This window comes from Rhodococcus sp. NPDC077669, from assembly GCF_040686915.1.
GTDB classification, from domain to species: Bacteria; Actinomycetota; Actinomycetes; order Mycobacteriales; family Mycobacteriaceae; genus Rhodococcoides; species Rhodococcoides fascians.
On the sequence record NZ_JBFBMD010000031.1, the window covers coordinates 1 to 42,232 of the forward strand.

51 protein-coding genes and 1 riboswitch are annotated in these 42,232 nt (G+C 63.6%); of the genes, 19 read left to right on the plus strand and 32 right to left on the minus strand.

The window, feature by feature from the left end; all coding sequences use genetic code 11:
* The 3 genes from AB0P23_RS22675 to AB0P23_RS22685 form a co-directional block, all read left to right on the plus strand.
* Positions 1–471 (plus strand): sulfite exporter TauE/SafE family protein (locus AB0P23_RS22675; protein WP_363799500.1); only part of this gene is annotated, 471 nt, incomplete at its 5' end.
* Positions 472–600: 129 nt separating this feature from the next.
* Positions 601–2,373: a cytochrome c oxidase subunit I gene (ctaD, locus tag AB0P23_RS22680; RefSeq protein ID WP_032370105.1), complete on the plus strand. Its 1,773-nt coding sequence runs from the start codon at positions 601–603 to the stop codon at positions 2,371–2,373.
* Entirely contained in the window at positions 2,370–2,909 is a 540-nt protein-coding gene (locus tag AB0P23_RS22685) for a hypothetical protein (protein WP_032370106.1), read from the plus strand. The genes ctaD and AB0P23_RS22685 overlap by 4 nt, the downstream gene beginning before the upstream one ends.
* A gap of 358 nt (positions 2,910–3,267) precedes the next feature.
* On the opposite strand, the gene AB0P23_RS22690 is transcribed toward AB0P23_RS22685, so the two are convergent.
* Together AB0P23_RS22690 and AB0P23_RS22695 are read right to left on the minus strand one after the other, a co-directional pair.
* Positions 3,268–3,435: a hypothetical protein gene (locus AB0P23_RS22690; RefSeq protein ID WP_155288438.1), complete on the minus strand. Its 168-nt coding sequence runs from the start codon at positions 3,433–3,435 to the stop codon at positions 3,268–3,270.
* Between the two features lie 40 nt (positions 3,436–3,475).
* On the minus strand, positions 3,476–4,381 hold the full coding sequence (locus AB0P23_RS22695; protein ID WP_080729193.1) for a sigma-70 family RNA polymerase sigma factor: 906 nt from the start codon (positions 4,379–4,381) through the stop codon (positions 3,476–3,478).
* 33 nt (positions 4,382–4,414) lie between these two features.
* On the opposite strand from AB0P23_RS22695, the gene AB0P23_RS22700 reads away from it, so the two are divergent.
* Complete coding sequence (locus AB0P23_RS22700; RefSeq protein ID WP_032370107.1) at positions 4,415–4,630, plus strand: YgaP-like transmembrane domain; 216 nt, start codon at positions 4,415–4,417, stop codon at positions 4,628–4,630.
* A gap of 22 nt (positions 4,631–4,652) precedes the next feature.
* Here the strand turns inward: AB0P23_RS22700 and AB0P23_RS22705 are convergent, their stop codons facing one another.
* From AB0P23_RS22705 to AB0P23_RS22715, 3 genes are all read right to left on the minus strand, one after another.
* On the minus strand, positions 4,653–5,825 hold the full coding sequence (locus AB0P23_RS22705; protein ID WP_032370108.1) for a hypothetical protein: 1,173 nt from the start codon (positions 5,823–5,825) through the stop codon (positions 4,653–4,655).
* Positions 5,826–6,233 carry a DUF302 domain-containing protein gene (locus AB0P23_RS22710; RefSeq protein ID WP_032370109.1) on the minus strand — a complete coding sequence of 136 codons (408 nt, stop codon included), beginning with the start codon at positions 6,231–6,233 and terminating at the stop codon, positions 5,826–5,828.
* 79 nt (positions 6,234–6,312) lie between these two features.
* Entirely contained in the window at positions 6,313–6,825 is a 513-nt protein-coding gene (locus tag AB0P23_RS22715; protein WP_032370110.1) for a hypothetical protein, read from the minus strand.
* 104 nt (positions 6,826–6,929) lie between these two features.
* On the opposite strand from AB0P23_RS22715, the gene AB0P23_RS22720 reads away from it, so the two are divergent.
* Together AB0P23_RS22720 and AB0P23_RS22725 are read left to right on the plus strand one after the other, a co-directional pair.
* Positions 6,930–7,661, plus strand: a complete 732-nt coding sequence (locus tag AB0P23_RS22720; protein WP_032370111.1) for a thioredoxin domain-containing protein — start codon at positions 6,930–6,932, stop codon at positions 7,659–7,661.
* An 11-nt stretch (positions 7,662–7,672) separates the two neighbouring features.
* Positions 7,673–8,545, plus strand: a complete 873-nt coding sequence (locus AB0P23_RS22725) for a cytochrome c biogenesis CcdA family protein (protein ID WP_032370112.1) — start codon at positions 7,673–7,675, stop codon at positions 8,543–8,545.
* A 36-nt stretch (positions 8,546–8,581) separates the two neighbouring features.
* Here AB0P23_RS22725 and AB0P23_RS22730 read toward each other — a convergent pair whose 3' ends face one another.
* The 5 genes from AB0P23_RS22730 to AB0P23_RS22750 all read right to left on the minus strand — a co-directional run bounded on the left by AB0P23_RS22730 (position 8,582) and on the right by AB0P23_RS22750 (position 12,006).
* Positions 8,582–8,929 carry a DsrE family protein gene (locus AB0P23_RS22730; protein ID WP_032370113.1) on the minus strand — a complete coding sequence of 116 codons (348 nt, stop codon included), beginning with the start codon at positions 8,927–8,929 and terminating at the stop codon, positions 8,582–8,584.
* A complete protein-coding gene (locus AB0P23_RS22735) occupies positions 8,926–9,543 on the minus strand; it encodes a class I SAM-dependent methyltransferase (protein WP_032370114.1) in 618 nt (205 codons plus the stop codon). The genes AB0P23_RS22730 and AB0P23_RS22735 overlap by 4 nt, the downstream gene beginning before the upstream one ends.
* A gap of 344 nt (positions 9,544–9,887) precedes the next feature.
* A complete protein-coding gene (locus AB0P23_RS22740; protein WP_052066937.1) occupies positions 9,888–10,220 on the minus strand; it encodes a hypothetical protein in 333 nt (110 codons plus the stop codon).
* A 183-nt stretch (positions 10,221–10,403) separates the two neighbouring features.
* Entirely contained in the window at positions 10,404–10,766 is a 363-nt protein-coding gene (locus AB0P23_RS22745; protein ID WP_080729194.1) for a hypothetical protein, read from the minus strand.
* Between the two features lie 400 nt (positions 10,767–11,166).
* A complete protein-coding gene (locus AB0P23_RS22750; protein ID WP_032370115.1) occupies positions 11,167–12,006 on the minus strand; it encodes a hypothetical protein in 840 nt (279 codons plus the stop codon).
* A 756-nt stretch (positions 12,007–12,762) separates the two neighbouring features.
* Here AB0P23_RS22750 and AB0P23_RS22755 point away from each other — a divergent pair.
* Entirely contained in the window at positions 12,763–13,398 is a 636-nt protein-coding gene (locus AB0P23_RS22755; protein ID WP_051364861.1) for a uracil-DNA glycosylase, read from the plus strand.
* A 31-nt stretch (positions 13,399–13,429) separates the two neighbouring features.
* On the opposite strand, the gene AB0P23_RS22760 is transcribed toward AB0P23_RS22755, so the two are convergent.
* From AB0P23_RS22760 to AB0P23_RS22810, 11 genes are all read right to left on the minus strand, one after another.
* Positions 13,430–13,777, minus strand: a complete 348-nt coding sequence (locus AB0P23_RS22760; protein ID WP_051364864.1) for a hypothetical protein — start codon at positions 13,775–13,777, stop codon at positions 13,430–13,432.
* A 95-nt stretch (positions 13,778–13,872) separates the two neighbouring features.
* Complete coding sequence (locus tag AB0P23_RS22765; protein ID WP_080729195.1) at positions 13,873–15,045, minus strand: TDT family transporter; 1,173 nt, start codon at positions 15,043–15,045, stop codon at positions 13,873–13,875.
* Between the two features lie 69 nt (positions 15,046–15,114).
* Positions 15,115–16,020 carry a LysR family transcriptional regulator gene (locus AB0P23_RS22770; protein WP_230074817.1) on the minus strand — a complete coding sequence of 302 codons (906 nt, stop codon included), beginning with the start codon at positions 16,018–16,020 and terminating at the stop codon, positions 15,115–15,117.
* Positions 16,021–16,190: 170 nt separating this feature from the next.
* Entirely contained in the window at positions 16,191–17,201 is a 1,011-nt protein-coding gene (locus tag AB0P23_RS22775) for a bile acid:sodium symporter (protein WP_027494241.1), read from the minus strand.
* 20 nt (positions 17,202–17,221) lie between these two features.
* Complete coding sequence (locus tag AB0P23_RS22780) at positions 17,222–17,653, minus strand: MerR family transcriptional regulator (protein WP_027494242.1); 432 nt, start codon at positions 17,651–17,653, stop codon at positions 17,222–17,224.
* Positions 17,654–17,965: 312 nt separating this feature from the next.
* Positions 17,966–18,844, minus strand: a complete 879-nt coding sequence (locus AB0P23_RS22785) for a phosphatase PAP2 family protein (RefSeq protein ID WP_051364869.1) — start codon at positions 18,842–18,844, stop codon at positions 17,966–17,968.
* Between the two features lie 367 nt (positions 18,845–19,211).
* Positions 19,212–19,772 carry a universal stress protein gene (locus AB0P23_RS22790; RefSeq protein ID WP_027494243.1) on the minus strand — a complete coding sequence of 187 codons (561 nt, stop codon included), beginning with the start codon at positions 19,770–19,772 and terminating at the stop codon, positions 19,212–19,214.
* 26 nt (positions 19,773–19,798) lie between these two features.
* A complete protein-coding gene (gene crcB / locus AB0P23_RS22795; protein ID WP_027494244.1) occupies positions 19,799–20,164 on the minus strand; it encodes a fluoride efflux transporter CrcB in 366 nt (121 codons plus the stop codon).
* On the minus strand, positions 20,161–20,646 hold the full coding sequence (locus tag AB0P23_RS22800) for a CrcB family protein (RefSeq protein WP_027494245.1): 486 nt from the start codon (positions 20,644–20,646) through the stop codon (positions 20,161–20,163). Before AB0P23_RS22800 ends, crcB begins: the two co-directional genes overlap by 4 nt.
* A 17-nt stretch (positions 20,647–20,663) precedes the next feature.
* A riboswitch (Fluoride riboswitch) is annotated at positions 20,664–20,754 on the minus strand.
* A gap of 1,012 nt (positions 20,755–21,766) precedes the next feature.
* Positions 21,767–21,964, minus strand: coding sequence for a hypothetical protein (locus tag AB0P23_RS22805; RefSeq protein WP_206498364.1), 198 nt, complete (start codon positions 21,962–21,964; stop codon positions 21,767–21,769).
* Positions 21,961–22,200 carry a hypothetical protein gene (locus tag AB0P23_RS22810; RefSeq protein WP_206498363.1) on the minus strand — a complete coding sequence of 80 codons (240 nt, stop codon included), beginning with the start codon at positions 22,198–22,200 and terminating at the stop codon, positions 21,961–21,963. Before AB0P23_RS22810 ends, AB0P23_RS22805 begins: the two co-directional genes overlap by 4 nt.
* Before the next feature lie 373 nt (positions 22,201–22,573).
* Here AB0P23_RS22810 and AB0P23_RS22815 point away from each other — a divergent pair, with 373 nt between their 5' ends.
* Together AB0P23_RS22815 and AB0P23_RS22820 are read left to right on the plus strand one after the other, a co-directional pair.
* Positions 22,574–23,173: a recombinase family protein gene (locus AB0P23_RS22815; RefSeq protein ID WP_363799508.1), complete on the plus strand. Its 600-nt coding sequence runs from the start codon at positions 22,574–22,576 to the stop codon at positions 23,171–23,173.
* A 24-nt stretch (positions 23,174–23,197) separates the two neighbouring features.
* Positions 23,198–23,329, plus strand: coding sequence for a helix-turn-helix domain-containing protein (locus tag AB0P23_RS22820; protein ID WP_363799533.1), 132 nt, complete (start codon positions 23,198–23,200; stop codon positions 23,327–23,329).
* Between the two features lie 14 nt (positions 23,330–23,343).
* Here the strand turns inward: AB0P23_RS22820 and AB0P23_RS22825 are convergent, their stop codons facing one another.
* The 5 genes from AB0P23_RS22825 to AB0P23_RS22845 form a co-directional block, all read right to left on the minus strand.
* Positions 23,344–24,273 carry a GIY-YIG nuclease family protein gene (locus AB0P23_RS22825; RefSeq protein ID WP_363799510.1) on the minus strand — a complete coding sequence of 310 codons (930 nt, stop codon included), beginning with the start codon at positions 24,271–24,273 and terminating at the stop codon, positions 23,344–23,346.
* Complete coding sequence (locus AB0P23_RS22830) at positions 24,273–29,237, minus strand: DEAD/DEAH box helicase (protein WP_363799512.1); 4,965 nt, start codon at positions 29,235–29,237, stop codon at positions 24,273–24,275. Before AB0P23_RS22830 ends, AB0P23_RS22825 begins: the two co-directional genes overlap by 1 nt.
* A 217-nt stretch (positions 29,238–29,454) precedes the next feature.
* On the minus strand, positions 29,455–30,036 hold the full coding sequence (locus AB0P23_RS22835; protein ID WP_363799514.1) for a hypothetical protein: 582 nt from the start codon (positions 30,034–30,036) through the stop codon (positions 29,455–29,457).
* A 168-nt stretch (positions 30,037–30,204) separates the two neighbouring features.
* Positions 30,205–30,846: a hypothetical protein gene (locus tag AB0P23_RS22840; protein WP_363799516.1), complete on the minus strand. Its 642-nt coding sequence runs from the start codon at positions 30,844–30,846 to the stop codon at positions 30,205–30,207.
* 162 nt (positions 30,847–31,008) lie between these two features.
* A complete protein-coding gene (locus tag AB0P23_RS22845; RefSeq protein WP_363799517.1) occupies positions 31,009–31,518 on the minus strand; it encodes a hypothetical protein in 510 nt (169 codons plus the stop codon).
* Positions 31,519–32,080: 562 nt separating this feature from the next.
* Here AB0P23_RS22845 and AB0P23_RS22850 point away from each other — a divergent pair.
* The 6 genes from AB0P23_RS22850 to AB0P23_RS22875 all read left to right on the plus strand — a co-directional run bounded on the left by AB0P23_RS22850 (position 32,081) and on the right by AB0P23_RS22875 (position 34,734).
* Positions 32,081–32,317, plus strand: a complete 237-nt coding sequence (locus AB0P23_RS22850; protein WP_363799519.1) for a hypothetical protein — start codon at positions 32,081–32,083, stop codon at positions 32,315–32,317.
* Positions 32,318–32,369: 52 nt separating this feature from the next.
* The gene (locus AB0P23_RS22855) at positions 32,370–32,669 is read left to right on the plus strand and encodes a hypothetical protein (RefSeq protein ID WP_363799521.1); all 300 of its coding nucleotides are present in this window, start codon (positions 32,370–32,372) and stop codon (positions 32,667–32,669) included.
* Positions 32,670–32,736: 67 nt separating this feature from the next.
* Entirely contained in the window at positions 32,737–33,066 is a 330-nt protein-coding gene (locus tag AB0P23_RS22860) for a hypothetical protein (RefSeq protein ID WP_363799523.1), read from the plus strand.
* Positions 33,063–33,227, plus strand: a complete 165-nt coding sequence (locus AB0P23_RS22865) for a hypothetical protein (protein WP_155288773.1) — start codon at positions 33,063–33,065, stop codon at positions 33,225–33,227. The genes AB0P23_RS22860 and AB0P23_RS22865 overlap by 4 nt, the downstream gene beginning before the upstream one ends.
* Before the next feature lie 397 nt (positions 33,228–33,624).
* Positions 33,625–34,233 (plus strand): hypothetical protein, encoded by a 609-nt coding sequence (locus AB0P23_RS22870; RefSeq protein ID WP_363799524.1) that lies wholly within the window; start codon positions 33,625–33,627, stop codon positions 34,231–34,233.
* A 195-nt stretch (positions 34,234–34,428) separates the two neighbouring features.
* The gene (locus AB0P23_RS22875; RefSeq protein WP_363799526.1) at positions 34,429–34,734 is read left to right on the plus strand and encodes a hypothetical protein; all 306 of its coding nucleotides are present in this window, start codon (positions 34,429–34,431) and stop codon (positions 34,732–34,734) included.
* A 307-nt stretch (positions 34,735–35,041) separates the two neighbouring features.
* On the opposite strand, the gene AB0P23_RS22880 is transcribed toward AB0P23_RS22875, so the two are convergent.
* A complete protein-coding gene (locus AB0P23_RS22880; protein ID WP_363799528.1) occupies positions 35,042–35,233 on the minus strand; it encodes a hypothetical protein in 192 nt (63 codons plus the stop codon).
* 881 nt (positions 35,234–36,114) lie between these two features.
* Between AB0P23_RS22880 and AB0P23_RS22885 the strand changes: the two genes are divergently transcribed.
* Positions 36,115–36,342 carry a hypothetical protein gene (locus AB0P23_RS22885; RefSeq protein ID WP_363799529.1) on the plus strand — a complete coding sequence of 76 codons (228 nt, stop codon included), beginning with the start codon at positions 36,115–36,117 and terminating at the stop codon, positions 36,340–36,342.
* On the opposite strand, the gene AB0P23_RS22890 is transcribed toward AB0P23_RS22885, so the two are convergent.
* From AB0P23_RS22890 to AB0P23_RS22910, 5 genes are all read right to left on the minus strand, one after another.
* Entirely contained in the window at positions 36,318–37,592 is a 1,275-nt protein-coding gene (locus AB0P23_RS22890) for a hypothetical protein (protein ID WP_141215153.1), read from the minus strand. The two genes, AB0P23_RS22885 and AB0P23_RS22890, sit on opposite strands and share 25 nt — an antisense overlap.
* A gap of 125 nt (positions 37,593–37,717) precedes the next feature.
* The gene (locus tag AB0P23_RS22895; protein WP_032400201.1) at positions 37,718–38,065 is read right to left on the minus strand and encodes a helix-turn-helix transcriptional regulator; all 348 of its coding nucleotides are present in this window, start codon (positions 38,063–38,065) and stop codon (positions 37,718–37,720) included.
* Positions 38,065–39,195: a tyrosine-type recombinase/integrase gene (locus tag AB0P23_RS22900; protein ID WP_241258386.1), complete on the minus strand. Its 1,131-nt coding sequence runs from the start codon at positions 39,193–39,195 to the stop codon at positions 38,065–38,067. Before AB0P23_RS22900 ends, AB0P23_RS22895 begins: the two co-directional genes overlap by 1 nt.
* Before the next feature lie 77 nt (positions 39,196–39,272).
* Positions 39,273–39,737, minus strand: a complete 465-nt coding sequence (locus AB0P23_RS22905) for a VOC family protein (RefSeq protein ID WP_052047650.1) — start codon at positions 39,735–39,737, stop codon at positions 39,273–39,275.
* A 148-nt stretch (positions 39,738–39,885) separates the two neighbouring features.
* Positions 39,886–40,272, minus strand: coding sequence for an alkylmercury lyase (locus AB0P23_RS22910; RefSeq protein WP_349290281.1), 387 nt, complete (start codon positions 40,270–40,272; stop codon positions 39,886–39,888).
* 82 nt (positions 40,273–40,354) lie between these two features.
* Here AB0P23_RS22910 and AB0P23_RS22915 point away from each other — a divergent pair, with 82 nt between their 5' ends.
* The 3 genes from AB0P23_RS22915 (at position 40,355) to AB0P23_RS22925 (ending at position 42,057) form a co-directional block, all read left to right on the plus strand.
* Positions 40,355–41,104, plus strand: coding sequence for an ArdC-like ssDNA-binding domain-containing protein (locus AB0P23_RS22915; protein ID WP_363799531.1), 750 nt, complete (start codon positions 40,355–40,357; stop codon positions 41,102–41,104).
* Between the two features lie 371 nt (positions 41,105–41,475).
* On the plus strand, positions 41,476–41,712 hold the full coding sequence (locus AB0P23_RS22920; protein WP_032401325.1) for a hypothetical protein: 237 nt from the start codon (positions 41,476–41,478) through the stop codon (positions 41,710–41,712).
* A gap of 45 nt (positions 41,713–41,757) precedes the next feature.
* Positions 41,758–42,057: a hypothetical protein gene (locus tag AB0P23_RS22925; RefSeq protein ID WP_032401326.1), complete on the plus strand. Its 300-nt coding sequence runs from the start codon at positions 41,758–41,760 to the stop codon at positions 42,055–42,057.
* Positions 42,058–42,232 lie beyond the last annotated feature (175 nt).

The window sequence follows — 42,232 nt, forward strand, 5'->3', positions numbered from 1 at the left end:
GATGCCGACCTACCGACGCCGAACCCGGTCGAGACCGCGGAAACACGGTCGAGCGCCGTCGCGGTCGCCGCCAAGCCCACGAAAGTGAAGATCACCACTTCGCAGGTGGTCAAGCTGGTCGCCTCCGCGCTCGTCGTCGGCTGCCTCACCGGGTTTCTGGGAGTGGGCGGCGGATTCCTCATCGTCCCCGCCCTGGTTCTGGCACTGGGCTACTCGATGCCCGTCGCGGTCGGAACGTCACTGGTGATCATCTCCATCACCAGCGCGGGAGCCTTCACCGAACGCCTCGGCACGGGTGCCACCATCCCGTGGGAGATCGTCGTACCGTTCACCCTCGCGGCGATTGCAGGCTCGTTCGCCGGGAAAGTGGTCAGCGACAAGATATCGGCGACCGCACTGACCCGAAGCTTCGCAGTTCTGTTGTTGGTCGTGGCCGTCTACGTTACCGTTCAAGCATCGCTTGCGCTCTAGCTCTGGGTGCGTCCCGCAGCCGTCGGCGAATCCTCATAGACATGGCCTGTCCAGCCGGCCGCAGCACAGATCTCGAGGTATCACCTCGCTCATCATCATCGCTTTCACTACGCTATCGGGAGTTCATCGATGACCGCATTGATCCCACGTACCGACGCCGCCCGGCCGTATCCCGCACGCCGAGAACCCAAGGGCTCGACGCTGTTTCAGTTGGTGACCACCACCGATCACAAGACGATCGGGAAGATGTATCTGGTCACCTCGTTCGGATTGTTCCTCATCGGCGGGTTGATGGCGCTGCTCATGCGCACCGAACTCGCCGTACCGGGGTTGCAGTTCCTGTCCAACGAGCAGTACAACCAGCTGTTCACCATGCACGGCACGATCATGCTGTTGCTCTACGCCGTCCCGGTGGCGTACGGATTCGCCAATTACATTCTGCCGCTTCAGATCGGGGCACCCGACGTCGCGTTCCCACGGCTCAACGCGTTCGCGTACTGGCTGTATGTGTTCGGATCGCTGATCGTGCTCGCCGGGTTCATCACCCCGGGAGGTGCCGCGGACTTCGGATGGACCGCCTACACCCCACTGACGAGCGCACTGCATTCCCCCGGTGTCGGTGCCGACCTGTGGGTACTGGGCCTGATTCTGTCGGGCTTGGGCACGATCTTGGGTGCGGTCAACTTCATCACCACCGTGGTGTGTCTGCGCGCACCCGGCATGACGATGTTCCGGATGCCGGTCTTCACCTGGAACATGCTCGTGACCTCGGTGCTGGTGCTGCTGGCGTTTCCGACCTTCGCGGCCGCGTTGGCCGGGCTGGCCTTCGATCGACACTTCGGTGGTCACGTGTTCGACCCGGCGACCGGGGGAGCGGTGCTCTGGCAGCACCTGTTCTGGTTCTTCGGCCATCCCGAGGTCTACATCGTCGCGCTCCCGTTCTTCGGCATCGTCTCCGAAATCTTTCCGGTCTTCAGCCGCAAACCCATCTTCGGCTACAAGGGTCTGATCTTCGCTACCCTCGGCATCGCAGCGCTCTCGATCACGGTGTGGGCGCACCACATGTACGCCACCGGAGCTGTTCTGCTGCCGTTCTTTTCGTTCATGTCCTTCCTCATCGCCGTGCCGACCGGGGTGAAGTTGTTCAACTGGATCGGCACCATGTGGCGAGGACAGGTCACCCTGGAAACCCCGATGCTGTTCAGCATCGGATTTCTGATCACATTCCTGTTCGGCGGACTGACCGGTGTGCTGCTGGCCAGCCCCCCGATCGATTTCCACGTCACCGACACCTACTTCGTGGTGGCGCACTTCCACTACGTACTGTTCGGGACCATTGTTTTCGCCACCTACGCCGGGGTGTACTTCTGGTTTCCCAAGATCACCGGACGCATGCTCGACGAACGCCTCGGCAAGTGGCACTTCTGGACGACGTTCGTCGGGTTCCACATGACGTTCCTGGTGCAGCACTGGCTCGGCAACGAAGGGATGCCGCGCCGCTACGCCGACTACCTGCCCTCGGACGGATTCACCACCTTGAACCTGATCTCCTCGATCGGAGCGTTCATTCTCGGGCTGTCCACGCTGCCGTTCGTGTGGAATGTGTTCAAGTCCTACCGATACGGCGAGGTCGCCACCGTCGACGATCCGTGGGGCTACGGCAACTCTCTCGAATGGGCCACCACCTGCCCACCGCCCCGCCACAATTTCACCGAAATACCTCGTATCCGTTCCGAGCGGCCGGCGTTCGAGCTGCACTACCCTCATATGGTCGAACGCATGCGCACCGAAGCCCACGTCGGGTTGACGGGCCACACCGCCGCTGTGCGGGCACCCTCCGAAGTGATCGCCGACGGCGTCGAAGAGGGCACCGCCAGCGGGACCTCAGGGGAGAGACGGTGACGAGCGCGCGGAGACGGCGCTCGACAGGTGCCGCTGTCCTGGTACCGGGACGGGTGTCGTACGCGATCGCGGTCGCCATGGGGTTCTACGTGCTCGCGCTGATCGTGCTGTTCACCTTCCTCGTCCCTCGACTCTCACCCGGGTCGGCGACCGCTGTCACCGCTGCCGTGGTGGCCGGCTTCGCCGTGCTGCTGATGGCGGCGATGATGTTCGCAGCCCGCACACCGCTGCATCCTGCAGCGGTATCCGTGGTCCGGGACGCCGCGGCGGACCGGGAGGACGACATCGTCGAAGGGTGGGCGGTGGTCCTGGGCACCGACATCGATTCACGGCGGGTGGAACTGGAAGTGACGGTGCCCGGGTCCGGAACGTACCGGTGCGATGTGCGTGCAGAACGGTCGACCGTCCGCGCACTGGTGATCGGTGCCACCATTTCGGTGTGGGTCGATCCGCATCATCGCCGGTCGTTGACCTTGGTCGGGGTCGGGGTCGGTCCGAGCATCGACGACGACACGTACGGGAACGGGCGTCGCTGATCGAGCTACCTCGCCTGCACCCCGCGGCGGCGAAAGCCGCTCCAGGGTTGCAGACGTCGATCACAACTACCCTCGACTGCCCGCTGGACGGGTGGCTGTGTCGGTGACCGACGTGAGTGTGCCTGCGCGACATCGATTTTCCCGTGACGGAGTCCCCGCTTGCTGGCGATGGCAAGTGTGGTCGTGGTGTTGCACCTGGCCGGGTGGGGACTGTGCGTTCACTACGATGCGGGTCTGCGCATGCGCGGTCTGTGCCGCGACGTGCGAGACCACGAAGACCGGGACCGCGAGGTGCGAGACCACGAAGAAAGACGACTCGGGTCGCAGCCCTGGCAGGATCAGGGCTGCGGACCGCGATCTACTTCTTGGAGAACATGCGGGAGAACAATCCCGGTGACTTCGGATCGGCGGCGTGCCCCTTGCAGCGATTGGACGCCGGAACGCCCCGCATCACCTGATCGACGTGTTGACCGCATCCCGCCCACGTCGTTTTTCCGCACTTCTTGCACGTGACAGCCCTGCACATGAGTCTCTCCTTCGGTCGATGAATCACTGACCAATATACCCTATGGGGTATCAGATTTGGGGTGTCGGGGATGATCGGTCATCGCCCCGGTCGGGGGTCCGCCCAAGTGGGCGACGTCGTAGACGAACTGTTCGGGTACCGCGCTGGTCCACGGCCGCAGGCCGAGTGCGGTCTTGATACCGATCAGGGCCTGTGCGATGGGTGGGCAGCGGCGACACTGCCGCAGGTGCGTATCGATGCGGGCCGAGGCGTCGACATCGAGACGCCCGTCCAGGTAGTCCGATGCCGCGGCGAGTGTGCGCCGGCATGCCTGGGAGTCGTTTTGCGGATGTGTGGGACCGTCGTCGAGGGCGCGCAGCAGCTTGACCCGTGCGCGGTGGATGCGCTTGTACACCGCTGCGGTGGTGAGCGCGCCGACCGCGCCGATCTGTGTCGCTGTCCAGCCCTCGCCGTCGTGCAATGCCAGGACCATTCGATCCTCGACGGTCAACGTCGCCAGCGCCGCTCGCACCGTGGATCGATCGCTGAGCGCCTGCACGACCGTCTCGGGGTGCTCGAGGTTGCTGATCGGTACATCGATGTCGCCCGTGCCCGATGGTTCTGTGCGCTGAGTCTCCGCGCGTGCGGCCACATCGCGGGCACGGTTGATCGTGATCCGGTAGAGCCACGTCGTGAGAGCCGATTCGGATCGAAATGTTCTCCGGTTGCGCCACGCGCGTTCGAGGACGTCCTGCACCAGATCGTCGGTATCGGCCGGTGATCGTGTCATCGCGGCTGCGAAGCGACGAAGAGTCGTGCCCTGGTCGATCAGATCGCGCGCGAAGCGCTCGTCGTATGCCGCGCTGTCGGGATCGGGATCGGGGTCGGAGTCGAGGTCGAGGTCGGGGCTGGGCTGTTCGCGCGATGATCCACCGATTGGTCCACTTCGGCGTTCTCGCCCGTCCAACAGTGAAAGTCCCTCTACAGAACTGGAATCATCATGTCGTTCGTCGAATTCATGCGCAGTACTGCCGGACGCGCACTGCGCATCGTGGTGGGAGTCGCTCTGATCGTGGTCGCCGTCGTGCTCGGCGGTGTCGGGGGCATCGTGGTGGGAGTGATCGGCGGTGTGTTCGTGCTGACCGGGGTGATCAACGTGTGTCTGCTCGGCCCGTTGTTCTCCGTCGATCTTCGAGGTCGGCCCAAGACGTCCTGAACGGGGTGCGCGGGCGGGCAGCTCAGAAATGGGGGATCACCTTGAACGCGGTGTACCCGTCGCTGCTCTGGGCCAATGCGACACCGTTCGAGGTCACTGCTGTCGGTGCGGCACTCGGTGATGTGCCGGTGACGCGGCCGGAGGTGGCATCGATGGCAGTCACTCCCGAGTCCGACGCGCCGTAGACGATGCCGCCGACCAGAGCGAAGCGGTCGGCACCGGGAAATTGATCGGCGGTGAAACCTCGGGTGCCGTACTGCTCGAACAGGACAGCGATTCCGTCGTCGGTGAGGTCTGCGGTGGTGATCATCGTCGCCCCGCTACTGCTGTCGGCGGTCACCACCATCGGACTGCGGCTACCGCTGATCCATCGGAGCTCGGCATCGGAGAGTCGATAGACCGCCTGGATCGGTTCGGGACGGGTCGGGATCGTCCATGCCACGACCACTGCATTGCCGGCGGTGGCGACGAATCGGGCGGTCCCGGGGATCGCTGCGGGGGGCGGGGCGAGGGTGTCGGTGGACCAGGCGGTGTTGCCGGTGTCGGCGGTCACGATGCGCGCTGTGTCGCCGTCGACGGTGATCGCGTATCCACCGGATTCGGAGATCGCACCCGTCAGGTCGGTGCGGTGTCCGTCGGTTGCGGAGATGGCGGCCACGGCTGCGGGCTTTGCTGTCTGCGAGCAGTCGGCGTCGATCAGCAGTCCGGACCCGGTCAGGCAGCCTGCAGTGGAGACCGGACCCCATACGAGGTCGCCGGTGCGGGTATCGCGGGCGGTCATCGTGGCCGGTGCACCCGTACCGGGATCATCGATGTCTTCGGTGATCAACAGCTCACGGTTGTGTGTGCTGGTCACCGCGAACTCGTCGCGATCGGCGGGTACGTCCACGCCGAATCGTGGTGTGCCGGTGTCGTCGAGTACCTGCACCCGGTGCGAACCGGATGCGTCCGAGGAGTCGACGACCCCGACGAACCCGTCCTCGACGATGTGCGGCTGCGACAGGAACGGGATGGACCACAGGGCCGTGTCTCCGAAGCCCGGCGGCGGCGCGGCCGGCGACGACGGATGCGCCGCCGGATCGGTGCCTGCGGCGTCGGGAGCAGGTGAGGAACTGCACCCCGACGCCAGCGCGACGGCGCACAGTGCAACGGTCCCCATCATCGCCGCCGCTCTGCCGATACGGTGCGCGCCCATCTATGCGGTGGTGCTGTCTCCGCCGAGTGCCATGATCGCGCTCTGCAGCAGTGCAGTGGCCCGGTCGGCGACTTCGGCCAGGCCCGCTGCATCCGAGAGACCCACCATCACTTGGGGGTTCATCGCTTCGACGATCGTGCTGCTGCCATCGGCTCGCACCACCACGTTGCACGGCAGCAGCAACCCCACCTGCCGATCGGTGTCGATGGCAGCCTTCGCCAGCTGCGGATTGCATGCTCCGAGGATGACGTAGCGTTCGATGTCGGCGTCGATCTTGCTCTTCAAGGTCGACTGCATGTCGATCTCGGTGAGCACTCCGAATCCCTGTTCGGCGAGTGCCTCACGGGTTGCGTCCACGGTTTCCTCGAACGGCATGTCCACGCGGGTGCCGATGGCCAATGCGGTCATAGTTCCTTCGGTTCCTTTCGATCGGTTCGGGTGTCGGTCACCCGATGGTCGGTGCGCGGGTGAGTAGGCGCCCGCCCGGTCATGCTGCGCAGGACGCGGAGGTGCAGTCGCGTTTGCGCCATCGCACGATCACCGCTGCCGTCAGCATCGCCAGGGACACCCCGGCAAGGATGGGTTGTATCGGTGCCCACAACCCCAGTGCACCCGAGGTGCCGAGCGCAAGAAGTACCAGCTTGTTGCACACCGGACATCCGACGGCGAAGAAAGTCAGGACCACACCGAGAGCGGCGGGTGTGCCGGTCCGCTCGACCTGCGCGGGTTTGTCGATCCCGAACCACAGTGCGGTCAACAGGGCCGTGGCCAGCAGAACCGGAAGCTCCCACGCCCGCACCGGCACCTCACGGCCGAAGATCGGCGTGTCGATGATGTCGGTGGGAATGCCCACCACCAACACCGTGACCACACCGGCGACGGTGCCGCGTGCCGCCCGCATCCCCCAACCCCGGAAACGATCGGACTCGGCGATCACCCCGTCATCGGAACGGCCGGCAGCATCGACGTCGAGGCGGTCGGAGGTGGCGGGCTCTGTCATCGGCTGGGATCTCCTACGAGTTGTAGTTGTGTGAGTAGGGTGACACTGTGAGGCTATACCCAGATGGGTATCGCTGCCAGTGTCCGACTGCCGAAAGGTATTGCATGACTTCGACATCTCGCTCCACTCGCCGCCGTGACATCGTGCTCCTGGCCATCGCCGTGGTGGTGGCGGCCGTGCTCGTGGGAGCTCTCGTACTCGGAACGACCGGTGGCGACGAGCAGTCGGAGGCGGCGTCGCCGGCCGCCGGGTCGAGCAGCGTGAGCGGACCGCCGGTGATGGGACCGCTCGGCGATCTTGCGCACCGCGAGCCCGATGATCCGATGGCCCTCGGCGATGTCGACGCCCCGGTGGTGATGATCGCCTTCTCGGATTTCCGGTGCCCGTTCTGCGCCCAGTTCAGCCGGGAAACCGAGCCGCAACTTATCGATCGATATGTCGATACCGGCACCCTGCGCATCGAATGGCGAGATCTACCCATTTTCGGGCAACAATCGTTCGATGCTGCCCGGGCCGGACGCGCCGCCGCCGCCCAGGGCAAGTTCTGGGAGTTCACCCGCGCCGTCTACGCCGATGCTCCCGAAACCGGTCACGCGGACCTGACACTGGAGTCGCTGCAGAGCTACGCGCAACAGGCCGGGGTACCGGATATGGCTCGGTTCACCGCCGACGCCACCGGCACCGCATTCGACGCCGCGATCACCGCCGACTCCACCGAAGCACAGTCGCTGGGTATCCCGGCCACTCCGGCGTTCTCGGTCAACGGTGATCCGGTTCTGGGCGCGCAACCGTTCTCGGAATTCGTCGATCTGATCGACGCGGCAGCCGGCGCGTAGGGCGGCCCGCGATGTCGCAGATCGGACTTCTCGGAGCATTTCTCGGCGGGCTCCTGGCGTTGGTCAGTCCATGTTCGGCCTTGCTGCTGCCCTCCTTCTTCGCGTACGCCTTCGACGGGGCCGGCAAGCTCGCCGGCCGCACCGGGATCTTCTACCTCGGGCTCGCGGCGGTCTTGGTGCCCCTCGGTGCCGGAGTCGGGGCCATCGGCTCGGCGATCACCCGGTATCGCGAGGTCACCACCATGATCGGCGGTGTGGTCATCATCGCCCTCGGGGTGATGATCATCGTCGGTCGCGGCTTCGCGCTGGGGTCCGCGCAGAGAGCAGCCGCGCGCATCGACGTCTCCTCCACCGGATCGGTGTTCGCCCTCGGCGCGGTCTACGGGCTCGCAGGATTCTGCTCGGGACCCCTGCTCGGCGCGGTCCTGACCGTCGCCGTCGCCGGCGGTCAGGCCGCGTACGGCGGAGTTCTCATGGCGCTCTACGCAGCGGGGATGGTGATACCCCTGTTCGTCCTCGCGCTGGTCTGGGACCGGTTCTCGCTCGGATCACGAACGTGGCTGCGCGGCAAGGAAATCAGCATCGGACCGCTGAAAACGCATACGACGTCTCTGATATCGGGGGTGCTTTTCATCGGTATCGGAGTGCTGTTCCTGTTCACGGAGGGCACAGCGAACCTCGGCGGCGTCATGGGTGTCGACAGTCAGTACTCGCTCCAGGTCTGGATCAGCGACGTGGCCGACGCGGTACCGAACACCGCAGTGCTCCTGATCGCAGTGCTGGTGATCATCGCAGTGCTGACGGTGCGCATCGTCCGTGGTCGAGGCCGCGACACCGCAGCCGAGTCCTCCGAGCTCGGCGAACGCGAGAACCGAACGCCCTGAGACGGTGTGCCTACGGCACTGGAGCGGGCTGTGATGTCAGGTGTAGAGCTGTGACCACCCATCTCGCTGACGTCGAGCGAGATGGAGTACTGCGGCGGGAACCACTTCGACACCCATCAGCAGATCGTCGTCACCGAGCCCTCTGCCCTCCAGACTGTTGCGGCATGCTTTCACCGTGATGGAGGCAGAGTCGATCAACGCCCGCATCTCCAGGGAGATATCCGAACAGCGCAAGGCCGCATCGAGGCCCGGTCCGAAGCACACGACTTCGATCGTCACCGGCTCTGTCGCAGCATCGAGAAGGTTGTGGATCGCTCGCACCACGGCGGTGGGTGTGGTGTTCACCGCGAACACCACGCGCAGGGGAGTCGGATGATCGGTCACGTGAAGGTTCCGTTCTTCAGATCGCGGTGAGCTGCGGTGCCCCAGGGCTGTGCGTGGAGAAGGACATCGATGGCCCGACCCTCGCCGACAGGGCGGACCAGGTGTCCCAGTTCGCGGACCTGCAGTCCGCTCGCGGCGCGGGCGAGGTCGTCGATGGCGGGCAGGATCGACGGATCGGGTGGGCCCCCGACACCGTGAGTGAAGTTCTCGAGCGCATGGCCGAGATACAACAGCCGTCCGCTCGGTGCGAGCCAACTCGCTGCACCGGCAATGACGGCGACCAACTCGTCGACCGGTAGATGCAGGAAGCCGATGGCCACCAGATCCACCGGTTCGGATGGTTCCCAGGTCCGAGCGTCGGCGACGGTGTAGTCGATCGACCGATCCTCGCCGCCGCTGCGTGCCAATTCGATTGCCACAGAAGAAAAATCGACAGCGTGCACTGTCCAGCCCGCGTCGGCCAACCATCGAGCGTGGCGGCCGTCTCCACAGCCCAGGTCGATCGCCCGGCCCGGCATCAGCTCCGCGAACCGCGCAGACAGGGCAGCCGCCGGGGCCGAGCCCCACGGATGCTCGACGCTGCTGTAACGCGCATCCCACTCAGATGAATCCATCTACGCACATTCCTCCAAGACACGGACCGGGTAGTACTCGAATCCGCCAGAGTACCCCCAGGGGTACCTGAATGGTGCGCAATGTCGAAAACGTCGATCTGCACGCCATCGCTCGTAGCGTGTCGAGCCAAACCCGAACAACAGACGTCCCGACGCCGAGGAGGACCTCGAGGCGCGCACTATCACCGCCCTCGAAACCCGGCCACGCGCGGACCATCGGATTGCGCCGTTCTCCTCGACGTCGACGGGCCAGGCGCACGAGTTCCGCTGCAGTGCAGTCGATACCGGCGCTCGTCGCAGAGTACGACACCAGACGAAACGTTCACGCACCGTCGTTGTAACTGTCAATCCCGGTGACGTTGCCGTTCGCCGGTGTCTTGGTCGACATCGATCACCACGTCCGGTGAATCGGGGTGGTAGCGGACCATATTCGGCTCGGCAGCCTCGCGTCGAGAGCTATCACGGAACGACAGCCAGCAACCCGCGAACAGCAAAAGGGTGACGATACCCGCGACGAGGGACCAACCTTCGAAGCCGCCGGCGAGAGCGGTGAGGAAAACCCCAGCCGACGCTATCCCCGCCATCAGCAACAACCACGCCGCATAGTTTTCGGCCACCCGCGTCCAGACCTGCGCACGACCAGGGCGTCCGGTGTCACCGGACCTCTGCGGATTCATTCTCGTTTACCTCCTTCGGTCGAAGTCGACCTGGACGCCGACTGTCACTGAAAACTTGCTGTGGGTTCACCCAACTCCGCGACCAGCTATGTAGCGGCGACCGACAACCCGGTTCGTACGCGATGAGCTATTGCGCAGTATCCGGTTACCACGAAGACACATCCACATTGGTCGTCGGCTCGGTCAGCCACCAACCACAACGCCGCTGGATGCGGTGAAATAGACGAGCATCAGCGCCAACAGCAACCATCCTGCCCCTTGCCAGATCGGCCATACTCCACCTGCACGCCACACCCGAAAGGTCCGTCCGAAAGCGCCCAGCCCACCAACCAACAACACCGTCGGAGGGCCTACTGCCAGGACCAGCCGTTCCGGATCCCGGCAAACGCGGAATGCAGCGTCCTGACACTGCTCAGCCTGGCTACCTCCAGAAAGCAACGAGCCGACGGCAACGACAGCAGCAACGGCGATCACCACCGCGGTGTACAGACTCGCTCTACGGAACTCCCGAGGGTCGTGCCACCGTTTTTCGGTGTCAACACTCACAGCGGCTCCCTTCCTCCTGGCTCGACAACGGCCCACAGAAGTCATAGCCGTATCCGATACACCCAAACCTCGCGCAGCGCAGACGGAAAAGTCAGCAGAGACCACCACGGGTCGGCATGCCAGTAATCGATCCCCAGGCTGCCCGACAGGCCAGAACGGCAGCCGTAGACCGAGACATACTGCGTATCGCAAACAGCGCCGGCGAAGCAAAGATGGCGACGGCTCGGCGGACACACGTCAAGTGCACGAGACATGACGATGTTGGACGTGCAGACAGAAGAAAGTCCGCGCGCGAACATTTTCACCGTTTGTCGAATTCAGAAGTGGACTGCATTTCTGGGTCATCCAGATTCGAGTGTGCGGCTGTTGCGATGACGCGGGACAGCGAAGTTGAACCTGGTCAGCCTGCGGGATCGAACTGCGGCACGTCGAAAACCTGAAGAGAACTAGCTACATCAGTGGGAAGGTCAGCGGCGATCACTTCTAGCAACCGCTTAGTACGAAGCAGTTGGTTCACAGCCAGCTCGGCTAGACTCTGTGTATCGAAGTGCGCCACCAAGGTCGGACTGAGTTCTGCGGTTCTCGCCGCATCGATAATCTGCGGGTACCCGATTTTTCGCTCTAGAACGGCCCGACCGTCTTCTCGATGATGGTGCACGATTGTCACGCCAGCGGATTCGGCCCAGGCCTCGGCGAAAGTTGCGACTTGAGATGAAGCAGATACTGGGACAAGCGAACTCGCCTCTCGCAACATCTGTGCAACCAACCCGAAGTGTGTGAGGGTGAGATCGTCTTGCGTCAACCGGATGGAATCAGGGATCGGCTGGGAGTTCGACAATGTTTGCCAGAACAATTCGGGATAGGACGAGGCCACCGACAAGAGAGCCGCAACGTCGCACTTGTTCGGTGTCGGCGGCAACTCATGTTCGACGCCTGCAGCCGCCAGAACCTGTCGGCATGTGTCGAAGGACTGAGCGAGCAGGGCGCAGATCGAGACAAGCCATGGAAGTGCCTGCCTCTCGACTCGGCGGTTCTGCCACCGCGCTATAAGCAAATTCGAGAACACCAGGCCAGGACCGACAAGGAAGAGAGCAGCGCACACGCTGATCCAGAAACTTGCGCTGTTGGGCAGGGTCAGACCAGCGACCAGTGCGGCCAGGCTGAGAAGTATCCCGCCTACAGCAACCGTACGCGGAACCGCCTCTTGGCGCGGACCGTCCCACCAATCCTTCACACCCATCTACCGATTTTGTCATTGATTCACACCACTGATTCAAGAGGGCACGCCGAATCGTTTCAGTTTGCAGGACAACTGCATCTCGAGGCAGTCGGCCTGACCGGCTTGCTGCGGTTTGGGTGCGCGTTTGACCAGGATTGAAACGATCCGCCCTCTACAGCAACCTCACCCTGGCGCGGGAAGAACGAGACGCTCTCGCGGTCGCGAGAAGTGATTAGTGCAGTCCACTTCTGAAACAGTGCAGTCGTCTTCTGAAACTGACAAATGCTCTCGAAGTGCTGCGAGGTGAGGTGTCAGCGACGAAACAGAGAGCGGAAGAAGCTGCTGCGTGTTGCTGGATTTGGCGACTCGGTGGAGCAGGTGCACTGCTGCGATTGCGGAACGTTCGCCATGACGCTGTCGATATGGCGACCGCAACCGGCCCAGGTGGTCTTACCGCATGCCGGGCACGAGGTGGGGGAGCACACAGGTGGTCCTTTCGGTCGGTTCGGTACCCACTGTGGCATATACCAAGGGGGGTATGTAAGTACCCTAGGGGGTATCCGACCTGATCTGGAATCGAAGTCGATGAGAAGACGGGTGCAATAGGCACCACACGGCCTGTCGTGGTTATCTCATAGGTGTGTTCAGGCAGCGGAGTCGTCAAACGCTCAGCAGTGGTCGTCGAGGCGAGCCACCGAGAGCTGGCGTCTACGGCTCACGGTGCGTTTCCCCATGGCCAGCAGTACGTGTGGCGTGGGTCAGCAGTGAGTGCGGCGTATGACAGATGATGACGTGTGGTCCGGAAAGCACGCCCGAGCGCACGATGCCCCGGTCCGCTCACTCAATGCGTCGGTGTTGCGATGGAGGATCGACACTGCACGGTCCATTCCACTGTTCGATCCCGACGACGGCGGCGACGCGGCTCGCTGTCTGGTGCTGTTGGAGTCTCCGGGGCCGAAAACGATACGTCCGGGCGGGACCAACATGTGTTCGTTCGACAATCCAGATCGAACGAACCCCGTGCTGAAATCGGTGTTCGCCGACGCGGGTATCGACCGGGTGCAGTGCGTCAAGTGGAATATTGTGCCGTGGGCAGTGCTCGATGACGCCGGTCATCCGGTATCGCCGACGGCATCCGTTCTCGGTGAGGCGGGCCCATATGTCGGCGAGCTTATGGCCTTGCTGCCGAAACTGGAGGTGGTTTTCGTTCTTGGTGCGAAGGCTCTCGATGGCTACATGCGCGTCATCACTGCATCTGCTCCCACCCGCCTCCTCCCGGTGATAGCGGCACCGCACCCCTCGGCTCGCAACGCACACGCACCGGCGGCTGCTCGCCAGCGGTTGATCAACGCAGCACTGTCGGTCGCAACGCACCTGGAGAAGGCACCTGAACCCCGCACTGTGCTGAGGTAGGGCGGATCGTGCTGCTGCTGCCTCCGACCGGTCAGTCCTGGTGGGGCTGGCGTTCGCCGGTGTCGGTGTCGATGTCGATCACCTCGTCCGGGCTGTCGGGGTGGTACTGGATGATGTGTGGTTCGGCGGCACCCCGGCGTGCACCGTCTCGATATGAGAACCAACATCCCGCGAACAGCACCACTGTCACGATCGCTGCGACGACGGTCCAGCCCTCGAACCCGCCGGCGAGGGCCGTGAGAAAGGCCCCCGCAGCAGCTGTTCCCGCCATCAGCAACAGCCAGGTCAGATAATTTTCGGTGACTCGTGCCCAGACGCGTCCGCGGCTGCCCCGTCTCGGGGTATCGGAAGTCGGTGTGTCTGCATTCGGTGTGTTCATCGTGATCGTGAGTCCTTTCCGGGGTCAGTGGTCGATTGGATCAACGCTGTTCGTTCGGTATCAGCGTTCCGAGTGGGTACTACCCGGCGGTCGGTTCAGCTGGGTTGAAAAAGTTTTCCTTGCACGCTGCCGCGGAGAGTGTGGGCGGCGACTGTGCCCCAGGCTGCGAGCAAGGCCGCATACAGTCCGATTGCAAGGGCCTCGACCGCGGCCGACCCCAGAGCGCCGCCGAGGGCAGTGGCACCGGTGACGCAGGTGCCGATGGGGAAGGTGAACGACCACCAGGTCAGTGAGAATGTCAGTCCCTTCTGGGCGGCATGGATGGTGAGGGCGGTTGCGAGGGTGAACATCAAGACGCCGAAGCCGCCCATCGTCAGTCCGTACAGAATGCCGAACACGTGCAGGCCGGTTGCGACGGAGGCGGTCTCGCCGGTGAACACCAAGGGTGCATCGTTGCCGAGCAGGTTCGCGGCGGTGATCGATTGACCGATCATGCCGAGGGTGATCCACACCGTCGGTGCTGCCTGGACCGGCGGGATTCCGCCGTGGACGAGCCGTCCGTAGATGAGCGTCATGGTCAGCATTCCGATGATCAGTGACAGCCCGAACATCGCGTAGCAACCGGACAGCATGGCCAGGCGCCATTGCCCATCCGCGATATGAGGGAGCAGCAGCGCACCGGTGGAGGCGGACACCATCGGCGGTACGACGGGCATCAACCACGCCGGGAGTGCGACGGCGGTCTGGTGATCGTGGGCGGTGATCATCAGGTAGGGCACGAGAATGCTGGTGATCAGCCCGAGGGCTGTGCCAGCGGTCCACAGGACGGCAAAAATCACGGTTGCGGGCGCCGCTCCGATGACGTCTTTGCCCAGCAGCATCGTCCCGGCACCGACGGTCAGCAGCGCCATGGGGGGTGCGCCGTAGAACTGCACCATCACCGGATGCGCGGCGTGCTCACGCGCATACTGCCGGTGTCGGATCCAGTGCACTGCGAAGGCACCGGAGAGTGTGATCAAGGCGACCGACGCTGCGATCCACACGATCGTTGCGAACACGTGCAGTCCGGGGATGTGGGCGGGCAGGGTGGCGGCGGCGTTGGCGACGATACCGGTGCCCATGACCGAGGCGAACCAGTTGGGGGTGATGTGTTCGAAGATCTGGCTCGGGTGGTCGAGGTCGGAGAGCACCGGCCACTTGCGCGGCCGCTCGGTATCGTCGCCGCGCCGAGACGTGATGGAGGAGCGGTGCAGAGCTGTCGTGGTCATGACTTCCAGCGTCCTCGCACACAGTCGTCACCGGTAGACACCGATTACCTGGCCGGTCCCAACCTCAGGTTATGACTGCGGGGATTTGAGGGCGACGACGAGCAGGTCGCTCGACGGTCCTCGCAGTTCACGGCCCGCGGGCCACACGGCACGCAGGAACCGGCGCAGGTCGAGCCCCTCTGTGTGAACGCGGGCCAGCGTTCCGGCGGCGATCTCGGCGGATACCGCGAGGGAGCTGAGTACGGCCGGTGCGAGGCCGCCGATGACGGCAGCTTTGATGGCAGTGGTGGAGGACACCTCGAGCAGTGGCGCGGCGAGTGGGCCCGCAGTCCGGAGCGCACGTTCGAGCGCGAGACGTGTGCCGGACCCGGGTTCGCGGGTGACCAGCGGTGTCGCGGCCAGTTCGCTCGCCGTGATCGTTCGTCGAGCCCATTGATGATCGGGGGCGACGACGACGACGAGTTCGTCGCGGGCAACGTCCTTCGAGTGGAGTCCGCTGGGCAGATCGGGGCTTTCGACGAATCCGATGTCGGCGCGGCCGTCGAGCACCGATGCGGCTACGTCGACAGAGTTTCCGGAGGTGAGAGTCGGTGTGATGGAAGTGTCGTGGGAGCGCAGTGTGATGAGCCATCGCGGTATGAGGTATTCGGCGATGGTGAGGCTTGCGGCGATACGAATGTGGCTGTGGCGGTCGGTGCGCAGCATTGCGATGCTCGTGGCGAGCTCGGCGGCTTCGGCGATGACGCGCTCGGCCCAGCCGGCGACCAGTTCGCCGGTTGCGGTGAGGGTGGCACCTCGCTGCCCGCGATGCAGGAGTGCTACCCCGATGCGGCTTTCGAGTGCTTTCAGGCGTGCGCTCGCCGCTGGCTGCGACATGTCATGCGCCTCCCCTGCGCGTCCGATGCTTCCCAGCTCGGCGACGGACAGCAATAATTCGTAGCTGATCAGGTCGGTCACATGGGTCGGCAGGGGCACGGTGCCAGCGTAGAGACTGCAGTCGTAGCGGGCGCGGAGCCCACAGGCGCGTTTGCCGGAAAAGTCCCCATTCGATGCTCAATGCTCGCGGGAAGTGGAACGGGGTCGCGGCACTGGATCCCGTGGTTCGTTCACCCTCACTGACGCCACCTGCTTTTATCCAGTTCTCGTCACCCAGGATTGCCTTGGTTCGTGCGAGTTGTTTCGAACTTCACCGGTGCTCTCGCAGCGTGAGCTGGGACAAGGCAGGGGATGAGTCGGACGTAGGCGACCATTCCGATCAGCTCCACCAGTGTCTGCGTCACCACGACCACGGCAGCAAGAGACAGTGCTGGTGGCAGCGCGAGCGCCAGCGGCAGAACGACCAACGAATTTCGGGTGGCACCGGAGAAGATCAAGGCCCGAGCGTCCGGGACGTCCAGGCGGGTCACTCTGGCCGTCGCCCATCCGACAACCGCCATGATGACCAGGAACGCGACGAAGATCGGCACCGCGGCAAACAGCTGGGAGCCTTCGGAGCGGACTGCGTCGATCTGCGACGCCACGACGACGGCAAGAGTGGCCATCATGACCGGCACCATCGCCGCGGCCATCACATCCATGATCTGGGTGCCGATACGCCGACGACGCGCAAGTGCTTGCGTCAGGGCCGCCAACACCAGAGGAACAACGATCAACAGCACGAACGCTTCGACGAACGGTGCAATGTCGATGATCTCCACCAGCTCGGACCCGACGAACAACCACAGGTAGAGCGGCAGGAACGCGATCTGCAACAACATCAACAGCGGCGCGCTCGCGAGGAGCCGTTCCGACGCTGCACCGGCCAACCCACTGAAGACGATGACGTAGTCGATGCAGGGAGCCAACAACACCAACAGCACACCGACGAGTACCGCCTGATCAGCAGCAACGAACCGGGTCAGAGCGAATACGACGATTGGAACGAGCACGAAATTCAGTACTACGACGCTGAGCAAGAATGTGCCGTCGCGCAGCGATGCGCCGATGGCGGAGAACGGAACCGCGAGGAACGTAGCGTAGAGCAACACGATCAGTACCGGATTGATAGCAATCTCGAACGCATGCGCCGACGACGGCGCACCCAAACCGACACCGCCACCGATGAGCAGGGCCAGCAGGTAGAGCGGGATCTGGAACTTCTCCAGCCACGCCACCACCGAGGTGGTGCTCGATATGTTCATGCGGTGCCCACCGCGGTGTTCGCTGAGATCAGCCAGGTGCAGTCCGGATTGCATGGCGTCGGCGCGTCGGGTGTGTCCCCGAGCCGGGCCAGCGCGTCGGTCAAACTCTCACGCAGAGCGGTCAATTGAGCGATCGATTCGTTGGCGTGCGCGATGTGGGACTCGATGGCGGGGCCGAGTTCGGCTTTGACTGCTGCGCAGGAGTCTTTCTCCCAGACACGAAGGAGAAGTTTGATCTCCGGCAGCGACAGGTTCAGGCTCTTGGCGGCGGTGATGAACGCCAAGCGTTGCCGAGCGCGGTCGTCGTAAACGCGGTAACCGTTCGCCGAACGGTCCGCCGGGAGCAGGCCCTCGCTTTCGTAGAACCGTAGCGTGGTCGCCGGGACGCCGGTCGCCGATGACAGCTGTGAAATGCGCAGAGCGGACATGCGCACGAGGATAAACCTTCGAGTCGGGTGGAAGGTCAAATCCTTGACCTTCCACGCAGGTGCTGGGGCTAACGTCGGGCCATGTTCCCAGCGAGACCGCGCCCGGACGTCCGGGCGCTCATCCGTCTAGACCTGACGCCTCTCAGCGAGATGAAGGCCCCGTCGGCGTGCACGCTCTCAACGGCTGACCAACCTGAGGGTATCGAGTTGTGGGCAACGATCCTCACCTGCGCTACCAGCCGCGGACGGTCGACGGCGGACTTGTATTCACCTTCCCGTCACGTAGTGCTCGGAGTCGGAGTGGGTCCGCGATCAGTCGGGTGAGGCTGCCTGAGGGGTCGGTCCGAGCCGGACATTGACCCAGTGTCGGACCGGAGGGATCGACCACATGGTCCACAGTGCGAGGAGCGCAGTGCTGGCGGCAAGAATGCTCGCGGCGACGTCGAGCGGGAAATGTACGCCGAGGTACAGCCGGGAGGCAGCGACGGCGAGCGCGAACAGCACTGATGTCGTGCGGGCCAACCGCCGGACAATTACGTGCGCCCGAGCGGTGAGCAGGACCACAAGCCCGATCATGGCCGCAGCCACCGCTGTATGTCCAGACGGGAACGACCACACGGTGTCGGGAGGAATCAGCCAGAACCGTTGCGGGGGACGGGGTTCGCGGATGCTGTATTTCGCGATTGTCGACACGACGAGGGTAGATGCCATCACTGCCAGGGCCCATGCCGCGTCGACCCGTCGGCCTCTCCACGTGAGCCATGCGGCGATACCGATCGCCACCACGATTCCGACGACCGGTTGTGCGCAGTCCGTGACAAATTCGGCGAGGGCAGTGGCCCAGCCGGCGCGATGAAGGGCGATACGGTCGTGGAACCGCAGACCCGCCTCTGTCACAGCAGTGGTGGAGGCGAGAGTGCCGGCGGCGAGCAGTGCGGCAAATGCGAGCAGAGCGGCGGCAAACGGCCGAATCCACGGACGAGCAGGAAACATAGGTGACTTTCCTTGGTTGGGTTGCGTGGGATGGACGGTGGGGTGCCAGGTGCGGCGACGACCGGTGGCGAGTAGGGCGGCCACTGCGATGACCTGGATTGCGGGAACGACGGTGAGCGACGCGGGAATCGAATGTCGTAGAGCAGATCGGTTTTCGGCTGGGGAACGGATGGCTTTGCCGCTCCGTTCGTCGATCACGAGAACGCAGACGCGCCAGTGCGCCGGCGATCCAGAGGAAGTGCACGGCGATGACGGGGTGGGCGTAACCGGAAACGTCGACGCCCAGAAGCGGCGGCTTGGTGTATGCCACCGGGCCGGAGACCGAGCGCACCATCAGCGCTGCGACCTCGTCGGATGCGGTGACCACACCCCGACGACGAAGGCGGTAGCCCCCCGCGAGGCGAGGGGGCCGGTGATCGAGCGGGCACCTTCGTAGACGAAGTCCGCGAGCATGCTGACCGTCCCGAACGCGACAACGAACCGACACGCCCCCCATCGATGGTCGTGGCGGTTCGGTGGATTTCTTTCTGGAAGCGCGCGGCGGGAACCCGGTGCGGCGGATGGGTCACCGGCGTGTTTGGGCTGCGTCACTATGCTGCCTATCGGTAGCGGGGACGAGGAGGACCGGGCGGTGGGCGTGGCGGGCGAGTGTCGCGGACACCGATTCGCCGACGGCCCTCTCCACCAGTGACATCATCCCGCCGCGGGTGGTACCGATGATGATCATCAGGGCGTCGTTGGCGTCGGCGATCGTGGTCAACAGTCGAGCCGGGTTGCCCCGCCTCGAGTAGAACGCCCAGTTCCCGGGGATGGCGGCCAGCATCGCGCATGCCTCGCGGCGCTCTTGTTCGACAGCGTCGGCGATGCGTTGTTCCCAGTCGTCGCTGTCCGGGTCGATCGGCAGGTCATCGGTGTCGACGATGTGCGCTACATGCAGGAACGCGTTCAGTCGACCGGCAAGGTCCATCGCGTAGGTCAAGGCAGCGTGGCTTGCTGGGTGCCGGTCGAACCCCACGACCAGGTGGCACACCGGTTCTACCGAGGCGGCGGGGCCGTCCACCTGTAGCGGAGCGCGCCAGTCCCCTAGGTCGTCGCAGGAGGCGTGGCTGGGATCGTCCTCGGTCATTGTTTTCTCCTCATATTGTTTTCTCCTCATACGGAAGCCAGGACGAGACCGGCACCGCCGGCGACGACAGTCACCAGCAGGGTGCCGACCGCGTTCAACACGCCAGCGATGTACTTCTGACGTTGGATCAGCCGCACCGTCTCGAAACTGGCGGTGCTGAAGGTGGTGTACCCGCCGCAGAAACCGATGCCCACGATCAGCTGAAGTTCCTGGGGTAGTCCGTGGAAAAGGATCAGTCCGGTGACGAATCCGAGGAGCAGTGATCCGGTCACGTTGATGATCGCTGTCGCCCAGGGAAAATCCGACGCCCGGCGGTGCCTGATGGCCCCGTCGAGCACAAAACGGACGATCGCCCCTGCACTGCCCGCGCAGGCGATCCAGAGTGTCGTCATTGTGTTGCCTCCGCGGGCCGTGTCCGCAGTCGCGCGGCGATCGCGATTCCGGCGGTGGTGGCGACCAGACCCACCAGTACGGTGCCGGCCGCGTAGCTGCCGGCGGCCCACCACTGATGGCTGCGCAGAAACAGATCGGTATCGACGGCCAGTGTGCTGTAGGTAGTGAACGAACCGAGCATCCCGGTGCCCACCAACAGCCGGACCCGCTGCCGCCACCCTGTGTCCGGGCCCAGGCGAGCCAATCCCTCCAGCAGCATTCCGAGCAGGAACGCCCCGACGATGTTGATAGCGAAGGTCGTCACCGGCCAGCCACTCGCGGCAGAGGAACACCACAGTCCGAGTTGGTATCGGAGCGGGGCCCCGACCAATCCACCGACACCGACGGCGGCGATCGCGGACGCTCGCGCATGCAGCGGGCTTGGGGGCGCACTGTCGGGATCGACCGGTAGGGTCGGATTCGGGTCGTGATGGCCGTTCATGGACAGACTCCTTCCACTCAGGGAAAGGAGCCATCAGCCCCAGGGTTGGGGCGGTTCAGACAACCCCCTACGGGGCGGTCTCGGCGGAGATCCATCGCCGGACACCACTATAGCCTGACCAGGGATCGACCCAAGCAGATCCGATGTACGTTCGAGATTCTCGGTCAGCAGGCCGAGGTGTCTATGTGCCAGCGCTGCAGCTCAACAACCGAACCCGGTTGTTGAGCTCGACTAACGGCCACGACGGCACCGGCCACGACGGCACCGGCCGTGCAACGGGTCGGATTGGACACCTGTGTTCGCGTATCAAGCCCGGTATTCCCGATCCGCCGACCACCGCGATCTTCTCAACACGGGTACGTGGCACACGGCGTCACCAAGACGCTGAACATTTCGCCGAACACAGCATTGTCGTCGAACTCAGAGCGGGCACCAGGCTCGGAACCGAGGTTCATTGCCACGCCGCATCGACACGCAGTCGACTAGACCACACTCGAACATGAACTGCGCCACCCAATTTAACCCCACTGCAGTAGGTCGAGAGTGAATCGGGATACTTCGAATCGAACGCATAGAACGTCTGGCGCACAAGCGCACTCAACATACCGGTGACGAGCTACGTCAAAGTCAAAGACTCCAAGGGAACACACACGACGTGTCGAGGGCAATCATGTTCACTGGTAGATCGAGGACTTTTCGATCACAGAAGCTGTTCTATATGGTGGTTGTACGCGTAGCTCGGCGGGATGAATGCTACTGACCGGCGCTCCCGTGTGGTGGGTAAGTGCAGTCGTCTTCTGAACTAGTGCAGTCGTCTTCTGAAACTGACAATTCGGTCGACGCTGTCAGTTTCAGAAGTGGCCGTCATGACTTCCCTGGGGAATTACCTCCGATTGCAGTCGCCTTCTGACATTTTGAATGCAGAAGTGAACTTCACAATCGATCACCGGAATTGAATTTTCAGAGACTGCGATAGAAGCACACAAGTTCAACTTCGTTCAGGGGGTGTCTGGACCGCGCCGACCGAGTGCTGGGAGTGGGCACGGTTGCGGTTCGCGACGTCAAGCGCGGGCTGGTGGCTCGATTCTCGGCCCAGGTAGCGGGCACCTCCGTGGTCGACTCAGGTGCCTATTCGGTTGATGCCGTCGTCCTGTTCGAGCATGATTTTGCCACCCAAGAAAACCGCTCCCGCAGCAATTGCACCACCCCCGAAGACCGCGACCTTTCCGAGGACGGTGTTGAGGAACTCCTTGTTCTCACTGTCCTTCTGGGATACTTGCTTCCCGTTTTCTTGGATCAGTTCGATGATGAACTTCATTGGTCCCAGGTGAGGTCATCCTTGTCGAGCTCACCCTTGAGGATCTCGCGGATATCTTCAAAAGCCTTGTATGCCTGTTTCTGGCTCTTATCATTCGACTTGAGCGTGGACTTGTGAGCCTCTTCTATCTCTTTCACCGTGTCCAGGGCGAATTCCTTGAAAGCTGGGAACTGTTCGATGATCTTGAGGGCCACCTCGGTGTCCATGTCGGGCATGAAAGCGGCAAACCGCAGCATCTTGTCCTTGGAGAGGTTTCTTCAGGATTCGATGTCGAGTTTGCTTCATGACTTCGACTTCGCTGAGTCCCATGCCTTGCCCTATCTGTCGTACTGTCCGGTATCTCCTCAGAGCCTAGCGAGCTGCGCCGACAGCTAGTCGTACACAGACGAGTTCACCGAGCGACCACCGGGCAGTCTTCGCCTGAGTCGCTTTCTGCGGGTTTGGGTGTGCGTTTTGACCATCGTCATACCGGACGAGTGCGAACGGGCCACTGAGAGTGATTGACCGCGACGTTCTCTCGGCCAAACCGTCCGCTGGAAGTGTCCACTTGATTGGTCCAGCTTCCCGTAGTCTCTACTGGACAGATCGAGTCCAGCAGGCCGGAGGGGTATGAAAATCGGGTACGCGCGGTGCAGCACCGCTAGACAGGACACCTCCGTCCAAATTGGATTGCTCGCCAAGATCGGCGTCGAACGCGACCGGGTCTATATCGACCATGCCGTCAGCGGCCGTCAGGCAAAACGCCCCGGACTCGAAAACGCCATCAACGCCAGCCGCGACGGCGACGAATTCTGCGTCACCAAACTCGACAGACTCTCCCGATCAGCCGGAGACCTCCACGAAACCGTGAACCGCCTCGCCGCTAGGGGAGTAGCACTGTTGATCGACGGCAAGGTTTACGACCCAGCGGATCCCATGGGCAAAATGTTCATCGGAATGCTCGGTCTGATGGCCGAATTCGAGTCCGACCTGATCCGAGCCCGCACGCGCGACGCCCGCCATCGCCGCGGCCGCTGCCGCCGGCAAGATGAAAGGACGGCCCCATACGCTTACCCAGGAAGAGCGGGCCTATCTGCTTCAGGTGTACGAAACTCGTCAGTTCAAGATCGAAACACTCTGCAAGAACACCGGATTGAAACGATCCGCCCTCTACAGCAACCTCACCCTCGCCAGGGAAGAACGAGACGCTCTAGCAGTCGCGAGAGGTGAGTAGTGCAGTCCACTTCTGAAACAGTGCAGTCCTCTTCTGAAACTGACAAGCGTGAAGCCACCCGAATGCGCAACCAGGGCAGCACTATCGGCGACATAGCTGAAGTCCTCGGAGTGAGTCGGCGAACCCTGTACCGCCATTTTGCGCAATCCTAGAGCTGAGGGGAGAACTACGCGGTTGGCACTCCCGCTGCGACCTCGACCGAATCGCTCGCCGGTGACGCCTCGCGCTGCGCCTGAGCGCTCGCCAGCTCACGGGCCTCGAGCACGTTCAGATCTTCGCCGGCTTCGTTCTTCCAGCTGATGCGTCCATTGTTGCTTCCACCTACGAGCACTGCGCCAGCAGCGGATGGACTGTCGAAGAGCTCGTCTTCGCGAAAAATGAAAGCCTCATCTTCGATCGCCGCACGGCCGCTGGCGATAAGAGACTCGCGGGTAGTCCTGACACGCTCAGTAGCTGCGCCACGTAGATCCGGTCGGCCGCGTGAACCGCGCCGGACCACAATGCCTTCGGGAGTCAGGTACCCCTGCGCGTCGCATCCGGACTCACGGAAGAAAAGAGGCTCGGTTGGAGGTTCGTCGCCCTGTCCCGACTCGTTCGTTGGACGGATCGAATCGAGGATGGGTGCGCCGAGGGTGGTCAGCAGGACGGAGATCGTGTCCAAGAATTCGTGGCAGTCTGCTTCGAGTGGTGCTGGTGTGAACGGGTTGCTCGCGTCGTTGCCGTTGGTCAGCGTGTACCGGTCTGCGCGTTGGGCGGTTCGGATCGACAACCATTCCAGGTAGGAGACGTGGGTGGATGTCCATTCGTTGGTTAACGACACTGCAACCATCGCGCGGGTCCAATTCTTCTCGCCGTGCTCACCTAGGCGTTTACCGACGTTGCCAGTCTGGCCTATGTATGCGGTCCGTTCGTCGTCACTACCTCCGAACAGGTAGTACACCCCGACCTGCGTCGATGCCGGGAGCTTCGCAAATTCGCTCAGCAGCGATCGTGGGATGTCGAAGACGCGGACAGTCCTGGTTGTCAGGCTCGCGACCCGAATGCCGGCGGGATCCCCACCGGGTAGATAGATCTGGATGGTCTGAGCCCGGACCATCAGGAAGCCTTCTCGATGTCGAGTGCGCGAACGACGCGCATTGTCTCGACGGCGACGGTGGTGACTTTCTTGATCAGTTCGATTATGTAGGTGGGGTCGTCGTGTTCGTCGCACCACAAGTTCGGATCGTTCACGATGCCCGATGTCTTGTCGGTCTTGACCTGGTAACGGTCGATGACCCATGCCAGCGCTGACCTCGCCCCGAGCATGTACTCCTCGGCCTCTAGTGGAATTCCGGTGATAGTCACCTTCGAGTTGTAGACAATTGCGGTGTGGTCGGACTTGCTGCGCCACTTCATCTTCTGCACCCGCCACGTCTCGCGCTCGTGTTCGTCGACCCCGGCCCTAATTTCGACATCGAGTGGGTAAGGGGCGACGTCCTCGTACTGCATATGAAGGGTGCCGAGCTGCTCGCCGGCGTCGGCGAGCTGCGTGAAGCGCCCCAAGCTTTCAGGGGTGGGGATGTGAGGGAGCATTTTCTTCAGATCCGCCGCGTATGTTTCCCGGTAGCCGGGGACGTGCAACTGCCCGTACACCGACCAAAAGATCTGGTCCTTGGTCACGGAAGAGCCCAGTGCGGTCCGATAGACATCAAGTATCTCGTCGGTGATGTTGTCGACCCGCCGGTAGCCCCCTTCTTGCTCACTCGGACTATCAGCAGTCGAATCGAAATCGAGAACGCCGTCGATGGGAGGCCCCACGTTCTCATAGGTGTATCGCGGGAAAAACTGTGAGCTTCCAGAACCCCAAAATGACAAGTCCGGGATCATGCCTACGGCGAGAACCGAGAATGGCTTGTCGGATCCAGCTGCAACAAGATGGAGTCCGTAGTTGGTGTGCAGACCCGTTGGAAACATAGTGGGGAGCAAGCCGCGGCGATGGTTCAAAACCGGATCGAAGTAGAGGTTTGTTCTGTTGAACGGTCTATAAGCGGCTTCAACCGCCTGGCTGGAGTCAAACATCACCGGCAAACCGCGCAAGAGGTGCCGCTTGAGGCTGTCGGACCATTTGATCGCTGTTGTGGTGTTCTGCGAGCCAAACAAGAACTGGTCGATGTCTCCAGCAGCGCTTGGTTTTCCGTCGGCTGAACGCTGTTGTTCATATGCCGCTAGAACGTCGGAGTATGCGGTGGCTGCAGCTGTGACATTCGCAAGCAGTGCCGACCGTGAGAAGTTGTAGACGGTGGCATCACGTGCCGTCAAGAGAGCGTAGGCGTAAGTCGCAAATATTGGCGACGAATCGGATTGGGTCTTCGTTCCAATGACAGGCCAGGAACCAAAGGCATCGTCCCTCTGGGTTATCCAGTCGCCGTAGCTATTTGGCGATATTCCTCGCCAATCCGTGTTGCTTATGGTGCTTACTTCGGCAATGCGAAGTTTCTCTTCCCGATCCAGGTAATCGCCGATGTCGCGATAGTGAATCTGGGCGGGCCCGGAGTGTGCGGCATCCTTGACGCCGACGAAAATGACTATGGTGGAACGGCTCCCGGAGCCGAATACCTTGCCACCTTCCTTAGAAGAGAGTTCACCGGCTGCGCGTTGGTTGCCGCGAAGGTTGTAGATCCAAAGGTGGGCGAATTCGTCAGCGAAGCTCAAGCGGACTCCGTCGGCAGTGTTGCCGTCGACCCACCCTCCAGCCGACACGAACGCAACGATGCCTTGGTCGCCGACGCGGTCGGTGGCCCACCGGTAGGCGCGGTAGTAGGAGTTGTACAGGCTGTTCTTGTTTGTCGCTGTTGACCGTCCGGCGTAGGTCGCGGCAATACGTGCGTCGAGGGTTGGATAGCTCAGGTTCGCGTTGTCGTCGTTCGCGCTGTCCTGGCCCTTCGAATAGGGAGGGTTACCAACAATGACGTTGATCGGAGCTTCCTGCTGACGTATGACGCGGTCGTTGTTCTGCGGGAACATGATCGCGTCCATGGTGTCACCGTTTTCGGACATCTGGAAGGTATCGGTGAGGACAATTCCCTCGAACGACTCGTACTGACCTTCCTCGCCGCTGGGGGTCGTCAACGCGTGGTAGGTGGTCTCGATATTGACGGCCGCGATGTAGTACGCGAGAAGCATGATCTCGTTGGCGTGCAACTCTTCCCGATACTTGCGTCCAAGGTCACCGGGAAGAATCAGCCCGGATTGCAGGAGTCGGGTGAGAAAGGTGCCCGTGCCGGTGAATGGGTCGAGGATATGGACGCCGGTGTCGGTGAGGCCCTTACCGAAATGCTCCTTCGAGACGTGGTCAGCAGCGCGGAGGATGAAGTCGACAATCTCGACGGGGGTGTAGACGATGCCCAGCGCATCGGACTGCTTTTTGAACGCAACGCGGAAGAATCGTTCATACAACTCGGCGATGACCTGCTGTTTGCCTTCGGCACTGGTCACCTCGGAGGCCCGAATGCGGACCGAGTCATAAAACGAGTCGAGACCGGCGGTCTCGGATTCGAGATTCGCATCGCCAAGGGTGTCGAGCATCTGCTGCATGACGATCGAGACCGGATTGTGGGCTGCAAAGTCGTGACCGGCGAACAAGGCGTCGAACACCGGTTTGGTGATCAGATGCTGGCTGAGCATGCTGATCGCGTCGTGGCGGCTGATCGAGTCGTTGAGGTTGTCCCGCAATCCTTTCAGGAACTTCTCGAACTGCTCTGTCACCCGGGGGGAAGCACCGTCAAGCAATACGTTGATCCGGGCGATCTGGGCGGCAGCGATGTCGGCGACATCGGCGGCCCACTGTTCCCAGTAGACGCGGGTGCCGACCTTGTCGACGATGCGCGCGTAGATCGCTTCCTGCCACTCCGAGAGTGCGAACAACGCCATCTGCGACGCCACCCCGCCAGTCCCACCTTCGCCGGTATCCGGATTCGGATCCGTGCCCGGGGTAGGGTGTCCGTCGCCGATCGTCTCGTCGGAGTCGGTGGTGGGGCCGATGTGCCCGCCGAGCAGGCGATCGTTCCCCTGGCCAGCTTTGGCTTGCTTGGTGGTGGCGTTGAGGGCGATGGAGTTGACCATCGCATTGAACCGATCATCATGCGCCCGTAGCGCGTTGAGGACCTGCCACACCACCTTGAAGCGGCGATTGTCCGCCAAGGCCTGCGAAGGTGACACTCCGGCGGGCACGGCGACGGGCAGGACGATGTACCCGTAGTCCTTGCCGGGAGAGAGACGCATGACACGGCCGACGGATTGGACGACGTCGACGACGGAGTTGCGGGGGTGCAGAAACAACACGGCATCGAGGGCCGGGACGTCGACGCCCTCGGACAGGCAGCGTGCGTTGGACAGGATGCGGCATTCACCCTCGGGGACGGGTGCTTTGAGCCAGGACAGTTGCTCGTTGCGCTTGAGAGCGTTGAATGTGCCGTCGACGTGGCGTGCGGAGACGACGAGGTCTCGGTTGGTGGCGTCGACCTGTTCGCCGTCGTTCTCGTTCTCGTCGAGGAGGGCGCGGTAGGCGTCGACGACGTCGGGGAACACTTCGGCGACCTGCTTGGAGGCGGCGATGTCCTTGGCGAACGCGACGGCCCGCTTCATCGGAGGTGCGCCGACAGCGAACCCGTCTCCGTCGGGGGAGCGGCCTGCGCGTTTGGCGAGACCGTTCCAGCAGCCGACGATCTTCGAAGCGTCGTCGAGTTGGAGTTCGGCGAAGTTGCCGGCGAGCTGTTTCTGCATAGGGGCGGCGACGAGGTCCTCGTCGACGGTGAGCACGATGACCTTGTAGTCGGTGAGCAGCCCCCGTTCGACGGCGTCACCGAAGGACAATCGGTGCAGCTCCGGCCCGAAGATGTCGACATCGTCCATCGACGACAACTCGGCGGAGTGGTCGGCGGCCTTCTCCTTGACTGCGTCGTCGAAGATCCGGGGCGTGGCCGTCATGTACAGCCGGCGTGACGCTTTCAGGAACTCGGCGTCGTGAACCCGGACGAAGTTCGATTCGTCCGCGCCGGCGACGGTCACACCGGTGGTGCGATGCGCTTCGTCGCAGATCACCATATCGAACGCATCCACCCCCAGCCCTTGCGCCGCAGCGACCGTCGGCAGGGACTGGTAAGTGGTGAACACCACGGTCAGCCCTTTGGAGCGCTTCCGGTGCGCCATGTGCGATGCGAGGTTGTCGGGGTCGGTGGTCACCGGGATCGCGACGTCGACGGTGCTGTAGTCCTCGGCAGAGCGGGAGACTTTCGAATCCGAGCACACCGCGAACGCGCGAATGTCGAGCTGGGTTTGCGCGGTCCACTCTCGCAATGTCTGCGAAAGCAAGGAGATGGAAGGGACCGCGAACAAGATGCGTGCACTGCCGCCGGCCTCGGCAGCCGTGCGTTCGGCGATCTTCAGAGCGGTGAACGTCTTTCCCGTTCCGCAGGCCATGATCAGTTTCCCGCGGTCGTTGCCGGCGGAGAACCCGGCGAAAACAGCGTCGATCGCCTCGACCTGGTGTGCGCGGGGCTCGTTGCGGACCGCTTCACGCAACTCGACCGTCAGCTCGCCCTGCGGCCATGCGATGTCCCAATCGATCGGGGCCTCGGCGATCTCGGCCAGACCGATCCGTTGGACGGGGATGGTCTGGTGATTGATCGCGTCTTCGGCGTTCTTTCCCCACCGGTCGGTGGTGGAGATGATCACGCGGTTGGTGAACGACCGATCCCCATCGGCGGTGGGAAATGTTTGTCCGGAGGCGGTGAAGAACGAGTCGAGATCGCCTTTGCTCAACGTGGTGGTCGGTTCGTAGAACTTGCACTGGATCGCGGTGTAGTCGCCGGTGTCGCGCTCGCGGGCGACCAGGTCGATGCCGGTGTCGGCCTTACCTTGACGGTCGGGCCAGTCGATCCATCGCCACACCTGCTCGTACTGCTGCGCCAGCGTCGGATCGAGCTCGAAGTACCGAACCATCAGCTGCTCGAACTTGGTGCCCCGCTCCGAATTCGACGGCTCACCGCGGAACGCTTCGATAACCTCGTGCACACTCGCCATGACCTACCGAAACCACCTCAACGTCGGGGACGATCAGACCGAGTATGCCGCTTACATCGACGACAACCGCCATCCACGGGGACTCTTCGGCGTTTCGGTCACGGAAGAGGTCGTGGCCCAGCGGAGTCTTCCTGGTAGAGCCGCAGACGCATAAAGTTCCGGTGTCGAACCCTCGAGTGCGACGGGGCGTGTCGCCGCTGAGCCTGCACGGTCGGAGTCAGGGTTGTTCGCGCGCCGCGGCCTGGACAGCACTGGCGAGTTCGGAGAACGAACATTCGACGGGATCGTGCGAGAGCAGACTGCTCAACACAATCGACTTCTGCTCCCCGAACCTGGAGTTGAGGCGCTGGGTAGACATCACGTAGAAGTCCCACTGGTCTAGGTCGAGCGGGTCGGCGGTGGCCCGATCGGTTCGTTTGAAGACACAGAAGACGTAGACGTCGGCCTGCCGCTTCCGTTGCGCGGCAATTGTGTTCGTCGTCGCGTCCCAGCCGTTCGTCGGCTGGATCCCGAAGCTGATCGTCGACAACCTCTTCTGCTTCCAACTTTGCAGGTAGGCAGACGATTTCACCTCGACGCGAATTCCCCCTTCGGTCAGTAGATCAGAAGCATCCCACTCCACTCGGACTCCATCGGCTACGCATCCGAGTGCGAGTCCGACAATGTATTCGGCGAGAACACCGCGTTGAGCGTTACCGATGAGATCCGAGCACGCCCAACGCCAGAACTGGCGAAGGTCCGATCCGATCGACTGCCCCTGCTGTGTGAACGGCTCGTCGCCAGTCTTCGGTGCTGTCACGAGTGGGTCGCAGTGGTTCGTGAGCTCGATCGACGAGCATTCGGCCACGTCGAACGCATACCGGGTCCCGTGGTGGTCGTGCAGCATCGCACTCGATGGGTCGAGATGCCGATGAACTCGAAATCGACGGCCATGAAAATTCTCCCTCGATCGGGCAGGTGAACGCAACTAGCTCTTCCGAGGTCTACTCATGTGCCGCCAGATCGAGTGGTCGAGTGCCGACACCGGCATATCCATTCGCCTCGCAGCGTCGGTCACCAGCCGTGAGACTTCTTCGCTCCCGAGTCTGCGACCCAACGCCTCCACCACGAATCGAGTGACGAGAGTGTCGGCTTTGACGCCGTCGTGGCCGACCAGCATGAGGAAGTAGTCCCACGTCACCGGGCCCAAGCCGCGAGTTTCGCAGTACGCGGCTCGCTGCGCTGCAGAGTCCCGATCGATCTCGGATGCGCGGCGCGCGCCCGACGCTGCGAGCCGGCCGGCAGCAGAGACGATCGCCTCAGCCTTCGGCACACCCCCGGTCTTCTGCTTGTTGTCGAGCACCGTTTGAAGCCACTGCGGGTCGGCCTCACCCAATACGCCGAGGTCGTCCCAACTTTGCCTGCCGGACTCGGCCTTGTACCGCTTGATCGCGCCGCGTACGCCCGTGTCGGCAGAGACTCCGTAGACCGCTCTGATCGACAGGACCGCATCGATCAACGCCAGTTCCACATGCTCCGGCCATCCGTCCGGGGCGGCGTGCATCTCAGTAATCTCAGCCGTGAGGTACTCGACGAGCACCTCGACATCGTCTGCGTCCGTCGTCGCCATTACGGTGGATCCCTTCTGGGTCGATGAGAGCGGACGTTACCGGCCACCGCCGACCCATTTGCGCAGATCTCGTCTTCGACGACCACAGTTCGTCGTACGGGCGAGGGTGAGGCAGTCGACACACGGTCCGGTGCTGCCCGTTTCAGTCAGGCGGACGTTCGGCTATCCGCGGATAACGATCTCGATGGCGTCGACATCGACGTCGTACGTCTTCGCCAGACCGGCCTTCGCCTGCCGGATCGTCAACGCGGCGACCTCCGTCGTCGGTGCTTGCGTGCTCGTGGACTGATCGTCGAATTTCTCGAACTTTGCATCGGTCAGGTCGATCCCCAGATCGTCCAACGTGGTGTACCGCACCGGATTTCGGTCGCCGGTCCAGATATCGGGAACACTGATCCGAGCAAATTCGCTGAACTGAATCTTCCACCGGGCGGGGTCGCCGGCCGTTGCGGGAACAATCCGAGAGATCCGCCCGACCAAAAAGGCGCTGCCGTGATCTTCGGTGCCGTCCGCGTACGCCTCGACGTTGTGTGCGTTCTGCGTGCACACCACGTACTGGCACTTCCTGGCTCGCGCTGCATCCAGTTTCCACGACTGAGACCCACCCTCACCCAGAATCGAGTCGAGGCTCTTGCCGGTGAACACTGCCACTGTGTCTTCGTTTGTTGTCATGCCGAGAAGGTAGCAAACTATCCAGCTTCGTTGCAAGAACTATAGATAGTTTTATCAATACTCTGAAGCATTAGCCCTGTTGGGGCACATAGAAGTATGCCTCACCAGCGAGCCTCGCGGCGCTACCGCGACACCGAGCGTGGTCGGTCCGCGTCGCTCCCGCACAGTTACCCGAAGTGCTCCACAGGTGGAAGGTAGCCATCTGACGACACCGACGAGCGGTCGCGCATTCCGCCTGCCGGCGGTGCCGGCCACCTGCGGTGTCCCCTGAGTGGAGCTTCGCTGCGCTCCGCACCGTAGACGAGCTTCGTTCTTTCGGGCATCTGGCTGCCGGCGAGTCTGCGTCACCCGTGCCCGGCTTACCCACCCCTGACTCCGCTGCGCTCCGGCCCTGCGGGCGCCGAGAACTTTTCACGAACGCCTCCGGCTGAAAACTTCCCGGCTCAGGGGCAGGACGCCGTTCCCGTGCGCCGCCTACTCTCCCCACGCCAGATGACGGCGAAAGAACGCGGGGGAGGACGCAACGCCGACCCGGCACGAGTTCCGAAGGGCAGCAACAGTTATGACCGAGACCACGAACACCGACGCCGTCACCTGCATCGCGGACGGCCCCGATTGCACCGGCGACGTCGAATACCGGGACGCACTGTCCGGAACCGGGGTATCGCATCCGAGGTGCGACAAGCACTGGCAAGACCGTCTCGAGCTCGAGGACGACCTCCGCCGCCGCTACCCGGCCCACGTACCCGCTGACTTCGACCCCACCTACGCAGGGGAGCGCTGGGACGGGGACTACTGACCCGCCACGCTCTCCACACCCATCCGACCGACCAGACCGAGGAGCACAAGCCATGACCACCAACGACAACGACGACCACTGGACTACCTACGACAAGGCCCTCGACGCGGCCGCAGAATGCCGGAGCGTCGAATCCCTGATCGACACCCTGAACCGCTACTACCCGCCCTCGTCCGGAGTCGCGTTCTTCCCCAACGGAGCCGACCGCGACCTACTCGGCACCCTCACCGACGCCGGACACTTCGCTACCGTCTGGATCCACGCGGACTACCACTTCGCACTCCGTGACGGCCGCGGAGACGGATTCACCTACATCGAAGGCGACATCGTCCGCGGAACCTCACGCCGGTAACCGACCGCCCCGGTGCCAGACGGCACCGGGGCCACCAACCCCGCACCACCTGGAAGGAACGCCCCTGATGCCCGCTCAAGCATGGGTCACCCTGATCGTCGGCGTCCTCGCCGTCGTCGGCGTCGCCCTGACCGTCCGTCAACGCACCGTGGCCGACAAACGCGCCCAGGCCTGGCAACGGATCACCTGGTGCTTAGAACGCACCACCAGCGAGGCCGAGGCCGAAGCCGCACTGGGCTGGGATATCTACACACCGGTGACCGATTCGCCGCTCATCACCCGAACCGAACGAGACGTGCTGCGCGCCGTCGCGACCCGGGCGTTGTGGCGAGCACTGGCGTCACCGGCACAAACCGAGGACACTGACAACCAGAACGAGCAGGAGGACCCACGATGACCACCACCGAGAAGCGCACTACCGCCGCCCGACCACAGGTAGCGCGGGCCGCAGCACGGGCATCGGTCGCGTTGTACGAACGTGACGGCCTCGAGGTACCCCAGTGGATCCGCGACGCTGCCGAAGGGCGCCCGACCACCCCACCGGCAGAGCAGCCCTGACACAGGCACCAGCCGCAGACCGACAAGGCCCGCACCCGACACAGGGTGCGGGCCTTGTCCGTTGCCCAAGAGGGGCTCAGCGGCTCGCGTAGGACCGGGCCACCCTGCGGGCGTCCACCGAATCGAACTCCGCTGCGCTCCGTCCTGTGAAAAATTCTTGTTTCCCCTTCTGGCCTTCCGATTTTGACCGGCGGTGACCTCCGCGCAACCGCCGGCGTCCGCTGCGCTCCCGGCCCCAAGGGGCTCCGGAAACTTTTCACAGACGCCTGCGGCTGAAAACTTTCCGGCCCGACCATTGCACTCCGGCCCCCTCATGCCGGTCCAACTCTCCTCTGCCAGAACGGCAAAAAAATTGGCAGGCCACCGAGGTTCGCCACGTTGAGCAGAGGAGCGCGAGATGTCGAGGACCACCGCCCAGAAAGCCCACAGCAGCACCGACACCGACAACTACGGCGCAGTGGTCACCCACACCACCGCCACCATCGTCGGCCGCCAGAAAGCCGTGGTCAACATCCACGCGCCCGCCACCGACGAGGCCCAGATGATCGTCACCTTCAACCGACTGATGATGACCTTCCGCTCTGCCGCCGCCGTCCACGCGTTCATCGCCGGGCTCGCCGACGCCCGAACCTTCATCGGCCGGATCGACAACCAAGCGCCCAAGCCCGGGGGGCCGGGCGACGACTACGCCCGCGCCGCCATGTCCGTGGTCTGGATCGCGCCACCGGAAACCGCCGTCACCCCGCGCGAGCAGTACGTCCCAGCCCGGCGGCGCACCATGCACTGGGTCGAGGTCCACATGGGACCGGTCACCTGGCGCATCATCGACCGCCTCGGCTACGTCACCATGCTCGACGAGCTCCGCAACGTGCACCGCATGGCCGTCGCGATCTTCACCGACGGCGACCAGTACACGAGCGACCCGACCACCCTGACCGACGCATTCGACGACGCCGAACGCGAACACCAGGAAGACATGGCTGCACCCTGGCGTCGACGCCTCTAAGACGCTCTCAGGCCCCCGGCCCCGGACCCGACACGGTTCCGGGGCCGAGTCATCTCCATCCACAGGCGAATCTTCTGTCCCCAGATTCCGGAAAATGCCTGCGCATCGCGGACCTCGCTGGCGCTCGGTACGCGATGCTGGAAGAACCACGCACCACAGGCCGCCCGGCCCACCGACCGAAGGGCACAACTTCCGATGATCACCTGGACCGTCACCACACGACCCGACCGCCAACCCGAAACCATCACCGCCGCAGGAGCAGAACCAAGCCTCGACGCAGCGAAACGCGCCGCCGCCGACGCAGTCCGCTACGCCCTCCTCGACGCCCAGGCCCACGCAGACGCCAGCCCCACCAACACCCCACCGACCTACCTCGTCACCATCGACGAAGCCTGCGCCCTCATCGTCAGCCTCGGAGCCTGCCGACCCGGCAACTACACCGGCGTGCTCGACAACCTCGAACACTTCGACGGCACCGCCACCCACCTGCTCTACCTATGATCAGGGGACTGCAGGCCTGAAAGCGTTGCGAGAGAACAACTCTGTCGGTACCCACTGCAATGCTTTCCCTCATGCGAATCAGAACACTCACCGGCCCACCGCTACCAGCGGAAATCGCAGCGAACACAGCGCGACTCCTCGCACTCGTGGAACTGAACAACGCCCAGCCCCAACCGGAACGAACGCCACGGCCAACGACCGCAGTCCCCACGCGCGACACTCCTGAATCCGCCAACCCCTACAACCAAAAGCCCGGTGACCACGAACGGCCACCGGCTCCTGGTGCTTCTACCTATCAGCCATAGAACTACTGCAACAAAGCAATCAGCAAGTCAACGGCCCCGTGAACCCACGGACCCACCACATCCCAGACCGCCAGCAGCATTGCCCACACAGGAGGCGAAACCTCGTCACCCTGCCACGGCGCATCGACACCGAACATGTTGCACACCAGCTGAATCCGCCACTGCACCTGCGCCAGTGTCGACAAGGTCCTCACGGGTCGTGAACCCCTGAACCTCGCGAACCATCCTCTCCAGCCTGCTCGCCCGGTCTCGGACCCATCATTCTTTTCTGCAGCCATAATACTTTCCCTTCGTAGTGAAATTCCGTCCCGTTGTTGGGGTGATTTGCGCACACGTGTGGCATATCGGCCTTTCGGTTGGATTCTCGATATCTTGGCTCAGCGGTTGCTTCGCCTCCATCAGAGTCTCATATCGAGGGCCTTTCCGCAACCCTCTCGATGAATGCACGGTGGCCCCGTATCGCCAGGTCAAGGCCGGTTTATAAGTTTAATCACGTACTTATCAAGCGCGAATTATTACCGGAATAAAGCAACGGATATCTCTGATTCTTTTCCGGATATTCGCGATTAATTGCGCGCAATAGATAAATGTTCGACAAAAGAATGTATCCAGGGTCTACGAGCTGCCGCGACACCGAGCGTGGCCTGTCTCCGTCGCTCCGCACAGTCACCGGGCGAGCTCCTCAGGTGGAGGTGGTCACCTGCCGACGTCGACGAGCGGTCTCGCATTCCGCCTGCCGGCGGTGCCGGCCACCCTGCGGGCGTCCACCGAACCGAACTCCGCTGCGCTCCGCACCGCACCGCACCGCGAAAGACATCGATTTCTTGTCGCACATCTGGCTCCCGGCGATACTGCATCACCCGGGCCCGCCGCCTCAACCCCGCGCTCCGCTGCGCTACGGCCGAAGGCTCCGAACACTTTTCGTCCCGTACTCGCTGCGCTCCCACGAAAACTGTCCGGCCGCGGGGTTGCCCCGTCGTTCCCGTGCGCTGCTGTCTCTCCTCACGCCAGATGACGGCGACAAGAAATTGGCAGAGCAGGCCGGGGGACCGGTCACGAGGGAGAGGGGCCAGTCATGGCATCACGGACCAAGACCAGCACAGCGGACAAGGCCGAAGCACGCCGCGAACTCGCGGCATCACTGCACGCCTCGATCACCGACAAGGTAGCCGAGCTGACCAGCTCCGACACGTGGCGCGCGTACCTCGATCACGTGGCCTCGTTCCACTCCTACAGCACTGGCAGGGTTGCCGTATTCGACCCTGCGAATAGCGAGACTCAGGAGTGGCGGTCGGCGGCGTAGTTCGCCCATTGGCCGCTGGCTCGGAGCGTGTGCTGCGCGACGGTGTGTGCGTTCAGACCCAGCATCGCGGCGAGTGCGCTCGGTGGGAGCTCTCGGGTGAGGTGGGCGATGGCGGACAGTCTCAGGGCCTGCGGACTGATACCGATGCGACGCAACCGGTTACCGAGCGCCGTCGCCGTGAGTGGTATGTCAGCACGGTGACCGGGGAAGAGCCATGTCTGAGGTATCTGCTCGGCGGTTCCTGCGCGTCGTGGTCGGGGTAGTTGCAGTGCGATCTGGGCGAACGGATCCGGTAGCAGAAGCGTGTCGGCGCTGCCGAGCCGCAGTTCCACCCCGGCGTCGGTTTCGGTGACGTGGGCAGTGGTGAGTCCGGCGATACGGGTCAGTGGTTGGGCGAACAGCGCGATCAAGGCGCCGGCGAGCCGGTCGGCGGGGTCCAGAGACTCGTCGTGGACGAGGCGTCGGCAGATCTGCCACCTCTCGTCGTCGTCGGTGGGGACTTCCGCTCGGCCTCGGTAGCTCGAGGGGAGGGTGAGTGTGCGGGGTAGGTGCCGGTTGCGTCGTGCCCACGTCAGGAAGGACCGCACGCGCCAGTGGGCGGCTCCAGGCGCGCTGAACCAGGTGTCGATGTCGTGTTGTGTGCACTCGCCGAGCTCTGTCGAGCGCTGCTGCAGCAAGTCGAGGAACAGTGCCGATTGGCGAATCTGTGAGCGAGCGTTCTGGGCGCCGACATGGCCTTCCCGCTTCTCGGTCGCCGCGCGCAATCTGGGGAGTACGGCCCACTGTGTCCACCGGGTCAGGAGTGCGCGGTGGTTCGGGGTCAGGCTGCTCAGTAGTTGGGGGAGTTGGGCTTCGAGGCGGCGCAGGCTGCGGTCGAGGTCCGGGCCGAGGATGCCGGTGGCGACGAGGAGTGAGCGCAGGTGCTCGACCGACTTCGGGTGCGGGAGGGTGTCGAACGAGGTGTGTGTGAGGGCTGTGCTGCCGTCCTGGATGGAGAGCAGCAGGGGTGTGGTGCGGATCAGCCACCGGCGGGTGGTGACGGGTTCGGCGTGCAGGAGCGGCTGCCGCAGCGGTGCGAGGGGGCCGTCGGCATGAGGAGGGATTATCGCGTCGAGGCGGCGGGTCAGTGTGCACCGGTGACAGAGGGTGTCGCCTTCGGCGCCGGTGAGAGCTGATCCTGTTGCATCGCAACAGGTGCAGGTGCGACGCGCCTTCTGGCGGCACCACCGGCAGGTGTCGGCGTCGTCCAACAGTTTGTCCGGCTTTCTGCAGCCGGCGCACGTACCGCGGTGCTGCGTGGCTCGTTTTCTGCAGCGGTCGCACACCGTCATGCCGCGAACCTCGGCGGTGGTGCAGATGCGACACCGTCCTGCGATCACTGTCGCCGGATGTCGGCGCGTCGTGGTGTGCGGGTCTTGGCGCGGGTGGTCGCGGCAGCGGTGTCGGGGCGGTGTGTCGATGTTCCGGTCGCGGTCCCTGTGGCGGGTTCGGCGATCGGTTCGATGAGGTCGTTGGGTGTGCAGGTGAGGATGTCGCACAGTGCCATCAGCGTGCGCAGGCTCAGACGTTCGGGTGTCCCGGTGACCAGGCGATACACCTGTGCTTCGGAGAGTGTGATGCCCCGTTCGGCGAGGAGGGGTCCGAGTCCGGTGGTCGCGAAGATGCCCTGGTCGGCCAGGAGGCGGCGCAGATGCCACTGGTAGTTCAGCTGCGGGTGCGGCATCAGTTCTCCTCGTCGGTGCTCGCGGTGGTGAACGCCCGACTCAGTGCTCGTCGGAGGGCGTTGTTCTTGTAATCGGTGCCGACGCTGGTGTAGATCGCGGTGGTCGATCCCCAGGAGTGTCCGAGTTGTTGTTGGACGAAGAGGTGATCGAACCCGTCCTCGAGCAGATGTGTCGCATACGAGTGGCGCAGACAGTGCGGGCCGAGGTGCTTCTCGAGCCCGACGGCGTCGCGGTACTCGGCGAACCGTTGGGAGATCGACACCGCTCCCACCCGTGCGCTGCGCTCGGTGGGCCAGAGGGCGAGTTGGTCGGAGTCGTAGAGGGGCCGGATCTCGGTGACCCACTCGTCGACGGCCTCGGCGGCCCATTCCATGGTGGTCAGGACCGTGCGGCGCCGCGGCGGTCCGCCGGAGAGGGCTTTGCCGTGGCGCACCGACAGCGCCCCGTAGCGGCCGAACTCGGTGGCCGCGGGGTTGGCGGTCCAGTCGACGGTGTCGAGCATCGAGGCCTCCCGGCGGCGTAGGCCCCAGGCGTAGATCACCTTGAACAGCGTGGCGTCGCGATAGCTCGCCAGCCATCCTTTGCGGCCGGAGGCGCCGACCCGGTTCACCCGGGTGTCGCAGTAGTCGAAGAACGCCTGCAGCTCGTCGCGGGTCAGCGGCCGATTGCCGGGTCGCCCTTCATAGTCGCTGCGGTGCACGACCATGTTCCACTCGTGGAAGATCTGCACCGGGTGCACCCCGAAGTGCCGCTCACAGACCTCGTGCCACCGGTAGCGGACGTCGGAGATGTAGCTGCAGAAAAGCGATGCCGCCATCTGATACAGCCGCACCGTCGAATGCGCGGCTCCCGACTCCACCAGATGCGTCGTCCACTCCTCGACGTCCGCCGACGACCACTGCCACGGGTAGTCGTTGGTGAAGACCACCAACCGGCGCACGATCTGTGTCCGCCGCTCGATGGTCAGGTTCGCGAGCATCCGCGAGCGCTGCTGTTGCTCCCACCCTTCGATCATCGCCGCGAGCACGGTCTCCTCGGGCGCGAGCAGCGACAGACCGTCTCGCATCAGGTGATCTGCCGACCCCCCGGCGCGAGAAGCGCCGGACCCGACGGTATCCATGGCCGACATCGCATGAACGTATCATGCATCCAATGCAAGTTTCGTGATGACGCCGATGGATGCGTGGTGATCAACGGCTCCGCCGGTCAGGAAGTGGTGACAGCGTCACCGTCACCGTCGACGACCGGGCTTTCGGTCCGAATAGTGTTCGTGGAGAACGTGAGCAGGTTCCCATCGCCGTCGACGGTCGCGAATTCCGTCGTCCCCCAGTCCGTCGCGACGGGGTGGCCGGCGTCTGCCGGGTGCAGAACGCCCGCGCGCGAGAGTTCGTCGTACAGTTCCGTGATCTCGTCGACGGTGATGCGGCAACTGGCCGTTCCGGCGAGGAAGGTCTCCGCTCCGCTGCACACCGGCCACGGCGCAGGGTCGGTGCGGGTGGTCCAGCTGTCGTCGTCGGAGGCCCACAGGTGGATCTCGACGTCGTCTCGAGTGAGCTTGGCGAAGGTGGGATCGGAGTACTGCGCCGTGAAGCCGAAGGCGCGGGTGTAGACGGCGATCGCGGTCTCGATGTGCCGTACCGGCAGCGCGGGGACCGCTCTGGACATAGCCATGGGCAACACTAACGCCGGCGAACGCCACGAGGGAGTGAACGCTGCCGTGCCTTAGGGGAGTGCGTGCAGGTCGAGGTTCACTGGTCGCCGCGCGGGCGCTACCGCTCAGTGTTCGACCGGGGCGGCGGGACGCGACCCTTCGCTGCGTTCATCGTTGCAGCGCTTCGCCTTTCGATTGCAGCGACGCGGCGAGTTGGTCGACGGTCGGCAGACCCGCCAGGCCGCGGTCGGTCGAGTAGACGCGGCAGGCGAGTTCGGTCAGTTGCACGGCATCGTCGAAGGCATCGACGCCGTCGACAAGGATGGTCGGTGAGCCGGCGAAGGCCGACGCCGCTGCCTCGGCGTCGGACGAGATCAGCCGGTGACCGATCTCGATGTCCGACTGTCCGATCAGGCTGGCCGCAGCGCGAACCCGGTCCGCAGCTTCCTGCCAGTTCGGGCACCCGTCGAAGTACAAGATTTCCACCTTCATACGAGCGAGTCTGCCCTCGAATCGGATGGCGTGCCGGTGCGGCCACAACGGGCGTCGGTTCATGGTGAGATCGTGTCGGCTGCAACGGGCGGGGCGGCGATCGTGCATCTGATGCTATTCCGCATCCTTTTTCAATAATGTCCTGTTGATCCTCAGTCAGAAACCAGAGGCAACGCAGGTCGCCGGATTCCGCGCGTGGCAACAGCGCGGACGGCAGGTTCGTAAGGGCGAGAGAGCAATCCGGATCTACGGCTACAGCTCCCGCACCGTCACCGAGACCGACCCCGCCACCGGCGACGAAGAGACCCGCAAGGTGCCCACCTTCCCGATTCTGTCGGTGTTCGACCACTCCCAAACCGACCCGATCGAGGGACACCCCCAGCCCGAGGAAATCGCCCAGCTGCTCACCGGCGCCGATCCGGACGCGATCTACGACCGCGTCGCCGCGATCATGACCGGGCGTGGATGGACCGTCACCCGCGAGGCGATCGCCAGCAGCGCGAACGGCTACACCACCACCGACGGCTCCCACCGGATCGTCGTCGACGCAGCGTTAGAACCCGCAGCGGCCGCGAAAACGATGATCCACGAGGCAGCGCACGCAATCATGCACGCACCCGACCTCATCGGCCCCGAAGCCCGCAAAGACCTGCACCGGGGCCGGATGGAAGTCGAAGCCGAATCCGTCGCATACGTCCTGGCCGGGATGCTCGGACTCGACACCAGCGCCTACAGCGTCGGCTACATCGCCGGATGGGCAGCAGGAGACCCCGAGCAGGTCACCGCCACCGCGAAAGCAGTACTGACCGCTGTCCACGATCTGGCCGACGCCCTCGACCCTGCCGACGCCGAGTCGGACGACGGCGAGGACACCGGGACCGGGGCAGCCGCCTAGGTGCACCGGGAGATTCGCCGGCCGAAATGTTCCGGCCGGCGGATCAGGCCACCTACGGTGTCCACCGAATCGAGCTCCGCTTCGCTCCGCACCGTGGAAAGAGCACAGACGTTTTTTCACAGCGGTTCTGGCTACCGGCGAGCATTCATCACCCGTGCCCGCCGCCTCAACCCCTCGCTCCGCTGCGCTACGACCGAAGGCTCCGAACACTTTTCGTCCCGTGCTCGCTCCGCTCCCACGAAAACTGTCCGGCCGAAGGGTTGCCCCGTCGGCCCCGTGCGCTGCCTTCTCTCCTCACGCCAGAAACGGCGAAAAAACGGGGGGAGGACGCAAGACCGACCCGGCACCAGTTCCGAAGGGCAGCAACAGTTATGACCGAGACCACGAACACCGAGACCGTCACCTGCATCGCGGACGGACCCGACTGCACCGGCGACGTCGAATACCGGGACGCACTGTCCGGAACCGGAGTAGCGCACCCGAGATGCGACAAGCACTGGCAAGACCGCCTCGACCTCGAGGACGACCTCCGACGCCGCTACCCGGCCCACGCGCCCGCCGACTTCGACCCCACCTACGCAGGGGAGCGGTGGGACGAGGACTACTGACCCGCCACGCCCACCACCGATCGACCAGACAGAGGAGCAAAAGTCATGACCGTCAACGACAACGACGACTACTGGACCATCTACGACAAGGCCCTCGACGCGGCCGCCGAATGCCGGAGCGTCGAAACGCTGATCGACACCCTGGGCCGCTACTACCCGCCCTCATCCGGAGTCGCGTTCTTCCCCAACGGGGCCGACCGAGACCTACTCGGCACACTCACCGACGCCGGACACTTCGATACCGTCTGGATCCAAGCGGACTACCACTTCGCGCTCCGTGACGGCCGAGGAGACGGATTCACCTACATCGAAGGCGACATAGTCCGCGGAACCTCCCGACTGTGACCAACCCGCCCCAGTGCCGCATCACGGCACTGGGGCACCAACTCCGCACCCCCCTGGAAGGAAAGCCCCTGATGCCCGCTCAAGCAGTGAACACTGGACACAGGGTCGCTAGGCACCACGATTGACCTACCGCACAAGTGACCGGTGTGTCTTTCCCAAGACGCGTCGTCGCGGT

Bases quoted from the DNA above. Each gene is read 5' to 3' on its own strand.
- ctaD (WP_032370105.1), top strand. From the start codon at position 601: ATGACCGCATTGATCCCACGTACCGACGCCGCCCGGCCGTATCCCGCA.
- AB0P23_RS22690 (WP_155288438.1), bottom strand. From the start codon at position 3,435: ATGTGCAGGGCTGTCACGTGCAAGAAGTGCGGAAAAACGACGTGGGCG.
- AB0P23_RS22700 (WP_032370107.1), top strand. From the start codon at position 4,415: ATGTCGTTCGTCGAATTCATGCGCAGTACTGCCGGACGCGCACTGCGC.
- AB0P23_RS22705 (WP_032370108.1), bottom strand. From the start codon at position 5,825: ATGGGCGCGCACCGTATCGGCAGAGCGGCGGCGATGATGGGGACCGTT.
- AB0P23_RS22710 (WP_032370109.1), bottom strand. From the start codon at position 6,233: ATGACCGCATTGGCCATCGGCACCCGCGTGGACATGCCGTTCGAGGAA.
- AB0P23_RS22715 (WP_032370110.1), bottom strand. From the start codon at position 6,825: ATGACAGAGCCCGCCACCTCCGACCGCCTCGACGTCGATGCTGCCGGC.
- AB0P23_RS22720 (WP_032370111.1), top strand. From the start codon at position 6,930: ATGACTTCGACATCTCGCTCCACTCGCCGCCGTGACATCGTGCTCCTG.
- AB0P23_RS22725 (WP_032370112.1), top strand. From the start codon at position 7,673: ATGTCGCAGATCGGACTTCTCGGAGCATTTCTCGGCGGGCTCCTGGCG.
- AB0P23_RS22735 (WP_032370114.1), bottom strand. From the start codon at position 9,543: ATGGATTCATCTGAGTGGGATGCGCGTTACAGCAGCGTCGAGCATCCG.
- AB0P23_RS22740 (WP_052066937.1), bottom strand. From the start codon at position 10,220: ATGAATCCGCAGAGGTCCGGTGACACCGGACGCCCTGGTCGTGCGCAG.
- AB0P23_RS22750 (WP_032370115.1), bottom strand. From the start codon at position 12,006: ATGGGTGTGAAGGATTGGTGGGACGGTCCGCGCCAAGAGGCGGTTCCG.
- AB0P23_RS22755 (WP_051364861.1), top strand. From the start codon at position 12,763: ATGACAGATGATGACGTGTGGTCCGGAAAGCACGCCCGAGCGCACGAT.
- AB0P23_RS22760 (WP_051364864.1), bottom strand. From the start codon at position 13,777: ATGAACACACCGAATGCAGACACACCGACTTCCGATACCCCGAGACGG.
- AB0P23_RS22765 (WP_080729195.1), bottom strand. From the start codon at position 15,045: ATGACCACGACAGCTCTGCACCGCTCCTCCATCACGTCTCGGCGCGGC.
- AB0P23_RS22780 (WP_027494242.1), bottom strand. From the start codon at position 17,653: ATGTCCGCTCTGCGCATTTCACAGCTGTCATCGGCGACCGGCGTCCCG.
- AB0P23_RS22790 (WP_027494243.1), bottom strand. From the start codon at position 19,772: ATGACCGAGGACGATCCCAGCCACGCCTCCTGCGACGACCTAGGGGAC.
- crcB (WP_027494244.1), bottom strand. From the start codon at position 20,164: ATGACGACACTCTGGATCGCCTGCGCGGGCAGTGCAGGGGCGATCGTC.
- AB0P23_RS22800 (WP_027494245.1), bottom strand. From the start codon at position 20,646: ATGAACGGCCATCACGACCCGAATCCGACCCTACCGGTCGATCCCGAC.
- AB0P23_RS22805 (WP_206498364.1), bottom strand. From the start codon at position 21,964: ATGAAGTTCATCATCGAACTGATCCAAGAAAACGGGAAGCAAGTATCC.
- AB0P23_RS22810 (WP_206498363.1), bottom strand. From the start codon at position 22,200: ATGCTGCGGTTTGCCGCTTTCATGCCCGACATGGACACCGAGGTGGCC.
- AB0P23_RS22815 (WP_363799508.1), top strand. From the start codon at position 22,574: ATGAAAATCGGGTACGCGCGGTGCAGCACCGCTAGACAGGACACCTCC.
- AB0P23_RS22825 (WP_363799510.1), bottom strand. From the start codon at position 24,273: ATGGTCCGGGCTCAGACCATCCAGATCTATCTACCCGGTGGGGATCCC.
- AB0P23_RS22830 (WP_363799512.1), bottom strand. From the start codon at position 29,237: ATGGCGAGTGTGCACGAGGTTATCGAAGCGTTCCGCGGTGAGCCGTCG.
- AB0P23_RS22840 (WP_363799516.1), bottom strand. From the start codon at position 30,846: ATGGCGACGACGGACGCAGACGATGTCGAGGTGCTCGTCGAGTACCTC.
- AB0P23_RS22845 (WP_363799517.1), bottom strand. From the start codon at position 31,518: ATGACAACAAACGAAGACACAGTGGCAGTGTTCACCGGCAAGAGCCTC.
- AB0P23_RS22850 (WP_363799519.1), top strand. From the start codon at position 32,081: ATGACCGAGACCACGAACACCGACGCCGTCACCTGCATCGCGGACGGC.
- AB0P23_RS22855 (WP_363799521.1), top strand. From the start codon at position 32,370: ATGACCACCAACGACAACGACGACCACTGGACTACCTACGACAAGGCC.
- AB0P23_RS22860 (WP_363799523.1), top strand. From the start codon at position 32,737: ATGCCCGCTCAAGCATGGGTCACCCTGATCGTCGGCGTCCTCGCCGTC.
- AB0P23_RS22865 (WP_155288773.1), top strand. From the start codon at position 33,063: ATGACCACCACCGAGAAGCGCACTACCGCCGCCCGACCACAGGTAGCG.
- AB0P23_RS22870 (WP_363799524.1), top strand. From the start codon at position 33,625: ATGTCGAGGACCACCGCCCAGAAAGCCCACAGCAGCACCGACACCGAC.
- AB0P23_RS22875 (WP_363799526.1), top strand. From the start codon at position 34,429: ATGATCACCTGGACCGTCACCACACGACCCGACCGCCAACCCGAAACC.
- AB0P23_RS22885 (WP_363799529.1), top strand. From the start codon at position 36,115: ATGGCATCACGGACCAAGACCAGCACAGCGGACAAGGCCGAAGCACGC.
- AB0P23_RS22895 (WP_032400201.1), bottom strand. From the start codon at position 38,065: ATGCCGCACCCGCAGCTGAACTACCAGTGGCATCTGCGCCGCCTCCTG.
- AB0P23_RS22900 (WP_241258386.1), bottom strand. From the start codon at position 39,195: ATGTCGGCCATGGATACCGTCGGGTCCGGCGCTTCTCGCGCCGGGGGG.
- AB0P23_RS22905 (WP_052047650.1), bottom strand. From the start codon at position 39,737: ATGGCTATGTCCAGAGCGGTCCCCGCGCTGCCGGTACGGCACATCGAG.
- AB0P23_RS22910 (WP_349290281.1), bottom strand. From the start codon at position 40,272: ATGAACCGACGCCCGTTGTGGCCGCACCGGCACGCCATCCGATTCGAG.
- AB0P23_RS22920 (WP_032401325.1), top strand. From the start codon at position 41,476: ATGACCGAGACCACGAACACCGAGACCGTCACCTGCATCGCGGACGGA.
- AB0P23_RS22925 (WP_032401326.1), top strand. From the start codon at position 41,758: ATGACCGTCAACGACAACGACGACTACTGGACCATCTACGACAAGGCC.